Genomic DNA, 51,713 nt, shown 5'->3' on the forward strand with positions numbered 1-51,713 from the left:
ACAAAAAAAGCACTTAGACTTTTTACAGATAGATCTAATCTAAAGGTGGGTCACTTTGGCCCGGCGGGGGTGGGTCACTTTCGTCCGGCCAGCTATGGTCACTTTAACCCGGCGAGGGTGGTATACTATGTCCGGCGTTTCCAGATTGGGGTTGGACCTTAACGAGAACCACATCATCAACCACATTCTCTATCTGGATGACAAACACAAGTGGCGTAAACTCCTGGACAAAAAAGTGGAGGAACTGGGCAAAAGTTCCAACTTCGGTTCCCAGAACAAGGTCGTCCTCAAAAAGGTCCAAAATATCCTGGACCAAATCAATACCGATGACTCCTCCCGTATCATCCGTGGCCATCTCAATATCATTTTTTGGCATCCGGAAACCGAACAGGTAAAACGGATTGGCTCCAAGATCAAGGCCGAGTTCAAGGAATTGGACATGGTGCCCTATCATCCCAATGGCGAGGAACGCAAGCACTACTTTTTGAACTCGAATCCCTGCCATGCCACCAACTTCTCCAACGAAGATCTCTATGTCACGGATCTCAAACATGCCCTGTGCCTGTACATCAACAACACAAATTACAGATCTGATGATACGGGGATTCTATTCAATGACCGCCAGCACAACATCCCTGTCTTGAAGGATGTCTGGGACGAACGGAAAAAACGCATCAAGGCACGGAACTTTGCCATTTTCGCCCCAACGGGTGAGGGCAAGTCCTTTTTGGCCAACAACATTCTGCGACAATATTTTGAGCAGGGGGTCCGGCTGGTCCTAATCGATTTGGGCGGCTCCTATGCCAAATTTGCGAAGCTCTATCCCGACCAACATATTATCCTGCGCTACGAGCAAGGAAAAAATCTCGGCATCAATCCTTTTTATATCTCGGAGGAATCCGATTTGACCCCAGAGCGTTTGGAAGACCTCGCTGTATTTCTCTTGGAACTCCTTGCAGCGGACAATGCTTCCAAATCCCAAGAAGTAGCCATCAAAAAAGTCTTGCTGCTCTATTACAAGAAAGTCAGACAGAATCATTCCTTGGCTTCCCTCTACCGGTTTGTGGACCATCGAAAAGATACCCTTATCCAAGAACTACAGATTAAGGAAGCCCATTTCAGTAGCTATGACTTTCTGCATATCCTCTCGGAATATGTGGAAGAAGGTCCTTACAGCTTCCTGTTCAATGCGGGGGCCGACCAGACCTATACCATCGAGGACAAGCGGTTGATCGTCTTTGAACTGGACGAGGTACGGGACAACAAGGAAATCCTCTCCGTGATGCTCAAGCTCATCAAGTCGGCCATCCAACGGACCATTTGGCGGAACCGTTCGGAGCGGGGCATCATCCTGTTCGATGAGTTTGCCAAGCAGCTGAAGTTTCCCAATGTATTGGAAAGTGTGGAATTCTACTATCAGGCCATTCGGAAGCAGAACGGCGCCATTGGCATCATCCTACAGTCCATCAACCAATTGCCCAACAATTCCACCTCCGCGAGCATTTTGGAGAACACACAGATAATTTACAGCCTCCGTAACGAAAAGGGCTATGACGAACTGAAAACCAGATTGAACCTATCGTCCCATGACCTGGAGCAGCTGCGGTCCATCCGCAATAACCTGACCGGGGATAGGAAGTACACCGAAATATTCATCAAGATAGGAAAGGAGAGCAACATCTTCCGCTTGGAAGTGCCCCCCGAGGTCTATGCTGCCTATCTGACCGATGGGACTGAGAGTACACAACTCATTGAACTTTTTGAAAAAACAAACGATATGGAACAAGCCATCAAAACATTCATTAACCATAAAGACAAAGCGACATGAAAACAATTAGAAAGCCCACTTTTGGGAAAAAGATCCTTACACTGGGATTTGCCTTAACCTTCACCTTATTACTGCCGGCAGGCGCTGCCTGCCAGGGGATGCCGGTGTATGACAATACGAACTTCATCAGCATGACCAAGTCGCTGGTGGAGTCGGCCAAACAGACCTCAGAGCTATTGAAGACGGTGCAATTTCTAAAAGAGCAAAAGGATAATGTCGTCAAGGTCAGCAATACCATCAAACAATTGAAAGCCCTACAGGAGCTGACCAAGAACAATGAGATTTTGTTCAGGACCGTACAGCAAGATGTAAGGGATATTTTGAATTCCCCTTATATCAAAGCTGGGGAAGTAGAGCAGGTATCCCGCTCATTTGAACAGATTATGAACACGGCCATTGACGACCTGGATTTTGTGAACCAGATCCTGTCCAGTGATTTTTTGAAAATGACCGATGCGGAACGCACGGCCATTTTGATGGAAAAGAAAGTCCAGTCCCAGGAAATGGTGGCAGAACTGGAGGTCAAGACCAGACGCTATAGGGAGATCATCTCCTTTCGGAAGATGCAGGACAGGATCAACAACCGTGAAACTAATTATTAAGCAGTTATGTTCTTGGGAATAGGATTGGAATATGTGGATGCGGTCTACCGGACGATAATGGACAGTGATTTTGCCCAGTACACCATTACGGGCATGAAGGCACTGGCCGTCCTGTTCTTTTTGGTGAACATCCTAAAGAAGTACAATGAGGGCATCGCTTCGACGGATGGCCATACCTGGGGGCTGACCCCCACGGAACTGGCCAAGAATTTTGCCATTGTGATCTTGGTGATTTTCTCCACACAGGTGCTGGATGTCTTTGATGCCATTTTGGTCTCCATTGAGTCCCAATACCGGGATACGGCCCCGGCGCTCCTCCCGTTACAGCTACAGGATGTGGATCTGGAACGGGATGTGGGCGCACTGGAGGCCGCCAAAAAGGCTTTGGCACTGTTGTACGAGGCCTTGGTGACCCCCTTGTACGGTTTGAAGGTGCTGGCCTTTATCATCGGGATTTTTCTTTGGTTGATGGACCTGTTCATTTACCCATTGTTTTTGGCGGAACGATTTTTCTTGTTGGGCATTATGCGGGCCTTCTTTCCCCTAGTGATCAGCTTGGCCGTGTTCGAAAAGTTCAGGGGACTGGCCTATAACTTCTTTAAGCTTTATGCGGGGGTCTATATGCTCGTACCGGCCTTCTTTTTGGTCAATGTCTTCGTCAATGCCCTGTACACGGAGATCAACACGGATTTTTGGAACAACCTGTTCGGGACGGACTGGGGCAGTGAGTTTTTTGCCCCCCTGATCGAACTGGCTTCCATTGGATTCATCGTGCTGTTGAAGTTCAAACTGTACCGCAAGGCCACCTCCGTTACCTTCAAACTCTTTGGTGCCTAAGGGTGCCTAAGGCACATTTATAATTGCATATTATCTGCACTAAAAACTACTACTGAAATGAAAACACCCTATAAAAACATATACGATGTCCTAAAGCTCAACCGCTTTATCGTGTTGGCTACGGTCATCGGGGCTGTACTGACCTGTATCGTTTCGGTACTGATGGTCATCAAGCTCCACAGGGAAAGTATGGACAATGCCTTTGTGGTCAACGGGGATGGGAGCGTGATTCCATTAAAAATGGTCTCCCAATTGGAAAACCTCGAAGTGGAGGCCAAGGCGCATCTGGAACTGTTCCACCGCTATTTCTATGGAATCGATGTCAGCAATTATGAGAACAACCTTGAAAAGGCACTGTGGCTGGGCAACAGCTCGGTGGACGCCCTCTACCGGCAGAAAAAAGCGGAAGGGGTCTATAACCGTTTGCTGCAATATTCCTTGGTACAGAAAGTACTGAGCATAGCATCCAAGGTGGACCTGCAATCGGAACCCTATAGGTTTGAGACCGTCACCGTATTTGAGATCAACCGGGGGTCGGTCACCGATACCTATGAGCTGACCACCACGGGGAACCTGATCCATGTGGACCGGAACTTTCCGAACAACACCCATGGCCTGTTGATCACCAACTTTTTTGAAAACACTTTAAAAAGAATTGAAAATTATGAAAGTAGAGAAAAATAAGATTGTCTTTGCGGCAGTCATGCTTTGCGTGGTCCTGTTCATTGTGGGCTATGCGATGATGGCATTGGGCGGGGACGAAGAGCCAAGTATTGATAACAACCAGATTCCGGTACCGGAACTGGGGGAGGAGCAGGAGCAGTACAAAACCAAACTGGAGGCCCTGGATGCCATCAAGGAAGAGCGGCAGACCAACGCCCCGAGCATTTATGACGAGGGTCTCTTGGATTCTACGGGTGTATACGACCCGGACCTGATGGAAAAGAAAAGGATACGGATCATTGACAGTATCTACAACGAGGGGCGCATTGATTACTCGGAAGGGACATACCGGAAATCCAAAACAGCTAAAGAGGCATTGGGCAACGCCAGACCGGATTCCATCGCCACCACAAAAGAAATGGATACTAAAGACCCATCTGTTGAAGTGAAGGAATTGGCATTGGAGCACGAGTTGTTCTTTGCCTCAAACCCCATGGAAAGGCTCATGGAGGTGAACGAAACCACGGATGCCCAGATCCTGGCCAGGGTGGATGGCACCCAAACGGTACGCCAGCATAACCGATTACGGATGCGGCTCTTGGAAGAGGCCATGATCAATGGTACCGTGATTCCAAGGAATACGGCCATTTACGGATTCGTGAGCTTTAAACCCAACAGGGCCATGATCAATATTGAACATATCGACCACAACCCCATAAATCTCGGAGCATATGACCTTCAGGATGGCAGCGAGGGCATCTACATCGAGAACAGTTTTCGGGCGGAGGCCGGAAGGGAAGTGGTTGGGGATGCCATTGATGATATCAATATCGGTGGTGTGCCACAGGTCAGGGGCATCAAATCACTTTTTCAAAGGGACAACCGCCAAGTAAAGGTGACCGTAATGGACAATTATCAACTCATTTTAAAGCTGAAATAATGAAACGTATTTTAATAATCTCCATACTTATAATAAGCAGCCAAATGTCGGCACAAAAACATTTGGACACCATCTATGCGAACGAGCATAAAAACGTGGCTTTGTTCTTTCCTGAACCTATCCGTCAGGGCATTGTGGGCGCTCCGAATTTTGTGTTTACCTATAACCGGGAAAAGGAGCAGTACCTTGGTTTGGTACAAGCCAGTCCGGGCAAAGAAAGCAACCTATTGGTGTTGACCAAGGATGGACGGGTATATTCCTATATCCTGAAATACCAAAAACAGCTCGACAAATTGAACCATTTTGTTACCAGCTCACAAAGTATCGGGACCGAAAGGTCCGTGATGGAAATACCGGAGCTTGAAAAGGGTACTGCCGCTTCCAACAAGGAAAGGAGGGCTTATTTTGAAAGGGCAAGCCAATATTTACTTGGATCTGGCCATAAGACCATGGCCACAAAACGCAAAAAAGGAATCCGGATACAGTTGCAGAACATGGTATACGATGATTCCGAAGTCTACCTGGTCATCGAAGTAAAAAACAATTCTGGAATCAACTTTGAGATAGACTATCTTAAGGTATACCGGACCAACCGAAACCCTAAAAGAAAGACCTCTTACCAACGATTACCCCTAATGGTCGTTCACAAACATAAAATGCCATATGCCATTATTGATGGGAAAAGCCAGCGTTTTGTTTATGTGCTACCCAAATTTGTTTTGGGTGATAATGAAAAGCTGATGCTGGAGCTCAAGGAACTGAACGGGAGCAGGAGAGTTATAGTATCCTGGAAAAAGTAATATCCCAAACAAAGGGATACATCTTACCATAAAATGTAAACAATTTTGTTTATACTTATAGTATGGTTTCATATGCTGAGAAATATAGGGGGATACACCCGGGCCAGGTACTGAAAAGGGAACTGAAAAAACGCTCCCTTAAGCAGCGCCCTTTTGTCCTGTCCATAGGTGAGCATCCACAGACCTTGAATGCCATTATCGGCCAAAGGCGTGACCTTAATACCGCATTGGCCTTAAGGATTGAGGATAAACTGGGGTTGCAGGAAGGTAGTTTGGTCCTTTTACAGGCATTTTACGACATTAAAAAAGAGAAGGAGGGTCAGCGTGCAAAAACACCAGATTTCTCGATTTTGAGAAAATCCCTTTTCTGGGATACGGATATCGAAACCATGGATTGGGGCAGGAAATACAAGGCGGTCATCAGACGTTTGCTTGAGCGTGGCAATGACCAGGAGAAAAAGGAGATTTCCCGATTTTATGGTGCAAAAAAGGTTGCCGCTGTTGCCAGCTCCATTAACGCAACCTTTCCCACACCTTAGATAAAGCCGATCAAAGTGCTCCATTAAATACCGTAAATAGGCTACTCAAAGAAAGCCTTGTCAAATTAATGAATGCGAAGATATTACAAGGTAAGTTGTACTCTTTAATCGAAAGTATGGTAGACATAAACACCTAAAACAGACTTTTTAACCATAGCCAATTTTATCTTAGAAGTATGGTTTCCAAACAATTGGAACTATTTTTCTTATGCTCAGTTTTTTATGGCGAAACCGGTATACTAAGTCCGGATTTTACACCGGTATGATATTTTCTGGTTGGGCGGGATGGAAGAGACTACTAAAAACGGAAAAATTTGAGCCATTCAATATTTGATTGTACTGACTTGAAAGTCATTTTTTTGTGCTATGTTGGAAGTTACTCAATTTAATCGCGTGAGGGTGGTATAGGATGACCGGCGTTTCCATATAAAGGAAGCCATGGTGGCATTTATCAGTTGAATAAAACCTTTGTCTTACATTGATTTGAAGATTTAAATTACACAGTATAGTGTGGAATCTAAATGAAAATCACTGGCAAAATCTAAAAAAACCTTTAAAAACACATTATATTGTGAAAATTAATGTATTTTTATACTGAAACGTAGAATATAATCCTGAAACCACATTATAGTGTGGGTATAGATGTGTTAGTATGAATGCCAAAAAGCATATAGGTCATATTATACAAGAACGTCGCAGCCAAATGCGGATAACCCAGGAACAGCTGGCAGAAATGGCCCAGGTGGGTATCAATACCCTGTATAAGATTGAAAAAGGGGAAGCCAATCCAACCTTGTCTTCCTTGGAAAAAATTGTGGATGTTTTGGGATTGAAAGTGACACTTAGGGTAAAGGAAATTTCTGGAATAGGAAATGAGACAGGCAAAAATCTACTATAAAGGGGAATTGGCAGGGATTCTTGCCCAAGACGACCATGGTCAATATACGTTTCGATATACTGAGGCCTGGCTCAGGGATGGGACCACTCCCCCCATAAGCCTTACGCTTCCCAAATCATCGGAAGCATACAGGTCGGATCATTTCTTTCCCTTCTTTTACAATATGTTACCGGAAGGAGCCAATAAACAACTGGTCTGTAAAAGCATGGGAATAGACCCTGACGATTATTTCGGACTGCTGGTCACCACGGCCCTCTATGACACTGTGGGTGCGATTACAGTACAAAAAATGGAATAGAACTTATGATGCCGGAAATAACACATTGTCCAGGAACCTTGGCCGAAGGATATGATACATATAGTCGGACCTGCTTAAAGCGGGTGTTCAGTAACCGGAAGGTATCCCACGTATTGAGATATGATTCGCCTACATCGAACGAGGAAACGGATGAGCTTTTTGAAGACAATCGAAAGCGGATTTCGATTTCCGGGGTACAGGAAAAGTATTCTGTCTTGTTGGAAAAGAACCAATTGCGTTTGATCAAGGAAGGCGAGAAGGGCACCCATATTCTCAAGCCTATTCCACTGGCAGGAAAACGACGAGATCAAATGCCGGCAAATGAGCATTTGACCATGCAGATTGCCCGGCAAGTTTATGGAATCGAGACCGCTGAGAATGCCCTTATTTTTTTTAAGAACGGTGAACCGGCATATATCACCAAACGTTTTGACGTTAGAGAGGATGGTCGTAAACTGGCCAAAGAGGATTTTGCCACCTTGGCGGGAAAAACACCCCAAACCGATGGTGAAGACTATAAATATCAAGGAAGTTATCTTGATCTTTTCGAGCTGATGCAACGTTTTTTACCAGCCTATAAACTGGAAACACCTAAAATGTTCAAGCTATTGGTTTTCAATTATCTATTTTCCAATGGGGATGCCCATTTAAAAAACTTCTCCGTACTGCAAACTCCCTTTGGAGATCATCGATTGAGTCCAGCTTATGACCTATTAAATACCGCTATCCACGTTAATGACGACACCTTTGCCCTAGACGGAGGTCTTTTGCCCAAAAGCATGGCACAGACGAATATTCCCAATCAGTTCAACATACTTTCAGATACCATTGGATTGCATAAGAAGCAGTTTCTGACCATTATGGAAGATATGTTGACCCAATCCAAAAAGGTCCAATGGTTCACGGAGGCTTCTTTTTTGGATGAAAGAACCAAAAGAAGTTTCTTCCAAGCATATCAGACACGCTTGGCACAGTTCAGAAAGCTGAAAAGGTAAATGGTGAAACGATAAAAATCATATTGATAATTTTGTAATCACTTTGTTTATAAAGTTTGGTTACAACCATAGCCCTGTTGAAAGAGCCTTTAATACTGACCTTAATCTTATTCACTTTTTATATTTCCTGTATAGTACACCTTTATTTCGAAGCAAAAAAGTGAACTTCACAAACATCTGGACTCTACATAATGCACCATAGCCTGATTGTTTGGCAAAAATAGGTTTTTGAACTAGAAGAAACGCTTTCTCTTGAACCAAAGAAATACGATCAGGCAGATCAGAACCATAACCCCCAAGGTATAGAAATACCCATTTTGCCAGCGAAGCTCGGGCATGACATCAAAGTTCATCCCATATATCCCGGCAATGAAGGTCAGGGGAAGGAAAAAAGCCGAAAAGATGGTGAGCACCTTCATGACATCGTTGCTTTTCTGTGCAGTGACCGATAGGTAAGAGGCCAAAAGCCCGTTGGTATCCTCCACGGCCTCGTCGTAGAGCAGGTGATGGGCGGCAAGGCTGTCCTTGATGTCCTGTAATCGAGACTTGTGGCCCTTGCCCACCGCTAACTCGTTGATGACGGTCTGGATGAGCCCAATCAGTTTTTTACCGATACGGGCCTTGGATTTCAGGAAGTAAAGCTGCTCCAGAGTGAGATTGCTCCCTTTTTTGGTAAAGATGTGGTTCTCCATATCATCGATCTTGTTGGACAGGTTTTCCACCGGTTCCTGAAAACTGTCCACCATGTTGTCCACGATATGGAGCACGAGACCGTCCACATGCTTTATATGGGAGGGAGCACTGTCGAGAAAGGCATACTCCGCCCTATGTATGGTGATCAAACGGTCCCTGAACACAAAAAAGGCGATCTTGTTGGAAAAATCGTTGATGGAGGTTGGTTTGTCGACTTCCTGAGTACAGGCTCTCAGGATCATAAAATAACCCTCTTCGATGTGTTCCAGCTTTGGAAGGTGCCCTGCCTGCAGGCTATCCTTTACCAAGATGGGGTTCAAACCTTGGGTGGTCGCCAGTTCATTGGCTTCCTCGTCGGAGGGGTCCTGTATATCGACCCATGTAAAATCAGGGTATTTTTTTTCTTTGATGGTGGCGGTACGTTGTTTATTGTTCATCGGCATATTTAATCAGTCCGTTGATTTGGTTGTTTTATTGTGGATTAAAATTACACACTTTCCAAAAGTTCTGGGAATTGAATCCACTGTTTTCTTATTGGACCATCTCATCTTGATGGATTTTGGAGTCCGAACGCTAAAATTCAGGTAAAAGAACAATTTTCGAGGTTTAATTCACTAAAAGACATTGCTTTTGGTGAATACGTTCACTTGATTATATATGATTAAAAGAATATTGGAACAAAAAATTATCCAAAAGTTGGACAAGGGCTAAGCAAGGACGATTTTTTTGAAGGTGTGTCAATTCCAAGAAATAAGGGATTGATGCGGGTTTACAAGGATTTGGAATTGGTGGAACAACTAGGTTCAGGCGTCCCAAGGATTTTACAGAATTATGGCAAAGAATGTTTTAAGTTCATGGATAGTTTTACCAGAATGATATTTCCCATTTCTGAAAAAGTTACCGAGCAAGTTAAAAATCTTATAGCTGTATTCCAAAACGAGCATAGCCGTAATGACCTTATGGACTTATTGGGCCTTACCCATAGAGAGCATTTCAGGACAGAATATCTACAAAGAGCCATAGATCTTGGATTGGTGGAACCAACAATCCCAGACAAACCCAAAAGCAGTAAACAGAAGTATAGATAAACGGAAAAGGGCAAATAGATTGGATAAAATGAATCTATAGAACCGTATCCCTTTTTCAAGAACAGTATTGTTCCTTCTGCTATGGGAATGACCTTCATAGAGTTAGGGATACTAAATCTTGGGAACCCTCATCAAATTTTATTAAATTTGTATCAGAAAGTGAATCGAAACGGTCAAAAGTTACCTATTCGGTTACCTTTGTGAATAAAATCAACGTAACTTTTTGATTGTCAATAACATATATGGTGGCTAATAGTTCTGCCACCCCGACAGACATGGTTTTTTTAACAACAAACTAAACCATAAATAATTGAAAACCAGAAAATTAATTTTTTCTGGTTTTTTTTGTTTTGGTCTGAAATCAAGGGTGAGGATGTCCTATATGATGTCCTATTTTTGTCGGGGGAAATTCCTTATCTTGTATTTCCCGATTTGATATTTCGTGTGATTTGACTTTCGCTCAACGGATTGTTCCACTTAAGGCGAAAACACATGAATAGCTCTAATTCATTCAGTATCAGCTTTTGGCTAAAAAAAACGGCCAAAAAAAAAGATGGCCGGATTCCCATTTATGCCCGTATAAGATTTGAGGGCCGCTATTCCGACCTCAGTGTCCATAGATCAACTTTTGAAGAACGATGGTGTCCTATTTTGGGCAAAATCGATCATCGTGCCAATGAAGCGAACAGCATCAACCGATATCTAGACGATGTTCAGGCCAAACTCTTGGAGTGCCATCGGCAGTTAATAGGGGAGGGAGCGGTGATCAACGCAAAGATCATCAAATTGCGCTACCTTGGAAAGGACAAGGTGGTCAGGACATTAAAGGATATCATCGAATTCCATCGCACCCATGAAATGCCAAAATTGGCAAAGGGCACGATCAAGAACTACTCGGCCACGGAAACCTACCTAAAACGGTTCGTAAAGAAAAAGTTCAACTCACAGGACATAAGATTGTCCTTTATAGATTATGCATTTTTGGTCGAATTCGAGAGCTTCCTTAGAAATTGCCCTCCGATTAACAAGGCCCAGCCATTGACCAATAATGGCATCATGAAGCACATGGAGCGGTTCAAGAAATTGGTGGGCATAGCCTTCAAGTTCAGGTGCATCCCCCAAAACCCCTTCAACCAGTACAACCTGAAGTTCGAGGATTACGACAGTGATTTTTTGGAAGAGGCCGAAATACAACGCTTGATTTCCACTAAAATCAAGGATAGCGGCAAGGCCATTGTAAAGGATATATTTCTTTTTGCCTGTTATACAGGCCTAAGCTATATTGAGGTCAAGCTCTTAAAGAGAAGTGATATTGTAACAGGAATAGATGGAGAAGAGTGGATCAATGTCAAACGGAAAAAGACCAAGACACCTGTAAGGATTCCCCTGCTGTATCATGCCAAGGCCATATTGGACAAGTATTCCAATCATCCCAATGTCGATAATGACCATACGTTATTGCCTGTATATTCCAATCAAAAAGTAAACAAATACCTAAAGGTGATTGCCACCAAGGCACAAATCGATAAGCACCTGACCTTTCATGTGGCCAGGCACACTTTTGCGACCACTATTACCCTAATGAACAATGTTCCCTTGGAAACGGTATCCAAGCTATTGGGGCACACCAAACTATCGACCACCCAAAAATATGCAAGGGTGGTGGAGAAAAAGATCAGCAAGGATATGGCCCAGTTGAAAGCGGTTCTCGAAAAAAGTCCCGAAAAGGAAGTAGTGAATGGCCAGAAACCTGGGGCCAACCTGCGGATCATAAGATAAAATTTAATAGCTTAACCAATATCATCGAAAGCTAAGCCCGCAAAAGTTTGTCGGACAAGGGACGGCATAAAGCCGCTCCTTTGTCCCTTTTTATTCCGTTTCCTTGCCGCTCCAAAATTTTGTCTACCACTTGTTACATGCTCAAATATTGTTTAATTAAAAATTCATTTAACATGGAAACAAAAACAAAAGAGACCGGAACCAAGAAAACGGTAACAAGACAAAAAGCATCCAACAAGGATGTCAAAGACCAACTGACCAAGGAGGCTACTGGTAACGCCAATGGTACTGAAAAGACCAAAGAAGCCAAGGCACCGGTGGTGGTTCCCAAAATCAGCATCGACAGCCGGATCCAGAAGTTTGAAAAGTTGAGAGGCTTGGCGACCAACAGGGAACGCCTGAACCAGACCCTTGGAGAACTCACCAAGTTCAACTACAACCAGGACGGTTCCAGTTCATTTTACATCAGGGATTCCCATGGATTGGAATTCAAGACAACCAACAGCAATCTCATCAATTTGGTGACCACACAATTGCAGAATACCTTGGAGGAACGAAAGTCGGAGTTTGAGCAGGAGATTCTTGCATTCGAACTATAATAGATCAAAAAATCTCAAAACCCATTCGATAATTCGGATGGGTTATTTTTTTGTCAATCCAAAACTGCAAATGCAATTTTATTGACAAATAAAAATCGTCCAATAAATAGCCCGACAAAAGGGAGGGTTACACATATAACAACAGCTTTTGTTTTTCAAGGTTTTTTTGCGACATAAAACATTCCCTTATAAAACTTTTCATCGATTGATTGCCTTAAACTTAACTTAAAGTAATGCGGTTAATTCCAAAATTTTGTAATTTTGCAACGATGAAAGAGGTTTTCCATAAAATATTATCTATTTCGATGGCTTTTGTAGTGATGTTCTCTACAATGTCATTTACTGTGGATATGCATTATTGTGGGGACAATTTGGTCGATTTTAGTTTATTCTCAAAAGCTGAAGGTTGTGGAATGGAAAAAGCACAACCAGTTAAAAGTTGTGAGAATCCTAAAATGACTGAGAAATCTTGTTGTTCTGACGAGCAAATTGTAAAGGAAGGCAAAGACGACCTTAAAATATCTTTTGACACGCTTTCTTTTGAGCAGCAAACGTTCATCGCTGCTTTTACATACTCTTATATATACCTATTTGAAGGAACCGAATCTGAAGAAGTTCCTTTTGAAGATTACCCGCGACCCTTTGTCAAACGGGATGTGCAAGTGCTGCACCAGACTTTCTTAATTTGATTTGTTAGATTTTTTGAATGAAGCCCAATAGCTATGCTGTAGTGGGCTAAAACTCGTGTTTGCCATATTCTGCAACACGTAATTCCAATTATCTAATAATCAAATGCTATGCTGAATAAGAGCATTAAATTTCTCATAGAAAACAAACTTGTTGCCGTTCTACTACTTGCCCTATTCGTGGGTTGGGGCGTGGTCAACGCACCCTTTAATTGGGAAACGGGCTTTTTACCTACAGACCCAGTTGCCGTTGATGCCATACCTGATATTGGCGAGAACCAGCAAATTGTTTTTACCAAGTGGCAAGGGCGCTCGCCACAGGACATTGAAGACCAAATCACATATCCTCTTACCACTTCGCTTCTCGGTATTCCAGGCGTGAAAACCATCCGTAGTTCTTCGATGTTTGGATTTTCAAGCATCTATATCATTTTTGAAGAAGACATCGAGTTCTACTGGTCACGCAGTCGCATACTTGAAAAACTGAACTCACTTCCTGCAAACCTATTACCTGATGGTGTCAATCCATCATTAGGGCCAGATGCCACAGGTCTTGGACAGATATTTTGGTACACGCTGGAAGGTCGTGATAAAGATGGCAACGTTACTGGCGGTTGGGATTTACAGGAATTGCGTAGTATTCAGGATTACTATGTGAAATATGGGTTATCATCTGCAAGCGGTGTTTCTGAAGTGGCTTCCATAGGTGGGTATGTTCAGGAATACCAAGTGGATATTGACCCAGAAAAAATGCGCCAGTACAATGTAAGTATGGGCGATGTGGTCAAGGCTGTAAAGCAGAGCAATCAGGACATAGGCGCACAAACCCTCGAAATCAATCAAGCTGAATATCTCGTGCGCGGATTGGGTTATGTAAAATCTATCGCAGATATCGAAAATGCCGTGGTTGATTCAGAAAACTTTACTTCTATTCGTATCAAGGACGTGGCAAATGTTCATTTGGGACCTGCTACCAGACGTGGAATTCTCGACAAGGAAGGTGCCGAAGTCGTAGGTGGTGTCGTAGTTGCTCGCTACGGTGCAAATCCGCTGGAAGTCATTAACAATGTTAAGGCACAAATTGCTGAAATAAGCGCTGGACTTCCCACAAAAACATTGAAAGATGGTCGCACTTCACAAGTAACCATCGTACCGTTTTATGACCGTACCGAACTCATACAAGAAACGTTGGGCACGCTCAACGAAGCCTTGACTTTGGAAATCTTGATTACCATTTTGGTCATTATCATAATGGTGTTCAACCTACGTGCATCCATCCTTATTTCGGGATTGTTGCCCGTAGCCGTCTTGATGGTTTTTATCACGATGAAGCTCTTTAATGTAGATGCAAACATCGTCGCCCTTTCGGGTATTGCCATTGCCATCGGTACAATGGTGGACGTAGGCGTGATACTCGCCGAAAATATGATTCGGCACTTGGAAGATAAAAAGTTACGCCTTAATGAAAACGGTAACGAGTACACAACGAACGAAATCATCTACAACGCAACGGCTGAAGTTTCTGGTGCTATTCTAACAGCTGTTTTAACGACTATTATTAGTTTCCTGCCTGTATTCACGATGATTGGTGCCGAAGGAAAACTGTTCCGCCCGCTTGCATTTACTAAAACAATGGCACTCACGGCATCCCTTATCATTGCGCTGTTTATAATTCCACCCATTGCGGCATTCCTTTTCCGTAAGACGAATGTGCGTGAACGGACACAGCATGCCATCAATGGCTTACTTGTTTTATTGGGAATTCTCGCCATCGTTTACGGCTTTTGGTTGGGGCTAATTCTTATCGCTTTTGCTGCAACATCATTTTTAAAAATGCGCGATACGCTTTCGCGAAAGCGTAAAAACCTTCTGTACATCATCATTTCATCGGTCGCCATCGTATTCCTACTCGCTACCTATTGGCGACCATTAGGCTTTGACCGAAGTATTGTGATGAACTTGATATTTGTGTCCATTATCTGTTTTGGACTACTTGGTGTGTTCTCGATTTTCAGGATATACTATGAGCGTATTTTGCGATGGGCACTTCAAAACCGATATCTATTCTTAATCGTTCCGGCTACGGTGCTCACGTTGGGTATCATTATTATGCGAAACACAGGCAAAGAGTTTATGCCAGCGCTGAATGAAGGTTCATTCTTGCTGATGCCTACATCCTTACCACACGCAGGCGTTGAAGAAAACAAACGTGTTCTACAACAACTTGATATGGCTGTGGCGAGCATCCCTGAAATCGAAACCGTAGTAGGAAAAGCGGGAAGAACGGAAAGCGCACTCGACCCAGCACCGCTCTCGATGTATGAGAATGTCATTCAGTATAAATCGGAATATATGCGGAATAGTTATGGCGAGCGACAACGCTACAAGGTCAATGACGATGGATTATTTGTACTGAAGAATAACAAATTCATTATCAACCCAAACAATGAGATAGATGAAGGCGTCAACTATGCCGAAACATCGCTAAAAACGACTGCTACACGCGAAGACTTGATTGAAGATGACGATGGCGAGTACTACCGAAACTGGCGACCGGACATTGAAAGTCCAGATGATATTTGGAACGAGATAGTTCGAGTAACCAAATTACCAGGCGTTACATCGGCACCCAAGCTGCAACCTATCGAAACACGACTGGTAATGCTACAAACAGGTATGCGCGCACCTATGGGCATCAAGGTAAAAGGTCCCGATTTAAAGTCTATTGAAAGTTTTGGACTGGAATTGGAAGATATCCTAAAACAAGCCGAAGGCGTTAAGGAACAAGCTGTTTTTGCAGACCGAATCGTGGGCAAACCCTACTTGCTCATAGATATTAAGCGAGACCAATTGGCTCGATATGGTGTGTCCATAATGGAAGTTCAGGAAATCCTTCAAGTGGCCGTGGGCGGAATGCCACTCACGCAAACTGTTGAAGGTCGTGAGCGTTATGCGGTGCGTGTGCGTTATCCACGAGAGTTACGGGCAGACCCAGACGACCTTAAAAATATCTATGTTCCAGTGGAAAAAGGTAGCCCTGTACCGTTGGGCGAATTGGTAGATATACGCTACGAACAAGGTCCACAAGTCATTAAAAGTGAAGACACTTTTCTAATTGGCTACGTGCTGTTTGATAAACTCGACGGCTTTGCCGAAGTGGATGTGGTAGAAAATGCCCAAGCGCTGATTCAACAAAATATTGATAAGGGTTCGCTGGTCGTACCACAGGGCGTGAGCTATCGTTTTACGGGAACATATGAAAATCAGTTACGGGCAGAAAAAACGCTATCGGTTGTCGTACCGCTTTGTTTGCTCGTCATTTTCTTGATTTTGTATTTCCAGTTCAGGTCCGTCTCTACGTCTCTTATGGTGTTTACTGCAATCGCCGTGGCCTTTGCAGGTGGCTTTATAATGATATGGCTGTACGGGCAAGATTGGTTTTTCAACTTCGGCTTTTTTGGCGAAAATCTGCGGGACTTGTTCAATATGAAAACCATCAATTTAAGTGTGGCCGTTTGGGTAGGTTTTATTGCCCTCTTCGGTATTGCTACGGATGATGGTGTGGTAATGGCCACCTATTTAGACCAATCTTTCAAAAGCAACGAACCAGACAATAAAAAGGGCATTCGTCTCGCCACTTTGGAAGCCGCAGGTAAACGCATTCGTCCATGTTTAATGACTACTGTAACTACGGTGTTGGCACTACTTCCCGTACTCACATCCACAGGAAAGGGAAGCGATATAATGATACCGATGGCAATTCCCATTTTTGGCGGAATGATAATCGATGTCACGTCCTATTTCCTATTGCCAGTCCTGTACAGCTGGAAAAAGGAATACCAACTTAAAAAAGCAAACAGATGAAAAAATTAAAATATATACTGGTGTTCTTGTTTGTTACTGCTTTCGCGAAAGCGCAACAATTACAATCCTACATTCAGGAAGCTGAAGCCAACAATCCAGAAATTCAAGCCTTTGAATTGCGATACAACATCGCCGAAGAAAAGGTAAACGAAGCCAACTGGATTCCAAATACCGAAGTAAGTGCCGGCTACTTTGTGAGCGAGCCTGAAACAAGAGTGGGTGCGCAACGTGCACGAATAGGCGTAAAACAGATGTTGCCGTGGTTCGGTACTATTACAGCTCGTGAAAATTATGCCACCGCAATGGCAGATGCCGAATATGTGGACATTACGATTGCAAAGCGTAAGCTGGCACTTTCGGTCGCACAATCCTATTATCGTCTATTTGCCATAAGAGCCAAGCAAGCCGTACTGGATGAAAATATACAGCTACTGGAAACCTACGAACGACTTGCACTCACATCTGTAGAAGTGGGCAAAGCGAGTGCCGTAGATGTGTTGCGACTTCAGATTAGACAAAATGAATTACAACAACAAAAGGAAGTGCTGGAAGAAGAATTTACAGCAGAACAAACGACTTTTAACAATTTGCTCAACCGTGATGCAATGATGACGGTTGACGTTGTTCCAGAAATGGAAATTCCACAGGAAGACCCATTTTATACTAATGAAGCGCTATCACTCAATCCCGAACTGCTCAAATATGACAAACTCTATGAATCGGTAGCACAATCTGAACTGCTCAACCAGCGCGAGAGTTTGCCTATGATTGGTTTTGGTTTAGACTACCTGCCCGTAACGGAACGCAGCGATGTCAATTTCAGCGATAATGGGAAAGATGTATTGATGCCGATGGTGTCGGTTTCCATCCCCATTTTCAACAATCGCTACAAATCCATTTCAAGGCAAAATGAACTGCGACAGCAAGAAATAGAAACCCAACGGGAACAGCGATTGAATGTGCTGGAATCCGCTTTCGCGAAAGCGCAATCACAACGTAACCAAGCACGCATAGCATACAACACACAAGCTCGTAACCTGAAACAAGCCAAAGATGCCGAAGAAATTCTGGTAAAGAACTATGAGACCGTCACTATCGATTTTAATGATGTGCTGGACATTCAGGAATTGCAATTAAAGTTTCAAATAAACCAAATAGAATCTGTGAAGACCTACTATGTGCAAAGTACAATCATTAATTATTTAATTAAGTAAACAATGAAAACACTTAACACAATACTTCTCTTATTCTTAACTTCAATTACATTCGCCCAAGTTGGGACAAATGGTGAAGATAGAAAAGAAGAAGGTCGAAACATAAAAGAATATAACCTTACTATCGAAGAAAATGAAATAACCCTTGCAGGTGTAACCGCAAACGGAATGACAATTAATGGTGGCATTCCAGGTCCTACATTAGAATTTAATGAAGGTGACCTTGCCATTATTAACGTAACCAATAAAATGGATGAAGAAACCTCTGTACATTGGCACGGTTTAATACTTCCTAATTTTTATGATGGTGTGCCTTATTTAACTACGCCACCTATAAAACCAAATACTACATTTCAATATAGAATACCTATAAACCAATCTGGTACATATTGGTATCATTCCCATACGATGTTACAAGAGCAAAAAGGAGTTTATGGCTCAATCGTCATTCATCCTAAAGAAAAGACTTTGGACTACGACAAAGATTTGGTTGTAGTGTTATCTGACTGGACCAACGAAAAACCAATGAATGTGTTGCGAAACCTTAAACGAGGAAACGAATGGTATCAGGTTAAAAAAGGGACAGCAGTACCATTAAGTAGAGTGATTAAAGAAGGTGCACTGGGAGCACAATTTAATTTTTGGCGTGATAGAATGGAAGGTGCAGATATTGCAGACATCTACTATCCTGCGTTCTTGTCCAATGGTAAAAAACTTGCAGAATATCCAGAGTTTAAAACAGGTGAAAAAGTACGACTACGTTTTATCAATGCATCTGCTTCATCTTATTATTGGGTGGATTTTGGTGGTGGTAACCCGATGATAGTTGCGAGTGATGGTGTGGATGTAACACCAGAATATAAAAACCGATTTCTTTTTGCAATTGCCGAAACCTATGATGTCATTGTAACCATTCCAGAAGGCACTTTAGAAATTACTGCCACAGCGCAAGATGGTTCTGGTAGTACATCCATTCACTTGGGTAGCGGAAAATTGTATCCAGCAACTGTAATAGACAGACCAGATAAAGTGGCTATGATGAAGCAAATGGCAAAAATGGATATGAAGATGGGTGCACCTGCTTTAGTGGGAAATAAAAATAGAAATACACCCGAAGCCCTAATGCAGAAATATGGAATGAAGATGAATATGGATATGAAAGACGGACAGATGAAGATGGAGAATGAAATGAATATGGAAATGAAAAAGGATGCGACGCCAATGAATCATAAGATGTCTACGATGCAAAAGGACACCGCTTCATTTAATTATGATACACGTAAAACTTATTTCAATTATGATTTTTTAAAGGCAAAGGAAAACACCACTTTTAAGACTGATGTGCCAGTAAATGAAATTTTACTGAATCTAACAGGTAATATGCAGCGCTATGTTTGGAGTATGAATGGCGTACCACTTTCGGAAACAGACAAAATTAAAATTAAAAGTGATGAGGTTACAAGGATTACCTTAAATAATCTGACAATGATGCACCACCCAATGCACTTGCACGGTCATTATTTTAGGGTGATTAATGAAAATGGAGAGCGTTCACCATTAAAGCACACGGTTAACGTACCACCAATGCAAAAAGTGGTCATCGAATTTTATAACGAAGAATATGGTGATTGGTTCTTTCATTGTCACGTACTATATCATATGATGGGTGGTATGGCAAGAGTATTTAGCTATGATACACCACGAGATGAAAGGATGAAACCTTATCCAGTACAAAACCTAATTGACGAGACAGACCATTACTATTCGTGGGGAATGCTTCGTGGAGGTTCAAACTTTAATGAACTTTTATTGATGTCGAGCAACATCCGCAACGAATTTGGACTACGTGCCGAGTTTGATTATAACCAAAATGCCGAGATAGAAGTGAATTATAATAGATATCTCAATGATTGGGTACGCGTGTACGCAGGCGTAAATACTGAAACTTCAACACCAGATTCTTATGATACATTCAATACTGTGGGATTGGTTGGAGTTAAATATTTCACGCCTTATAGGTTTAATGTGGATGTGAGTATTGACCATCAACTTCGCCCAAGAATACGTCTGGACAGGGAGTTGTTGATTTTTCCAAGAATTTTCTTGGAAGGTGAATATGAGTACAGAGCAGATTTTGGATGGGTCAATGAGTTAGAAAATAACAAATCTTATGAAGGTGAAACTCAATGGTTAATTGGAGCTTCATATATCTTATCCCGCAACTTTTCAATACAAGGAAATTATAATAACAGATATGGCTGGGGTGGCGGTCTTTTAGCCCGATTTTAAAAAAAACGATTAATAACTTTTAAACAAACAAAAAATGAGCAAATTAAAATTAGTATTAGGAGTGGTTGCAATAGCATTTGTAACCTTAACAGTAGTGTCTTGTAAAGATGCTAAAACAGAAAGCAGTACCAATTCTGAAACGAGTACTGAGGAAGACCATTCAAAAATGAACCACGATAATTCCGATGGGCATCATGATAGCGAGAAAAAGGAAATGGCAATGAACGGAGATGGGAATGCACAAGCGGTTCTTAATGACTATTTCAGTCTTAAAGATGCCCTCGTAGGCGATGATAATGATAAAGCAAAGGAAATGGGAGGCACATTGGTTAAATCTCTTAAATCTTTTGATGCATCAAAATATTCTGAAAGTGAAAAATCAGAATTGAATGACATTATCGAAGATGCTACGGAACACGCAGAGCATATTTCAGAAAGTGACATCAAACATCAGCGTGAGCATTTCAAAGTATTGAGTAAAGATGTTACAGATATGGTTGCCATTACGGGAACAGGGATGAAGCTTTATGAGCAATTCTGCCCAATGTATGATAACAATAAAGGTGGTGCTTGGCTTAGTATGAACGAAGAAATTAGAAACCCCTATTTCGGTGATAAAATGTTGAAATGCGGTAAAGTACAGCGAGAAATCAACTAATTGAAGTTTTTAAAAATCATAGCGTGGCTTGCCCTTGTGGCATTGGTAGTGATTCAGTTCTTTCCAATAATCCTGAACGAGAGCGATTATGTACCGCAAAGTGATTTTATGGTCGAAAATCAAGTGCCTGCAACGATAAAAAATCGGTTGCAGGTTTCTTGCTACGATTGCCACAGTAATAATACAGATTATCCGTGGTATAGTAAGATACAGCCTGCGGCTTGGTTTCTGGAAGATCACATACAAGAAGGTAAGGACGAACTTAATTTTAATGAATGGGCAACATATTCAGACCGGCGAAAGAATAGTAAACTTCGGTCTATCATAAGCCAAATCGAAGAAGATAAAATGCCCTTGGATTCTTATACACTCATTCATAAAGATGCAATTCTTTCAGATGAAGATAAGAGGATGATAATAGATTATATGACAGCGTTAAAAGACAGTTTGGAATAAAGTCCTGATATGGGAAGGGAAAGTTGATGGTTGGTTAGTTAGTAGCCCTTCCCTTGTCAGGCACAATAAAAAATATTAGAAAGATGAATAATGATATAAATGAATTTGAGTAAAAATTCTTAAAAATAAACAGGATGAATGCACTTAGAAAAACTACAATATTCGCATTAATTATAATAGCAACAAGCCAAGTGTTCGGACAAGATACAAACACAGAAAAGCAAGCCGTGCTTAAAGTAATGAAAACCTACAAAGATGCGCTACAAAACTTGACAACCGAAGGTACTTTTGACTTATTTACAGAAGATTCCGAGGTTTTTGAATCTGGTGGTGTTGAAGGCACCTATGCCCACTATATAGAACATCATTTGGGTCCAGAATTGGGGCATTTCAAGAAGTTTGAATTTTCAGATTATGAAATTGATGCAGAAGTAGATTTGCCCTATGCGTTTACTACCGAAACTTATGTCTACACCATAGTTCTCAATCCCGATGATAAAGCCAATACTCGAACCATAAAGAAAAAAGGGGTGGCGACTTCTATCCTTAAGAAGATAGATGAAAAATGGCAGATAGTAAAAACACATTCATCATCAAGAAATGTTAAATAATTTTTAGCCAATCATAAAATGAAACACACCTACCACATACACGGAATGACCTGCAATGGTTGTCGAAGTCACGTAGAGGAAACGCTGTCTAAAGTGGATGGTGTTTCAAAAGTAACAGTTGATTTAGAAAAAGCCGAAGCGACCATAGAAATGGAATCCCATATTCCAATAGAGAAATTTCAAGAGGCGCTTAAAGCCGATGGTGGGCAATACAGTATCCATCAAAATGGCGAACATCAGCATACCCACGATAAGAAGAAAGTTGAGAAACCCAAAGGTCAAGGAACGGGAACATTTTACTGTCCGATGCATTGCGAGGGCGACAAGACTTACGACAAACCAGGCGACTGTCCTGTTTGCGGAATGGATTTGGTTGAAGAAGTTAACCTAACGGCTACTTCCGACACCCAATATACCTGTCCGATGCATCCCGAAATTATTAAGGATGAACCGGGAAGCTGTCCAATTTGTGGGATGGATTTAGTGCCTATGGAACCCGATTTATCCGCAGAGGAAAAGACCTATAAAAAACTTCTTAAAAAGTTCTGGATAGCGGTCGCTTTCACATTGCCCATTTTTATCATTGCAATGTCCGAAATGCTGCCCAACAACCCCTTATATGATGTTTTAGAATTAAAATATTGGAACTGGATTCAATTTGCGCTTTCTATTCCTGTGGTATTCTACGCTACTTGGATGTTCTTTGAACGTGCCTACCGCAGTATAAAGACTTGGAACTTAAATATGTTTACGCTTATCGGTATCGGTGCTGGCGTTGCTTGGCTCTTCAGCGTGTTCGGGATGCTCGTACCCGATTTTTTCCCTGACCAATTCAAGACCGAAGCCGGTACGGTTCACGTCTATTTTGAGGCTGCTACGGTGATTCTAACTTTGGTTCTACTTGGTCAAGTCCTCGAAGCTCGTGCGCATAGCAAGACCAATTCCGCAGTCAAGGAACTTTTAAAATTGGCACCTAACAAGGCTATAAAGGTAGTTGATGGGGAAGAACAGGAAGTGGCCATCGATGAAATTGAATTGGGCGATATCCTACGTGTGAAGCCGGGCGATAAGATTCCTGTGGATGGCGTTATTACCGAAGGCGAAACTTCCATCGATGAATCGATGATTACAGGCGAACCCATTCCTGTAAACAAATCAGTAGATGATAAAGTAAGTAGCGGAACTATCAACGGCAATCAGTCCTTCTTGATGAAAGCTGAAAAGGTTGGGTCTGACACCCTGTTATCACAGATTATACAGATGGTCAATGATGCCAGTCGAAGCCGTGCACCCATCCAAAAGTTGGCCGATACCGTTTCGGGATATTTCGTGCCAATCGTGGTCATCATCGCTGCTGTGACATTCGGCGTTTGGGCGATTTGGGGCCCAGAGCCAGCCTATGTTTATGCTTTGGTCAATGCGATTGCCGTATTAATTATCGCCTGTCCGTGTGCTTTGGGGCTTGCGACACCTATGTCCGTAATGGTCGGTGTTGGTAAAGGCGCACAAAATGGGGTGCTTATCAAGAATGCTGAAGCCCTTGAGAAAATGGATAAGGTAGATACTCTCATTGTCGATAAGACCGGAACGATAACCGAAGGAAAACCTACAGTTGAGAAAGTGGGTTCTTTTGAGAAGGGTTTTACCGAAACCGAAGTACTACAATACATTGTTTCCTTGAACAGCCAAAGTGAACATCCGCTGGCGGAAGCCACCGTAAAATATGGAAAAGAACAAAACGCAGAGTTTTTAAAAGCAGATGGATTTAACGCAGTTACTGGAAAAGGCGTTGAAGGTAAAGTGAACAATAAAAAAGTAGCCTTGGGTAATGCTAAAATGATGGAACAGGGCAATGCCACACTTACCGAAGCTATGGAAAACGAGGCACAATCCTACCAAAAACAAGGGAAAACGGTTTCCTATCTCGCTGTAGAAGGTCAAGTTGTAGGCTACGTGGTCATAGGTGATAAAATCAAGGAAACGAGTGCAAAAGCTATCAAGGATTTGCAGAATAAGGGAATTGCGGTCATTATGCTTACTGGTGATAATCACGATACAGCCAAAGCTGTCGCAGATGAACTTAACCTTGCCGATTTTCAAGCAAGTATGCTACCGGAAAACAAATTACAAGAAGTCGAGAAATTACAAGGACAGGGTAAAGTGGTTGCAATGGCAGGCGACGGAATAAACGATGCACCTGCACTCGCTAAAAGTGATGTAGGTATCGCAATGGGAACAGGAACGGACGTTGCCATTGAAAGTGCAGCCATTTCCTTGGTGAAAGGCGATTTACACGGTATCGTAAAGGCAAGAAACCTAAGTGATGCAGTAATGCGCAATATCAAACAAAACCTCTTTTTTGCAATGATTTATAACACGCTGGGTATCCCTATTGCAGCAGGACTACTGTACCCGTTTTTCGGAATACTCTTATCGCCAATGATTGCGGCCTTGGCAATGAGCTTTAGTTCGGTTTCGGTAATTGCCAACTCATTACGTCTAAAAAGTAAAAACATATAATCCAACTAATTGAATACTTATGAAATATAAAATTTTGATAATCCTATTGGTAGTTGTTGTCATCGGTTGTAAAAACGAAGAAAAGAACAATCCCAAAATAGAGACAGAACACGATCATACCCAGAGTGAACCTAAATCTGAGAACAAAAAAACCCTAAGTCCACATACATCGGCAATGGCGATGATAGGTGATGCTCATATCCATATAGATTATTCGTCGCCAGGCGTAAGGGATAGAATTATTTTCGGTGGACTGTTGGCGTACGACCAAGTCTGGCAGGCTGGTGCCCATATGGCTACTTGGTTGGAAACAAATAAGGATTTAGAAATTGACGGCAAGGTATTGAAAGCCGGGAAATATGGATTTTTTGTAATTCCGAATGAAGAAGAATGGACTGTCATTTTCAACAGGAATTGGAACCAACACGGTAAGGACGACTATACTGAAAATGATGATGTATTACGATTTAAAGTAACACCTAAAATTTCCGAAAAAATCAAGGAACATTTAGAGTATAAAGTAAACAAAACAACAGAGACTTCAGGAAAAATCTCAATGGGTTGGGAAAAAGTCACGATTGGATTTCCTTTTGAAATAAAGTAAAATGGTGAACAGAAAAACAGCGAAATGGATTAGAAAAGCACACCGCTATTTGGGTGTTTTTTTAGGTGTTCAGTTTTTGATGTGGACAATTAGCGGGATGTATTTCAGCTGGACGGACATTGACGAGATACACGGCGACCATTTTAAGAAAGCGGCACCTGTGCAGACCTCTTTTGATAATTTGCTCGGCACATCCCAACTGGCCATAAAAGAACCCGTCCAATCTTTGGAACTACTGGAAATAGCAAATGAACCTTACTATTGGATTAATGAAGCACGGCTTTATAATGCAAAAACGGGGCAAAGGAAAAATGGAATTTCTAAAAAAGAGGCACAACAAGTTGCAAGTAGGTATATGTTGAACGATTTGGAAATAGTACAAATTCAATTAGTCGATTCTGTAGGGCCACATCACGAATATCGCGGTCGCCCACTTCCAGCTTATGAAATCTCGTATGAGACACCACAAAATTTAAAAGCCTATGTGGCGGTTGAAAATGGCGCTTTTCAAACGGTGAGACACAGGGATTGGCGCTGGTTTGATTTTCTTTGGATGACCCATACAATGGATTATCAGGGAAGGGATAATTTCAACACATTGTTGTTAAGGGCATTTTCACTTTTGGGATTGATAACCGTCTTAAGCGGTTTCGTTTTATGGTATATCAGTTCCCCATCAATCAGAAAACTGAAAAAGAAAATTAAATAATTGGTAACAAATAAAACCAAAAATTATGGATGCAAACGAACACACAAATTCAGGAAAATCAAAAAATCATTACACACGTTTTGTAGCGATGCTCGCTTGCTCTTTTGTAGCAATGTATATTACAATGTATTTAAACACCTATGAATGGGACCATGTATGGTTCAGCCTTACGCGTTTCTATATGGTCTGTCTCGGTATCGCTGCCATGGCCATTATAATGTTTGTAGCAATGCGCGGTATGTATCAAAACAAAAAAAAGAATATTGCCATAGTCTTGGGAAGTATCGTTCTCTTTGTAGGTGCATTGGGACTGGTACGCGACCAAAAATCCACCGTGGGCGATGTACTTTGGATGAAAGCAATGATACCACACCATTCCATTGCAATTTTAACAAGTGAACGAGCAGATATTGAAGACCCTGAAGTCAAAAAATTGGCTGAAGAAATCATTAAAGCGCAACGTAGGGAAATTGCTGAAATGAAGGCGATGATTGAGCGTTTAGAAAACGAGTAAAACAAAGTGGATAAATCAATATTCAAAATAGTGAGAATGGATTGTCCTTCTGAGGAATCTATGATTCGGATGAAGTTGGATTCAGTTGGTCGAATTTCAAAATTGGATTTCGATATTCCCAACAGAAAACTTACGGTTTTCCATAATGGCAACTTGGAAGAAATTCAGGAAGCCATTGCAGACCTGAAGTTTAATGAAGAATTGATTTCCTCAGAACCAACCGATGAAGTAATTGCGGAAGAAGCAAGCAACCAGAGTAGGCTACTGTGGTCAGTTTTGATTATCAATTTTATGTTTTTTGTCATTGAAATGACTACAGGATTGATTTCAAAATCAATGGGGCTTGTTGCAGACAGTCTGGATATGCTGGCAGATTCATTTGTATATGGTTTAAGTCTTTTTGCAGTAGGCGGTTCCCAACTACTTAAAAAAAGAATAGCGACCACTGCCGGTTATTTTCAGATACTTCTTGCGGTTATAGGAATTGTAGAAATAGTGAGAAGGTTTATAAATCCAACCGAAGTTCCGGATTTTAAAACAATGATTATAGTCTCAATATTGGCGCTATTGGCCAACGGGCTATGTCTATTTCTTCTTCAAAAATCTAAAAGTAAGGAAGCCCATATGCAGGCCAGTATGATTTTCACATCAAATGATGTTATCATTAACTCCGGGGTTATTGTTGCTGGGGTTTTGGTACTATGGACTGGCTCACGATTGCCTGATTTGATTGTAGGCGCAATCGTTTTTATAGTAGTTGTCCGTGGCGCTCTTAATATTTTGAAATTAGGAAAATAAAATTATGAATATGAAAAAGAACATTTTATATATAGTAATAGCCGTTATCATAGGTTTGGGCGCAGGCTGGCTCATTTTTGGAAATAGCTCAGACAATGCAGCAAATAAGGATACGTCTGATATGTCCGACCACGACCACTCTGGCGAGAGCGCAGAACAGATGTGGACGTGCTCTATGCACCCACAGATTATGCAACCCGAAGCTGGTGATTGCCCAATATGTGGAATGGACTTAATCCCTGCTGAAGCTGGTGCAGATGGTCTCGCTGCAAACGAGATAAAAATGACTGAAAACGCAATGGCGTTAGCAAATATCCAGACTACTATTGTAGGAAATGCAAAAGCTGGCGATGATGATGGGATGATATCCCTTTCGGGAAAAATAGCGGCAAACGAAGAAAACAATACCGTACAATCCAGCTATTTCAAAGGTAGGATAGAACAACTCAACGTTAACTATGAAGGTCAGCAAGTAAATCGTGGTCAGTTATTGGCAACCATTTACGCACCGGACCTTGTAGCGGCACAACAGGAATTGATTACCGCAGCATCGCTTAAGGAATCGCAACCTGCTTTATACAAAGCTGTTCGCAGCAAGCTCAAAAACTGGAAACTATCAGATACGCAAATCAATGCCATAGAAGAAAGTGGAACGGTACGTGAGAATTTCCGGATTTATGCAACGGTTTCCGGAACGGTTTCAGAAGTAATGGCAGCACAGGGCGATTATGTAAATCAAGGACAGCCTATTTTAAAGTTGAGCAACCTCAATTCGGTTTGGGCAGAATTTGATGCCTATGAAAATCAAATAGCACAATTCAACGTTGGGCAAAAAATCAATATCACGACTAACGCCTTTCCAAACAAAGAATTTGAAGGAACAATTTCTTTTATTGACCCTGTTCTAAATAATTCGACACGAACGGTAACGGTGCGGGCAACGCTTCAAAATAGAGAAGACCTATTTAAGCCAGGAATGTTTGTTACAGGTAAGGTTGAAGGGGCAACACAAACTATGGAAAATACACTTTCTGTTCCTGCAAGTGCTGTACTATGGACGGGCGAGCGCTCATTGGTATATGTAAAAACCAATCCTAACGAGCCTGTATTTGAAATGCGCGAAGTAACCTTGGGCAATCGCTCTGGCGAAACTTACCAATTATCGGCTGGATTAGATAACGGCGATGAAATTGTTACCAATGGAACGTTTACGGTAGATGCAGCAGCACAATTACAGGGTAAAAAATCAATGATGAATCAGCAGATGATGCAGGATGAATCGGCTATGATGGGTGATATGGAAATGAGTTTCAGTAATGCGTTTAGTTCTGATTTCGACAAAGCATTACCATCATATCTCAAAATGAAAGATGCCCTTGTAGCAAGCGATGCAAGTCAAGTTTCCGCTTTCGCGAAAGCGACATCAGAAAAATTAAAAGCAATATCGACTGATGATTTAGGTACGATGGAAAAACAACATTTAACCAAAAGTATTGAGATGCTGGATGCCATTGCAAACAATGATAATCTGGAAAACCAGCGCGCTCACTTCGTCATTCTAAACGAGAATATCGTGCCTATTGCAATGAGCATAGAAAACTCGACAAATTATTACATTCAGAAATGCCCTATGGCAAATAACAATAAAGGTGCGGTATGGTTAAGTATGGAAGAAGAAATAAGAAATCCATACTATGGCGATGCAATGTTGACTTGCGGAAGTGTGATTGATTCGTTGTAAAAATCATTTGCAACACAGTTGCACCAAAATATTTTTATCTTTGCATTGTGAAAGTTGTAGCAATCATTTTATCGTTTTATTTCTTGGCACTCAATGTAGAGCCTTGTAGCGATGCGACAAATAGTGCCGATGATACCCAAGTTGTTACAGTAATTGATATTGATGGCGACCACGACCAAGACTGTGAGTTATGCTCGCCTTTCTGTCAATGTCATTGTTGTCACGTTCACACGATAAATTTTGGGCTTGTTGCATTTCAACCGCTACAGCCTGCTATTCCTCAAGAATTCTTTGCCCATTTCGATGACCTTGGCAAAGATATTCCCCATTCCCTTTTTCAGCCACCTCGGGCATAATTCAGTTTTCATAGGATAACTATATCCTTTTTTGAAGTTTTCCTAATGGGAATGCTCAACTATGTTTTTGCTACGCGAAAACGCAAACTCGTTTTTTAACTGAATTAATACATTAATCTATGATTAACAGAATCATTGATTTTTCAATCAATAACAAATTCATCATTGGTCTGTTCACGTTGACTCTTATAGGAGTTGGCATTTGGTCAATGGCAACAGTAAACCTTGGGTCTGTCCCAGATATTACCAATAATCAGGTGCAGGTCATCACGCAATCGCCCAATCTGGGAACGGAAGATATTGAACAGTTCGTAACCTATCCCGTAGAACTATCTATGGGTAATTTACCAGGCGTTACAGAAATAAGATCTATCTCACGCTTTGGCCTTTCCGTAGTTACTATCGTTTTTGAAGACGATATGGGAACCTATCTTCCTCGACAGCTGGTACAGGAAAAACTAAACGAACTGGGCGAATCTATCCCTGAAAAATTTGGAAGTCCATCTATGGGTCCCATCTCTACTGGTTTAGGTCAAATCTATGAATACACTATAAAGCCAGAGGAGGGTTTTGAAAACAAGTATTCGCCTATGGAACTGCGCACCGTGCAAGATTGGGTTATCAAACGACAACTCACATTACTGGAAGGCGTGGTAGAGGTCAACTCTTATGGAGGCAGTATTAAACAGTACGAGGTCGCTGTCAACCCAGATAAGTTGAATAGTTTGGGTATTAGTATTTCACAAGTGTATGAGGCTCTCGCTCGGAACAATGTGAATACAGGCGGTGCTTACATAGAAAAAAATAAAATGTCAAATTTCATAAGAGGTGAAGGTCTTATTCGCTCTTTGGAAGACATTAAAGATATTTCGATTATTAACGAGGGCAACATTCCCGTAACTATTGGAGATGTTGCAACACGCGTCCATTTTGGGAATCAGGTACGTTATGGTGCTTTTACGCAAGACGGTAAGGAAGCCGTGGGAGGAATAATAATGATGCTAAAAGGTTCAAACCCTAATGCGGTTATCCAAAATGTTAAGAATCGTATGGCAGAAATTGAAAAATCCCTGCCAGAAGGTCTCACTATCGCCCCTATCATTGATCGTAGTGAGCTAATTGCCAGAACGACCGATACCGTTAAAACCAATTTACTGGAAGGCGCCCTAATCGTGATATTTGCCCTTGTTTTATTGTTGGGTAGTTTAAGAGGTGGCATCATAACGGCCACGACCATACCGTTGTCCTTGCTTTTTGCCTTTATATTAATGAAGCAATTTAATGTATGGGCAAACTTAATGAGCTTGGGAGCTATAGACTTTGGGATTATTATAGATGGTGCCGTGATTATTATAGAAGGAACGGTGTATGAGATCCAAAAACGGATTAGGTCTGGAAAGCTAAAATTCAATCAAGGCGTAATGGATAAAGTAGCCTATGATGCCGGAACCACGATGATGGGTTCTGCTTTTTTCGGGCAGATCATTATCCTTATAGTTTTTACACCTATACTTTTCCTTACAGGTGTAGAAGGTAAAATGTTCAAACCGATGGCATACACCTTTGGTTTTGCTATGATAGGTGCAATTTTCTGTGTCTTACCTATGTCCCAATGATGTCTGCGCTTTTTATGAAACCAGTTCAAAACACCAAAAGCTGGTTTGGCAAATTTGAGCGTTGGCTTGAAAAGATAAGTGATAAAATTATTGGTGCTATACATAGTGCTTATAAGCCATTATTAAAAGGTGCACTGCGGCTTAAGCTTATCGTGTTATCATCTTCTGCTGTTCTACTTATTATTGCTGGTTTTATATTTTCTAATATGGGTGGAGAATTTGTGCCGCAGCTCGATGAAGGAGATATAGCAATGCAGGCGTTTATAAGACCAGGAAGCTCGCTCACAGAATCCATTGAAGTTTCAAAGAAAATAGAAACTATCCTATTAGAAAATTTTCCTGAAATTAAAACGGTAACAGCACGTATAGGTGTGGCAGATATACCTACAGATCCTATGCCTATGGATATTGCAGATATGTACATCATTCTCAATAAGGATATGGACGAGTGGACAACTGCTTCTACTAAAGAAGGTTTGATTGAAGCCATAAGGGATAAACTGGATGATGAACTCGTCGGGGTTAATTTATCATTTACCCAACCGGTCGAATTAAGATTTAATGAGCTTTTAGAAGGCGTAAGAGAGGATATTGCAGTAAAGCTATATGGCGAAGATTTAGAGGTGTTATCAGACAAGGTTCAGGAAATGGCAGCTATTATAAAGACCGTTCCTGGCGCGGGCGATGTGAGTGCAGAACGTACAGCTGGACTACCACAAATGACCGTAAAGTTCAGACGAGATAAAATGGCGCAATATGGACTGGATATTCAAAAAGTAAATGATTACATAAGTACTGCTTTTGCAGGTGGTACCGCTGGCGTCATTTTTGAAGGCGAGAAACGATTTGATCTGGTGGTACGATTTGATGAAAGCCATAGAAAAAGTATTGATGACCTGCGCACGATGTACATCGATCTTAAGGATGGAAGCCAGGTACCCATTATTGAAATAGCAGAGATTGAATACGTGCCTGGACCTATGCAAATCTCACGTGACAATACGTATAGAAGAACCTATGTAGGTGTAAATGCACGAGGCAGAGATGTGGAGTCTGTTGTAAAAGATATACAACAAAAGTTAGATGAAGAACTGGACTTGCCATCAGGATATTATATTACCTATGGTGGAGAGTTTGAAAACCTACAAAGCGCTAAGGATCGTTTAACAATTGTTGTGCCCATCGCCCTGTTCTTGATATTTGTACTGTTATACTTTGCCTTAAAATCCTTTTCACAATCGCTAATGATTTACATCGCGATACCCTTGGCGGCCATTGGTGGTGTGTTTGCTTTATGGCTTCGAGATATGCCATTTAGTATTTCGGCAGGTGTAGGATTTATTGTGCTATTTGGTGTCGCAGTTCTTAACGGGCTGGTACTTATTAACCGATTTAATTCTTTAAAGGAAGAAGGTGTTACAAGCATAAAGGATAGAATATTTCAAGGGACTAAAGAACGTATTCGCCCCATTATGCTCACGGCTACCACAGATATTTTTGGGTTTTTACCTATGGCATTTTCCACATCAGCCGGTGCAGAGGTGCAACAACCGCTCGCTACGGTAGTTATTGGTGGGATGCTTACGGCCACCCTACTCACGTTGATAGTACTTCCTGTACTCTATATCTTTATAGAAAAGCGACGTGAGCGCAAAGACCAGAACAAGATTGGTTCGTTTAATCCGCAAGCATTGACCACGATTTTAATACTTGGTTTTATGTTAGGTGGTACCGCTTTGGCGAAAGCGCAACAAACACAAGCACCTGTGCCAGACCTCATTGTTCAGGATAGCATTACACCCATTACCTTATCTCGGGCTGTAGAAATTGCCAAAGAGAATTATCCAGCACTCAAGACGAGCCAACTCGAAATAGAAAGACAGAGCGCACTCACGGGCAATGCCTATGACTTCGGTAATACTAAAGTATTTACAGGTGGCGAAGAAGTGGCAGATGGTCAGGGCATTTATACCTTGATAGGTATCGGTCAACAAAATATTGATCTATTGGGAATAGGTGCCAAAAAACGCTTGCAACAACAACGCATCCAGTTAGCCGAAACAGCTTTTGACCTATCTGAAATCCAGATAGAACTGGAAGTCAAAAAAGCCTGGTCAGAAGCTTTTCAGGCAAAGAAGAAATTTGTTCTTTATCGAGAACTGGACAGCATTTATGGTCAATTTGCACAATCTGTAGAACTCAATTTTGAAGTCGAAGCCATTTCGAGACTGGAATATGCTGCTGCGCGCAATCAAGCGTTACAGATAACCAACAGGTTTCAGCAGGCAGAAACAGATTATTTAATCGCATTACAAAAACTCAATCTTTGGTTGACACCAGATACGATGTACACCGTAGCTGATGAATTTGAAGCTACCGAAATTTCGGTGTTAGAGACTGATGATACATTGGATGAACATCCCGAGTTATCGCTTTCGCGAAAGCGTATAGACGAAGCACAAGCAAGCTATGATGCAGCAAGGGCAAGCTTACTGCCCCAGTTTAATCTGCAAGGTGGCCTGCAACGTGTAAATGGCGATAGTGGTTTCTACACCTATCAGGCAGGGATTTCCATACCGCTGTTTTCTGGCCCAGACCGCAGCCGCGCAAAAGCTGCTAAACTGGATGCACAGATTGCAGAAACCAATGCCGCATTCAAACAACGCGAGCTGCAATCCCAATATACACAAGCACAGCAAAATTATACACGATGGCGAGATACTTGGTTTTTCTATAAAACCGAAGCTCTGCCACTTGCCATAGACCAGCGCAAAGGCGCATTGCTCGCCTACAAAGAAGGTGCGCTTGATTATGCAGCATTCACGCAAATTATACGTGATGCCATACAGACCGAAATGGATGCACTGGACGCACTCGATAATTATTTAGAAGCCTTGTTTAAACTACAATATTTCCAAAACTAAAAAAAGATGAAAAAATTAAAATATATACCGATTACCACAATGCTTATGGCATTGACATTATTCAGCTGTGGCGAGTCAAAAACTGAAGATGGCCACGATGAAGCCACCCATTCTGAAACAGAAGAAAATCACTCTGAAGGGGAAGATGAAGAAGATAATATGGAAGGCGAAGCTAAGGAAGTAATGCTCACGGCACAGCAGTTTGAAGCCTTACAGATGGAAATTGACACGCTCTCACAACGTTATATGAGCGGTTATGTAGAAACAAATGGCACGCTGGAAGTACCACCCCAAAACGAAGCATCCATTACCGCCATAACAGGAGCAAATGTGGCATCCATAGAAGTAATAGAAGGTGATGAAGTGAAAAAAAATCAAGCGGTTGCCTATCTCTCACATCCCAGCATCATACAGATACAGAGCGATTACTTAAATGCACACAGCAACAGTCGGTTTTTAAAACAAGAATACGAACGTCAAAAAAGGCTTTATGAAGCTGGTGTGGCATCTGGTATGAATTTCCAAAAGGCAACGGCAGACTATCAGTCATCTACCGCAATGGTAAACGGGCTGGAAGCACAATTGCGACAGTACAACATCAATGTGAATGGCGTGCGCAATGGCACTATCTACCAGCGTGTTGCATTGCGCAGTCCCATTGCAGGGGTTGTAGAAAAAGTTTTTATAAAAACTGGACAATATGTGGAGCCACAGACCAACCTAATGGAAATAGTAGATACAGACCACGTACACGCAGATTTAATGGTTTTCGAAAAAGATGTTGATAGGGTAAAAAAAGGTCAACAAGTACGATTTAGCGTTCAATCAAGACCAGGAACGGAACTCGTTGCCGAAATTTATTCAGTAGGAAAAACCTTCGAGCAAGATCCTAAAGCGGTGCACGTACACGCAGAAATTGAGAACAAAGGTGGTGGTCTTATCTCAGGAATGTACATTAAAGGTAGGATTGAAGTTGATAACGATGAAACCGCTGAAACCGCATTACCAGAAAGTGCCATTATTACAGAAGGTGGTAGGGATTATGTGTTTAAAGCGCAAAGGGAAGGCAACACTTGGAGTTTTATACCAGTAGAAGTCACTACGGGCGAGAAGGATGGTGACTGGATAGCCATACGTTTTTTTGAAACCCCAGACCCAAATACTCATTTTGCCTTTAATAATGCCTATTACCTTATGGGAGAGATGAAAAAAGGGGAACTTGGTGACGATGATTAAAATGGAATGAAAGAAAAAAGAAAGAAAAACTTAAAAGTAGCAAGAACCTTACAGATTTGGAACGTCATCTACGATGTTATTGAAGTTGCGGTCTCGCTTATTGCTGGATTTACGGCAAATAGTTCGGCTCTGATAGGTTGGGGATTGGACAGCACGATTGAAGTGGTTAGTGCGGGAACATTAGGCTGGCGACTACACGGCGAGATTAAAGGTATCGATGAAGAAAAAGTAAAACGAAGACAAAAAATCACGTTAAACGTAATTGCAGTTTCCTTTACGCTCATCTGTATTTTCATTTCCTACGATTCCATTACAAAGCTTATAAATAAAGAAACCGCAAACTGGAGCACGATGGGACTGATTATATTATTGGTTTCCCTGGTTGTAAATCCTATCCTGATCTATTTCAAAAGAAAGTATGGAAAGAAATTAGACAGTCCAGCCTTGCTGGCTGATGCTAAAGACACCTTTATTTGCTTATACCAAACCGTGGTCGTACTTATAGGATTGCTATTGGTCAACTGGTTAGGCTGGTGGTGGGCAGATCCTGTGGCGGCATTACTTATCGTTCCGTACGCTGCAAAAGAAGGCTATGAAGCCTACAATAAAGCTAAAAATATCAATTATAACACCGCACAAAATGACTGAAATTGAAAAAACATTAAATGACCATAACGTGCGTCCCACCGCAATGCGCATCTTGATTTATAAGTATATGGCCGATAGGGATGCCGCCATCGCCCTGACTGATATTGAGAATGCTTTCGCAAAAGCGGATAGAACCACATTGTACCGAACCCTAAAAACGTTTGAAGAAAAAAACGTGGTGCATCACATAGATGACGGAACTGGAATCTCTAAATACGCACTTTGTGAAGAAGGCTGTAATTGTGAAATAGAACAGGATTTGCATTTACATTTTCATTGCACTAACTGTGACGAAACAGTTTGTTTAACGGAACAAAAAATCCCGCATATCAATTTGCCAGATGGATATTTGGCAGAGGATGTTAATCTCGTGGTTACGGGAATATGCGAAAAATGCAGCAGTAATTTACTTTAATAAACAAACGAACAAATTAGATTGATTTTGAAAAAAAGCACTTTTATAATAACTAAAATGGACTGCCCTTCAGAAGAGCAGATGATTCGGATGAAGTTAGAGTCTTATGCTCAAGTAAAACACTTGGATTTTGATATTCCAAACAGAAAATTGGAAGTATATCACGTGGACGACGTCAAGGCGATAAAAACGTCTATAGCCAGCTTAAAACTTGGGGATTCCTTAGAAGGAACCACAGAAGCCGAACCACCCGTAATGGAAGACCAATCCAAACAAAAAAGAATCCTATGGTGGGTCTTGGGCATCAACTTTGGCTTTTTCGTTATCGAAATGACCACCGGTTGGATTTCTTCTTCGATGGGTCTTGTGGCAGACTCATTAGATATGCTGGCAGATTCCATCGTATATGCATTAAGCCTATTTGCGGTAGGCGGTGCCATTTCAAGAAAAAAGAAGGTTGCGAAATACAGCGGATACTTTCAGATGGCATTGGCAACACTTGGGTTTGCAGAGGTCTTGAGAAGGTTTTTTAGCAATACCGAAACACCCTTGTTTCAATGGATGATTATCGTTTCAATTTTCGCATTGGCAGGTAATTTGATATCGCTCTGGCTCATCAACAAGGCAAAGAGTCAAGAGGCTCATATGCAGGCAAGTGCCATTTTTACATCCAATGATATTATTGTTAATGGTGGTGTTATAGTAGCTGGGGTGCTGGTTTATTTTCTGAATAGTAAATGGCCCGATTTAGTGATTGGCGGCATCGTTTTCACTTTTGTAATGCGCGGTGCATTGAGAATATTGAAATTATCGAAGTAGTTTTTAAAATGATATCAAACTTGATTAGAACATATGAAAAAGAAAAAAATAAACTTACGTGACTTAGAACCAAAAAAACAACAAGGCGAGCACAGTCACGACGATGGCCATAACCATAGCAGCCCTGAAGAAATTTCAAATTTTAGAACCTATCTACCGGCTATTTTCAGCTTTGTGATGTTGATAGCCGGAATCGCTATTGATTACTTTGATGCGTTTCCTTTCTTCAAAGGATGGATTCGCATAGTATGGTACACGGTAGCCTATATCCCTGTTGGTTTTCCGGTGATAAGAGAAGGCTGGAAAAGTATTAAAAATGGTGATTTCTTTACCGAATTTTTCTTGATGTCCATAGCCACTTTAGGGGCGTTCGCTATCGGCGAATATCCAGAAGGCGTAGCCGTAATGTTATTTTATGCTGTGGGCGAACTGTTCCAGAATGCGGCCGTTAACCGTGCGAAGGGAAATATAAAAGCCTTACTCGATGTAAGACCAAATGAGGCTTTGGTTTATCGTGATGGTGATTTTGTTTCAGTAAATCCCGAGACTGTTGAAATCGGTGAAAAGATACAGGTACGTGTAGGCGAAAAAGTTCCTCTTGATGGTATTCTGCTTTCTGAAAAGGGTTCTTTTAATACTGCTGCCTTGACAGGCGAAAGCAAACCTGATACAATTGCTAAAGGCGATACCGTTTTTGCTGGAAGCATCAACCTTGATGGTGTAATCGAAATCGAGACGACCAAGGAATTCAAGGATAGTTCCATTGCACGAATTCTGGATATGGTACAGAATGCAACTGCCAGAAAATCAAAGACCGAACTGTTCATCAGAAAATTTGCTCGGATTTATACGCCAATCGTTGTATTCCTTGCCATCGGACTGACGTTTCTACCTTACTTTTTTGTAGATGATTATGTTTTTAGGGATTGGCTCTATCGAGCATTAATATTCCTTGTGATATCCTGTCCTTGTGCTTTAGTCATCTCTATACCGCTGGGCTATTTTGGCGGATTGGGTGCGGCATCCCGCAACGGTATTCTTTTCAAGGGTGCTTCCTTTCTCGATGCAATGACCCAAGTGAACACGGTCGTAATGGACAAAACAGGAACTGTTACTAAAGGGGTTTTTAAAATCAAGGAAATCAATTCCATCACATTTGAGGAAACCGAGTTTATGAAGTATTTGATGGCGATGGAAGAGCAATCCACTCATCCTATCGCCAAGGCGATTCTCGAATATAAAGCTGACGGCTCGGATTATGAAGCGACTAATGTTTCAGAGGTTGCCGGAAAGGGATTGAAAGGAACTGTCAACGGGAAAACGGTGTTGGTAGGTAACAAGGCTTTGATGACCTCAAACCGCATAGAAGTCCCCTCGGAAACAGATGGTATTGTAGAATCAATCGTTATGGTGTCTATTGCTGGGGAATTTGCAGGTTATGTAACCATTGCAGATGAACTCAAGGATGATGCGCACCAAGCCATTAAACAAATTCGGGATTCAGGAATTTCCAAAATTATAATGCTATCCGGCGATAAGGATTCTATAACTCAACAAGTTGCAAAAGAGTTAAATATCGATTGGGCGAAAGGTGGGTTGTTACCCGAAGATAAACTGAATGAAGTTGAAGAACTTAAAAAGCAACCTGAAACGAAAGTCGCATTTATTGGCGATGGCATTAACGACGCACCCGTTTTGGCGGCAAGTGGTGTAGGTATTGCGATGGGTGGTTTGGGTAGCGACGTTGCTATAGAAACAGCCGATGTTATCATACAGACCGACCAACCCAGTAAGATTGCAAGAGCGATTAAAATTGGTCGATCAACGCGAAGAATTGTCTGGCAGAATATTGGGTTGGCATTTGGTGTAAAGGTTATTGTCCTCATTCTCGGTGCAGGTGGATTGGCCACGATGTGGGAAGCCGTATTTGCTGATGTAGGTGTTGCGTTGCTTGCTATCCTCAATGCCGTCAGATTGCAGAAAATGAAGTGGCAATAGGTCTTTTAATAAAGGGACTTATAGAAATACAGCCCCATAAATTAAACATTTTATGAAACGCAACGAATCCAGAAAAGAGATACTTAAAAAGACCAAATAAACAGAATGTTTGCGAACACCTACAATTTTAAGTGGTTGGATTTTGTATGCGATGTTTGTGCTCATTATTTTTTAAGTTTTCTTTACAAATATAGACCGTGGAGTATAGTCAACGGTCAAGCGAAATGTAGACTTTATTTTTAAGGTATATGCAAATGGGCCAGTTGTCCAAGAAAACAAGGTTTTCCGGTGATACCATATGCTTTTATAAAAGAAGGGTTTGATGCCGATGTCTCAAAGGAAGATGAATGCAACAGTTATAGGAATTACTCCGATGGAACTTTGGAAAAACTTCTTGTCAATGATGAAATGAAAGGCTTTGGGGTTACCTTAAATGAGATTTCAGATTTTTTGGGGCTATTGGAATTCAATACAGCTGCGTGTGAGAATGTATCACAAAAAATGCTTGAAAAGGTAAGGTTGATCGATAAGAAAATAAAAGAGTTGAAAGAAATGAAGAGCCTGATTATTGGAAGCTTGGATTCCTGAGCGTCCCAAGAAAGCAAATCGGAAAATTGCCCCTTGATTTCAGTAAATTTTTAGTTGAACGCTCAATTTTTCAGAGTAGCACATAACTTCTAACGGAACTCCATTCGGTATATATCCTCTATTTGGTGGTGCAAGATTTGATAATCCTTTAGCCTATCAAACCGATTAAAGGTGCCCTGCAATAATATTTTTTAGAAAGAATAGACCAAATGTTTTCATAAAAAGATGCTATTGTTACGTAAAGTATTTTTTTAAGGAACCAGTGATACATTACTATCTTAAAGACCAGATTAAAATTGAGTTTTCCTTAAAATTTGTGATGTAAAGTTTGTTCCTGTCGAACAGAACATCAGTTGGATATACGATGTTTTCTGTCAATATCTGAAGCAGTTGGCCCTGATGGTCAAAAATTAATACACGACTATTTTCTTGGTCGGTGATGGCCAATTCATTGACGTTTAAAGCAATTCCTGAAGCCACGTTTATTTTCTCATTTTGTCCGATGGTGGCAATATGGTTGCCTTCAAAATCAAAAATCTGGATCCTGTGGTTATAGGCATCAGCCACGTAAACCTTGCCGTTTTTCATCTTTACATCTATAGGATAGTATAGTTTCCCATCCTTATGTCCCTGTTTACCGATGGTAAAACTTTTATTAGGGGTCTCCACAATAATACGATGGTTATAAAAATCAGCGACCAAAATGGTGTCCCCATATACGGAAACACCTGCCGGTGCCTGTGGAGTCTTATTTATTTTCATGGGGCTTAACCTGCTATTTTTATATTTCCAAATGGAATCGGTCAAAAACTCTGGAATATAAAGTGTACCCTTTTCAAAATGGATGTTCATCGGTCGTTGGATGCCCGTGATGGAATCCAATACTTTTCCGTTCAGGTCTATTTTATACAGCCGGAAATAATCGGGGTCCGTAAACCAGATGACATCCCTATCCTTTGCCAACGCCAAGGGACGGGATTCTTCGGGAAGCGTAATCTTTCGTTCAAGCTGCCACTGTTTTTTGTGCCTCTCACAACCGGATATGAAAAGAACCAAGAAAACAATTGAGAGGACACTAACTAGTTTAGAATTCATATAAGTAGTTTAAGACGATAAAAATCAGGACCAGCGAGGTAACCGTCCATAAAGACCATGAATTGATACTGCATTTGCCAACGGTATTTTCGCACGGTTTCCCTTTGTTGCACTTTCTTGAACCTTTGAAATTTTTGTAGTGGGCGATCCCAAGAACAACTACCGAAAAGGTGCTCAGATAGGATTGTGCGGGATGCAGCCATTCAAAGTTTCCGGCCAAAACTCCCAATCCTGCCCCGAACGATAAAAATGCGGGCACAAGACAGCACATCAGGGGTAGAAAAGAGGTAAGCAAGCTTGTGCTCAACATCAATTTTAAAGTGGTCCTCATTGAATCCGTTCCATTTTTGATATCGTAAGTATCCATTGGCTTGGAAGATTGTCATCTTCCACATCGTCCACCGTGCCACTCACCGTGACGTTGCCCTCCGTCATTTTTTCAAGATATTCTGTAGAAGTGGCCTGCGACACCAAAAATTGTTCCCGGGGGGTGGCTACCAACCATTGGCCATTTTCTTTACTTAGTTTGCCCGAAACGGTCACCGCTGCTTTTTTAGCGGAAAACCCGTTCTTTTTCACTTCCTCTTGAATGGCCCCCAAAGTGAGTTCGTTCTCAGCGGCCAGGTCAAGATAGGCCCTTCCATCATTGAGACTGACACGGACCTTCTGAAGACCGTCCATCTTTTTCAGTCCCCGTTCCAGGCCATAGGCACAAGGGGCACAATCCATCCCGTACACTTCCTGGTCCACATAGGTTATCTGGGCGTTTAGAGTGCCCACAACCAACAAGACCATTATTATCACCAATACACTATTTTTCATCATACTCAACTTTTTAAAAATTTATCGCTATCTATAACCAATAGCTCAGATTTATCGCTACTCGGTATTTTTCCCTTACAGCTCCTGGAGTCAGGTTCTGTACCGCCGGGAACATAGCGCCAAAGGATATGCCCCATGCACCGTACAGTCCCAAAAAAGATGGGCCGACCAGAACCTTCGTGCTTCTCGTGCCAGAATCGTTCAGGTTTCCCTCATAGATGGCCTCACCGGGAAACTCGGCCAACGATTCAATGAAAATGCGCCAATCGGGTTTTGGATAATCACCCATAAAAATATTGGGGCGATACCCCACAACGGCAGAGGCATAGGGCAAATCCCCCAATTGTTCGCCGTTTTTCCCGAAATAATAGTGGTATCCTCCCCCGAGCCATCCATACCAGGTCCGTGAAGCATAGCCAGTTGAAATGGCGGCGTGTACGGATTGGCCGACGTTGACCTGTCCGCGTACATCATCGGTAGGTGTGGAAACACCAAAAACAGCGGTTGACTCAAAGCGCTTGCCCACACCAAAGGCATTGGAAAAAAAACGGTACCAAAGAGAAGCCTCGATATCTCCGTTTGCGGGCATATTGCTGTTGCCCCGGGTCCTCGGTGCGTTATCCAAACGCCCGATCATTGTCGGTGTGGTCAAATTGACCTGCAAATCTTCGGTAATTCCATAGGAAAATAGATAACGCAACATATACAAGGTTTCATCTTCCGTGCTTAGGGTCATACCAGCCACATTCAGATCCACTCCGCCCTTGGCAAGGGTCGGGGTCTGTAGACCATACAAGGGGCCGTGGCCTTGAGCCACCGCTACCCCCGTGAAAGCCAATTGGAATATCAATACCAGATAGTTGATTCTTGCCGGTAACTTCGTGATTTTTTTGACAATCATTTTTAGCTGGTTTTTATGAGATCTGTCCAATGCCCGCCTCCGTCAACCTTTCTTTGGTAATGGACGAGTCCTTACAACAATCCAACAATTTTCCGTTGACCGCAACCGCCGGTATTTTATGTACTCCGTATTCATTCATCTTAGCGAGACAGGTCTTATCGCTGAATTGCTCAACCAAATCGTATGTGGTTACTTCACATTCATCACAAGCCAGTTCCCGAACCATTTCGACGACAGGGTCACAGATCGGACAATTGGCGGTAAAAACTTCTACTTGACGTTTCATCTTTCTGTTTTTGAATTGTTTATTTCTTCTTTCCATTGTCATCGGATCCAAACAACGAATCAAATGTAGGAAGGAGGGTAGGGTGGTCTCCAAACAATATTAAAAAAAAATGTCCCTTTTTTTTGGGCCATTGATCGTATTGCTTTTTGGTAAAGTTTATTTGTCCCTATAGTCTTCCAGTTTGGCCTTAAGGGAGGCTATTTCCTTCATTTTGTCCGTAAGACTGTCCAATTCCAGATTAGGGAACTGCTTCCTGATAAATTCAATACGGTCTTCATTGCCACAATTCCCAGGGCAGGCTTCCACGGTTTCTGAAATCTTGATGGCAAGTGCCTTTCGATAGGTTTCGTCAAGCAACAGGAAGTAGGCCTTCTCCAGTCCCTTCTGGGCTGCCTTGAACTGTATCAGTATCTTCTCCGGGTCCGTATCCTCATCCAGCATTTTAACGAGACCGCTTATTTGCCCATTGATACTTTGCAACCTCGTTTTTATGTCCTTGCTTAAATCTCGTGGTATCATTGATTTTGAATTTTGTGACAAAGTAATGAGGCTCCCAGGGTGGTCCCCAAATAATTTTTCAAATTTACTCGCAACATAGAGAGCTTTCCTGAACGGATGGACAGGCAACGGTGCCATAGGAGCAGAATACACAACAATCGCCCTCTTTTGGACGTAATACTTCTTTGCAATTTTCACAATCGTAAAAGAATTGGCAAGCTGTCGTTGGCATTTCTTCCTCTTTCCTATGTCCACAGTTTGGACACTTGATCGTTGATTCTAAAATAGCTTCCATTATTCTATGATTTTATATCCCGTTTTTCCAATAGCAGATACTATTTCATTAGCACTTACCTTACTTCTGTCAAACTTTACAAAAGCTTTGGAAGTCTCATAATTTGCATCTACCCCTAAAACACCCTCTAGTTTATTTACCTCGTTTTCAATATGGGCCTCGCAACCTGCACATGTCATTCCCTCTATGGAATAAGTCAATTCACTTACGTTACTTTCAGATACATAGACTATTTGCCTCTCGGCATTTGAGTTAGGATAAAATATTTTAGAATAGTAGGGAAATGCCAACATTGTACCTGCAAAAATGGTAATCAAAAACAGGAAAGTCTTGGATTGTATGAACTTAGGTCTATCATCTTCACAGGCGCAATCAATATCCTGTGGACGTGGTTTTAATTTTTGATACCACGCAAATCCAAGAATCAAAACGGTCACACCCATTAAAATAGGTCTGTACGGCTCTATCCAAGAAAATGTGGAAGCAATTCCAGTAGTGCCGGAAAGCAGAGCCAAGACAGGGGTGATACAGCACAGTGAGGCCACGAAAGCTGAAAATAATCCAGTAAATGCCATTCGGTTGGATGTCATTGTTTTTTTCATGTTATGCAATTTTCCTTTCAGAGACCACATTGCTCAAAATAGCAGCCAAGAACGCTTGGTTTTCCTTTGAAATACGATATAATATCGTTTGTCCTGCTCTACGGGCAGAAATGACATTTGCATCCTTCATCTTACGTAAATGTTGGGAAATAGCCGGTACGCTCATTGCTAAAATATCGGCAAAATCACAGGGGCACAGTTCTGTTTCCCGTTGCAACAAATACAATATTTTAAAACGAACTTCATTGCCGGCCAGTGCCATAACTTTGCTTATTGCCTCGATAGAAGTTGTAACGCCGCTCAAATCTTCCTTGCATCTCAATATTTGAACATGATCGGCCTCTGCCCGGATACAACTATTTTGAATATCCATATGAACGATTTTCAACTAAATTACAATTGTATAATAATTTAAGCAAATACTTAAATATGTAATTTCTATCCACGACCGTTTTTCTTAAGGATGGAATCCAAACGAATGATCTTCTATTGGAGTTTTTGTTCTTTTCCTTAGTATTCTGGTTGGATAAGCTTTTTTGGATTATCAATGATCCTTGATTTTAAAGCCTAAGATATATATGCTCAACCCACCACTTGATTCACTTTGCTGGGATAAATCGAAAACATCGGAACAAACTTTTATACTCGGGTCTTTACCCAAGTGGTTCAGATCATATGGTTTTCCACTTTGAATGACACCATGGCCCAACACCCCGACCAATCCTTTGCACCAAGGTAAACGTCGCATCCTGTCACCGGACAAGGGACGGCATAAAGCCGCCAATCGCTTTTTATTCCGTTTCCTTGCCGCTCCACAGCCTGCCTCCCGTTTGGATTTCCATGCAAATATTGTTTAACCTTAAATCCAATGATTATGTATTTAGACAGATTGCAACAGGACGAGGTCTTCGTACCGACCCAGGTAAGACCGTTAAATGAACTGACCCCAATGCCCTCCCGTAAAGGGCTGGAACGCGCCATTGTCAGCAATGGCAAGATTGTCAATATTGTGTCCAAGAGCTATGGGCACATCGCCAACGAGCTTTTCTTCAAAAAAGCGGAACAGATGCTCATCGATGCGGGTCTTGACTACCACCGCCAGACCATCAACCGCTCGGACCGTACCTTCTGCATGGACTTTATCCTTTCCGACAGCTCCCAGTTCTCGGTGGGCAATGGAGAGGATACCATTCTGCCCATGCTGCGGTTTACCAACTCCTACGATGGGAGCGAGCGCACCTCGGGACATTTTGGGTTCTACCGCCAAGTATGCTCCAATGGCCTGCACGTGGCACAGGCAGAGATTGCCTTTTCCATCAAGCACAGCACCAACGGCGCCCACTTGATCATGCCCGAGATGGAGGGGCTGTTCAAAAAGTTCATGGACAACGAGTTCTATACCATCTCCGACAGGTTCAGCCAAATGATGGCCGTCGAACTGGTGGACACCAAGACCTTCGTAAGGGAAGTGCTGGAACGTACCAAACTGTTCCGTTATGAGTGCAGCGACAAGAACGCAAACCCGTCCAAAAAGGCCCGTGAGGTCATCGACATATTGGACAATGAGGCCGTATTGTTGGGCACTGCCCCAAACCTCTGGTTGGGCTACAATGCCTTCAATGCCGTATTGCACGGTACCCTGAAACGAAGCTTTTCACGTCAGGAGCGTCTGGACAAACAATTGTTCCAGACCGTTCTTGAAATGGCCTAAGTGTTCCGGTCTGGCATCAAGAGGGCACAACCCCTGAAGGAATCGCCATTGCCAAAACATCGACTCCCGGTACCTGAAGTATCGGGAGTTTTTTTGGTCATCAAAGCCATTTAAATACTATCGGGAATCGGTCAAACAAGGAAGCCCAACGTCCAGTGCTTTTTCACGTCATCCCCGGCAAACCCTTCTTGGGGATTTGCTCGTGGATTCCTAAAGCCCTGTCGTTGGTCTGGTGATTTTAAGGGGTTCATAATAAAAGAAGCCTTTGGTTGTTTTTCGGGGCATCGAAAAACAGGGCAGTGCCCAAGGACTTCCAATCAGGACGCCATCCCCTTAGCTCGCTTAACTTTCCGTACGCTTGCACGGGCTTGGGTCGGAAGGAATTCCTAGGGCCCTTATGGAACCCGTCAAGGCCAAGCGGGTTTTGCTCACAAATAGGGTTTCCACTTCCTAGTTTTTAGCCCTTCGGTAAAAACCACGTCGCAGAGCCTCCCGATTTCCTCCCAAAAGCCTTGACTGAACCCCCTTCTTTTATTGTGCTGCGCACCCAAGAAGCAAACAAACACCCCTTAAAATCCGCACACAATTGCATGGAGATACGGGGAAATCAGTAACCCGTCTGCCAAGAGGGCAGGCATTTAAAACCTTTTATTATGAGCAGTTTAAGAAACAAAGTACAGTTGATCGGTAACGTGGGGCAAGACCCAGTGATCACCAACTTGGAAAATGACAAAAAAGTTGCCCGTTTGTCCTTGGCGACCAATGAGCATTACAGGAACAAAAAGGGCGAAAAGGTCACCAATACCGAATGGCACAACGTGACCGCCTGGGGCAAGACCGCCGACATCATCGAAAAGTTTGTAATCAAGGGAAAGGAACTTGCCATTGAGGGAAAACTGACCTCCCGATCCTATGAGGACAAAGAGGGCAACAAGCGCTATGTGACCGAAGTGGTAGCGAGTGAGATTTTACTGTTGGGTGGAACCACCAGCGAGGAATAGAGGTTACGGGTGCCCTGTCTTTCTTTGGATTGGGCGCCCCATTCCTTTTTTAACCTGTAACAAGAAAAAGATGGAACTCAAAGTCAACGAAATACAGATCAGTTATCGGGAAAAGCTCTCTACCCTCAAATCCCTGTCGGTGACCAACTCCAAGGAGGTGGCGGAACTGTTGTTCCAAAATTGGGACAATCAGACCATAGGCCTGTACGAAACTTTTAAGATCGTATTGCTGAACCAGTCCAACAAGGTCAAGGGCATTTATCCGCTCTCCCATGGGGGCATCACGGGAACCTTGGTGGATGTGCGCATCCTGTTTGCCCTAGTACTGAAAACCCTTTCCGTGGGGGTCATCCTGGCACACAACCATCCCTCTGGGCAGCTCAAGGCAAGTTACCAGGACAAACAATTGACCCAAAAAATCAAAGAGGCCGCACAGCTTTTTGATGTCAAGGTATTGGACCATATCATTCTGGCACCCGATGGACGGTATTACAGTTTCGCAGATAACGGAATCCTATAAATGTTGTAGAAATGGACGAAAAGACAACAACATCCGAGCCTGAAAATGCAGAAGCATATCAACATGACCCAAGGGACTATCCCGATGGGTTCGATCCGAGCCTTTATGATTTGTAAACAATGAATTTTTAAACATTGAAACATGGTCTATTTGAATTTTACAAACCTCGATAGCGAAACCCAGGAACGTTTGCTTTCCAGTTCCAAGGAAGATGTGGAATATCGTTCCGGGACCGAATTGCGCCAATTTGCAGAAATCCATGATAAGGACTATGAAGCCCTCTTGGGCCTGCCCTGAGCGGAGTCGAAGGGAAGCGATGCGAAATCTATACAATTATGATTTTGTATTTAATATGTGAACCCTAAACACACTATCCAAGCCCATCCATTATGATGGGCTTTTTTTATGGGTTCATGGTTTGTTTTTAGGTGGGTCGAACACCCAAAAACCAATTAGGGAAATTCTTGTTTGTAAAGTACTGGGCAACCTCAAAGAATACCTATCCCTTATTTGACCGCAAGTTCGCCCTTCAAAAATGTTCCCATCAAAAGACTACGGCATAAACCGTTCGTACCTCACTATTTATTCCGTTTCCTTTTGAGCCGAAATTTTTGGGAAGTGCGGGGATGCCATCAAATAATTGATAACTTAAAATCATGTATTATGAAAGCAATTGTAAAAAAGTCGTTGGAGATCCCGGCAAAGAAACACCCAAAGAAAAGCGTTGTCAAAAAGACAGCTGATGCCACGGTGGACAAAACCTACTCCCTGGTGGTCAATCTCTGGATATTCCGGTATGAATATTACAGGGAACAGACCGACACCGTCCCATCGGAGGACTGACTGGAACAAGGCCCTTGAAAAAGGGTCTTTTTTTTTGGCGTTCCGGGGGAACACCTGACGTTGTGGAAACCCAGAAATGCCCGTTCCATATATTCCGTGGGCAAATGATGCCATTTGCCCACAGAACGCATTTTTGTACCCCGGGGAATGTGGGTATATTTAAGATGCTGCACCGCAGCACAGTTTGCACGGCATCCCAACCTGATTTGACTTTCCCAAAGTCCGTGCTCCATAAGGTATAATATGATAAGGGACGGCGGTCTTTTCAAGACGGCTTGTGCGATGCTTTTTTGGGCCGCTGCACAAAAAGGAGGAGCAAGAGGGTAGCACGCTCGCGCGTCCTTCCGATCATAGTTGCTGCGCAAGGCCCCTGTTTATGGGGGTTTGTGATATTTTAAAAAATAGGGTCCTTGGCGTTTTTAGCGTAAAAATCCGCTGGGGCCAATAAAACCAAGGAATTTTTAAGCTAAAAATGGATAGAGGATACGAAAAGGAAGCGTTTCGGACCGTGTGCATCAAAATATCGGTGCTCGCCAAATTCAAGGGCTTTTCCAAGCGGCAAGGGAAATCCCATTCCATGACGCTATTGGCCATGGTGGAGTTTTTTGAGCACAACGGGATCTCCCCGGACGAACGGATGCACGAGACGATCGCCAGCCTCAAATACCTGATCAAACGCCGCTTCAATGCCATGGTCGCCATTATGCGCAGCATTGAAAAGGAACAGACCCTGCCCACCGTTAGCATGATCCAGGCCCTCTTTGAACAGGAGCTGGCATCCGATGATGAGGAATGGGACAGCGATTTTGATTTTATCGAACAGCAATTGACCGAGGCCAAGCCATCCAAGGAGATGGAATCTTTTGATGTGGAGGTCACCGTGCCCAAGATCCGTTATGACCGTTTGGAAGAACAAATGGAGGAGCTCAAGGAGGATTTTACCTATGTGCTGGACCATGTGAGCGTATACCACAACCGCTTTGGGAAGGACCACCTCAAATTGGACCTCAATCCCGAGGCCATTGAAAAATACCGTACAAAACTTAAAAAGAAGTAATTATGTACATCGCCATCACACGCCAACAACTGGGGGACAATTTTAAGGGGAGTGCCCGGGATTTTGTCAACTATCTGGAAAAGGAGAACGAAGGGAGGGAACCGGAACTACAGGAAGGGTATTTCAATCAGGAAGAGAACAACATCGATGCGGAGCGGGTCATTGCCGAGATCGACGCCAATACGGCCAAGCTCAAGAAACGGGAGCCCAAGTTCTATTCCCTGGTGGTGAGCCCTTCCCAAAGGGAACTCCAGCATATCGGAAACGACCCCGAGAAACTGAGGCAATATACCCGGCAGGTTATGAATACCTATGCGGCCTCCTTTTATCGGGACCGTGAAGTGACCGTCAAGGACATCCTCTATTTTGCCAAACTGGAACGGGAACGCACCTATTCCGAAAAGGATCGCGAGGTCAAGGAAAACCAGGCCCATGCCAGCAAGATATTGGAACTGCAACACCGGGTCAGGGCCATTAAGGAAGGGCGGGAGCAAGGGGAAATTGCCAAGCTCCGGGAAAAGATAAATGTACTGGAAGGAGAGGCCCCACACCAATTGAACGGGAAGCGCATCGTACCCGGTATGGCCAAGGAAGGCTACCAGAGCCATATCCATATCATCGTGAGCCGAATGGATAGGACCAATACCCATAGCCTTTCCCCGGGGTCCAAGTTCCGAACTTCCGAGACCACGCTCCATGGGCAGACCGTCAAACAGGGCTTTGATCGGGACAAGTTCTATCGGGCAGCGGAAAAGACCTTTGACCAACAATTCAATTACCGAAGGAACTTTGTGGAGACCTACCATGCCCGTAACCTCTTGGACAAGGATCCGAAACGCTTTTTTTCGGCCCTCTTGGGCTTGCCAACGAATGAACGTCAAGCGGCCAAGCAATTGTTGTTCAAGGCGGGCATCAAGGTGCCGACCATACCGGTCAACAAGGCGCAATTGGCCTATAAGGCGATGATGCAGCTCAAAAAAGGAATCGGAAAGGCCTTGGAATCGGGGTCTATCGGAATTTAAAACAGTATTGCTATGGAAAATATAGGTTGGATGGAATTTATGGTCGGTTTGCTCGTTGGGGGAGGGATCTCCTTTGTGGTCAATCGATACCTCAAGTATGGCTTTCTGTATTATCTCGGTATCCTGCTTATGGTGGCAATCGCCATTGGAGAGATATTTGGCTGGCACCTCCTTTTGAAACAGTCCTTGGGCCTATGGCTTCCCTTGTTTTTTGTACATACCGTCATCTATGGGCTGGTGGATTACCATAAGGATAAGGGGAAGCCGTCCAAGGTGTTCGAGGTCAAATTGAAGGTAAGAGGAAGGCCCTTGGTGCTGGGCAACATCCGTCGTGGCGTATCCGTGATGGCCTCAGCAGGGAGCGGGAAGACCGAAAGTGTCATCTATGGCTTCTTGGAGCATTTTAAAAGAGAGGGTTTCTCTGGGGTCCTCCACGATTACAAGGATTTTGAGATCACGGAAATGGCCTGTCCCCTTTGGAAAGATCAAAAGGTGCCCTTCCATATCGTGTCCTTTGGGCCGATCTACCATCGGGTGAATCCCATCGCACCCCGTTACCTGCCCGATGAGGAGAGTGTCCATGAGGTGTCGCGGGTCTTGCTGGAAAACCTGATGGAACATCGGGACTCCGATGAGAACAGTACCTCCCGTTTTTTTAAGGATGCAGCTGAGGGTTTGATCAGTGGACTGATATGGCGGCTTAAGACCGAATACCCCGACTTCTGTACGCTGCCCCATGTGATGGCCCTGTACCAACAGTTGGGGACCAAAAGCTTGATCAAGTTTCTGAGGGAGAATCTTACCTCACGGGCCATGGCCGATGCCTTTATCAGTGGTGTAGGGTCGGAGCGGCAGACCGCTGGGGTGATGAGTACCTTGGCCAATGCCATCAAAAAGATCAGTACACGCAAGATTTTTATGGTATTGTCCGCTGATGAGATTCCACTGGACATCAATAATGAAAAACATCCTTCGGTCATTGCTTTAGTGAACAATCCACAAAAAGATGCCTCCCTTTCTCCGGTGATCGCCACCATTATGCATACCATTTCCAAACAGATGTCAAGAAGAAACCGCAAACCTTCCTTTATGCTGTTGGAAGAGGCCTCTACCTTACGGTTGTTGAACATGCACCGGATTCCGGCCACACTTCGGAGCTATGATATTGTGAGCGTTTATGTGTTGCAGGATAAGGTGCAAAATGATATGATGTACGGGGAGAAGGCCAGCAAGGCTA

The 51,713-nt window shown here is 42.6% G+C and carries 49 protein-coding genes and 2 pseudogenes; 42 read left to right on the plus strand and 9 right to left on the minus strand.

What is annotated here, in order from left to right:
* Positions 1–145: 145 nt before the first annotated feature.
* The 10 genes and pseudogenes from GO009_RS15975 to GO009_RS16020 form a co-directional block, all read left to right on the plus strand.
* A pseudogene (locus GO009_RS15975) lies at positions 146–1,828 on the plus strand (VirB4 family type IV secretion system protein); the annotation flags it as partial.
* Positions 1,825–2,430 (plus strand): conjugal transfer protein, encoded by a 606-nt coding sequence (locus GO009_RS15980; protein WP_203532478.1) that lies wholly within the window; start codon positions 1,825–1,827, stop codon positions 2,428–2,430. The pseudogene GO009_RS15975 and the gene GO009_RS15980, both read left to right, overlap by 4 nt.
* 6 nt (positions 2,431–2,436) lie before the next feature.
* Complete coding sequence (locus GO009_RS15985; RefSeq protein ID WP_163627686.1) at positions 2,437–3,267, plus strand: hypothetical protein; 831 nt, start codon at positions 2,437–2,439, stop codon at positions 3,265–3,267.
* Between the two features lie 57 nt (positions 3,268–3,324).
* Positions 3,325–3,951, plus strand: a complete 627-nt coding sequence (locus tag GO009_RS15990; RefSeq protein WP_163627688.1) for a conjugal transfer protein TraK — start codon at positions 3,325–3,327, stop codon at positions 3,949–3,951.
* Complete coding sequence (gene traM / locus GO009_RS15995) at positions 3,932–4,870, plus strand: conjugative transposon protein TraM (RefSeq protein ID WP_163627690.1); 939 nt, start codon at positions 3,932–3,934, stop codon at positions 4,868–4,870. The genes GO009_RS15990 and traM overlap by 20 nt, the downstream gene beginning before the upstream one ends.
* Positions 4,870–5,670: a DUF4138 domain-containing protein gene (locus GO009_RS16000; protein WP_163627692.1), complete on the plus strand. Its 801-nt coding sequence runs from the start codon at positions 4,870–4,872 to the stop codon at positions 5,668–5,670. Before traM ends, GO009_RS16000 begins: the two co-directional genes overlap by 1 nt.
* Positions 5,671–5,732: 62 nt before the next feature.
* Positions 5,733–6,209, plus strand: a complete 477-nt coding sequence (locus GO009_RS16005; protein WP_163627694.1) for a plasmid maintenance system antidote protein — start codon at positions 5,733–5,735, stop codon at positions 6,207–6,209.
* Between the two features lie 652 nt (positions 6,210–6,861).
* Positions 6,862–7,107: a helix-turn-helix domain-containing protein gene (locus GO009_RS16010; RefSeq protein ID WP_163627696.1), complete on the plus strand. Its 246-nt coding sequence runs from the start codon at positions 6,862–6,864 to the stop codon at positions 7,105–7,107.
* A complete protein-coding gene (locus tag GO009_RS16015) occupies positions 7,082–7,405 on the plus strand; it encodes a HipA N-terminal domain-containing protein (RefSeq protein ID WP_163627698.1) in 324 nt (107 codons plus the stop codon). Before GO009_RS16010 ends, GO009_RS16015 begins: the two co-directional genes overlap by 26 nt.
* A gap of 5 nt (positions 7,406–7,410) precedes the next feature.
* Complete coding sequence (locus GO009_RS16020; protein ID WP_163627700.1) at positions 7,411–8,400, plus strand: type II toxin-antitoxin system HipA family toxin; 990 nt, start codon at positions 7,411–7,413, stop codon at positions 8,398–8,400.
* Positions 8,401–8,633: 233 nt separating this feature from the next.
* Here GO009_RS16020 and GO009_RS16025 read toward each other — a convergent pair whose 3' ends face one another.
* The gene (locus GO009_RS16025) at positions 8,634–9,530 is read right to left on the minus strand and encodes a CorA family divalent cation transporter (RefSeq protein ID WP_163627702.1); all 897 of its coding nucleotides are present in this window, start codon (positions 9,528–9,530) and stop codon (positions 8,634–8,636) included.
* A 234-nt stretch (positions 9,531–9,764) separates the two neighbouring features.
* Here GO009_RS16025 and GO009_RS16030 point away from each other — a divergent pair, with 234 nt between their 5' ends.
* The 24 genes and pseudogenes from GO009_RS16030 to GO009_RS17920 all read left to right on the plus strand — a co-directional run bounded on the left by GO009_RS16030 (position 9,765) and on the right by GO009_RS17920 (position 39,823).
* Positions 9,765–10,181, plus strand: a complete 417-nt coding sequence (locus tag GO009_RS16030; RefSeq protein ID WP_163627722.1) for a Fic family protein — start codon at positions 9,765–9,767, stop codon at positions 10,179–10,181.
* A gap of 492 nt (positions 10,182–10,673) precedes the next feature.
* A complete protein-coding gene (locus tag GO009_RS16035; protein ID WP_163627704.1) occupies positions 10,674–11,960 on the plus strand; it encodes a site-specific integrase in 1,287 nt (428 codons plus the stop codon).
* Between the two features lie 173 nt (positions 11,961–12,133).
* Positions 12,134–12,559 carry a hypothetical protein gene (locus GO009_RS16040; RefSeq protein WP_127139827.1) on the plus strand — a complete coding sequence of 142 codons (426 nt, stop codon included), beginning with the start codon at positions 12,134–12,136 and terminating at the stop codon, positions 12,557–12,559.
* Between the two features lie 269 nt (positions 12,560–12,828).
* Positions 12,829–13,248 carry a hypothetical protein gene (locus GO009_RS16045; protein ID WP_163627723.1) on the plus strand — a complete coding sequence of 140 codons (420 nt, stop codon included), beginning with the start codon at positions 12,829–12,831 and terminating at the stop codon, positions 13,246–13,248.
* Between the two features lie 108 nt (positions 13,249–13,356).
* Positions 13,357–17,109 carry an efflux RND transporter permease subunit gene (locus tag GO009_RS16050; protein ID WP_127139829.1) on the plus strand — a complete coding sequence of 1,251 codons (3,753 nt, stop codon included), beginning with the start codon at positions 13,357–13,359 and terminating at the stop codon, positions 17,107–17,109.
* Positions 17,106–18,323, plus strand: coding sequence for a TolC family protein (locus tag GO009_RS16055; RefSeq protein WP_127139830.1), 1,218 nt, complete (start codon positions 17,106–17,108; stop codon positions 18,321–18,323). The genes GO009_RS16050 and GO009_RS16055 overlap by 4 nt, the downstream gene beginning before the upstream one ends.
* A 3-nt stretch (positions 18,324–18,326) precedes the next feature.
* Entirely contained in the window at positions 18,327–20,612 is a 2,286-nt protein-coding gene (locus GO009_RS16060; protein WP_127139831.1) for a multicopper oxidase domain-containing protein, read from the plus strand.
* A gap of 34 nt (positions 20,613–20,646) precedes the next feature.
* A complete protein-coding gene (locus tag GO009_RS16065; protein WP_127139832.1) occupies positions 20,647–21,270 on the plus strand; it encodes a DUF3347 domain-containing protein in 624 nt (207 codons plus the stop codon).
* Positions 21,271–21,726, plus strand: a complete 456-nt coding sequence (locus tag GO009_RS16070) for a heme-binding domain-containing protein (protein WP_127139833.1) — start codon at positions 21,271–21,273, stop codon at positions 21,724–21,726.
* A gap of 134 nt (positions 21,727–21,860) precedes the next feature.
* Positions 21,861–22,337, plus strand: a complete 477-nt coding sequence (locus GO009_RS16075; protein ID WP_127139834.1) for a nuclear transport factor 2 family protein — start codon at positions 21,861–21,863, stop codon at positions 22,335–22,337.
* 18 nt (positions 22,338–22,355) lie between these two features.
* Complete coding sequence (locus GO009_RS16080; RefSeq protein ID WP_127139835.1) at positions 22,356–24,857, plus strand: heavy metal translocating P-type ATPase; 2,502 nt, start codon at positions 22,356–22,358, stop codon at positions 24,855–24,857.
* A 19-nt stretch (positions 24,858–24,876) separates the two neighbouring features.
* A complete protein-coding gene (locus GO009_RS16085; RefSeq protein WP_127139836.1) occupies positions 24,877–25,461 on the plus strand; it encodes a DUF2911 domain-containing protein in 585 nt (194 codons plus the stop codon).
* Between the two features lies 1 nt (position 25,462).
* Entirely contained in the window at positions 25,463–26,170 is a 708-nt protein-coding gene (locus GO009_RS16090) for a PepSY domain-containing protein (RefSeq protein ID WP_127139837.1), read from the plus strand.
* Positions 26,171–26,195: 25 nt separating this feature from the next.
* On the plus strand, positions 26,196–26,684 hold the full coding sequence (locus tag GO009_RS16095; RefSeq protein ID WP_127139838.1) for a DUF305 domain-containing protein: 489 nt from the start codon (positions 26,196–26,198) through the stop codon (positions 26,682–26,684).
* Positions 26,685–26,690: 6 nt separating this feature from the next.
* The gene (locus GO009_RS16100) at positions 26,691–27,482 is read left to right on the plus strand and encodes a cation diffusion facilitator family transporter (protein ID WP_206513104.1); all 792 of its coding nucleotides are present in this window, start codon (positions 26,691–26,693) and stop codon (positions 27,480–27,482) included.
* A 10-nt stretch (positions 27,483–27,492) separates the two neighbouring features.
* On the plus strand, positions 27,493–29,223 hold the full coding sequence (locus tag GO009_RS16105; protein ID WP_163627706.1) for an efflux RND transporter periplasmic adaptor subunit: 1,731 nt from the start codon (positions 27,493–27,495) through the stop codon (positions 29,221–29,223).
* 47 nt (positions 29,224–29,270) lie between these two features.
* Positions 29,271–29,579, plus strand: coding sequence for a DUF6660 family protein (locus GO009_RS17860; protein ID WP_313790239.1), 309 nt, complete (start codon positions 29,271–29,273; stop codon positions 29,577–29,579).
* 119 nt (positions 29,580–29,698) lie between these two features.
* Positions 29,699–34,119 (plus strand): annotated as a pseudogene (locus tag GO009_RS16110) (CusA/CzcA family heavy metal efflux RND transporter).
* A gap of 6 nt (positions 34,120–34,125) precedes the next feature.
* Entirely contained in the window at positions 34,126–35,355 is a 1,230-nt protein-coding gene (locus GO009_RS16115; protein ID WP_127139843.1) for an efflux RND transporter periplasmic adaptor subunit, read from the plus strand.
* A gap of 6 nt (positions 35,356–35,361) precedes the next feature.
* The gene (locus GO009_RS16120; protein WP_116216549.1) at positions 35,362–36,003 is read left to right on the plus strand and encodes a cation diffusion facilitator family transporter; all 642 of its coding nucleotides are present in this window, start codon (positions 35,362–35,364) and stop codon (positions 36,001–36,003) included.
* Entirely contained in the window at positions 35,996–36,418 is a 423-nt protein-coding gene (locus tag GO009_RS16125; RefSeq protein WP_015361364.1) for a Fur family transcriptional regulator, read from the plus strand. The genes GO009_RS16120 and GO009_RS16125 overlap by 8 nt, the downstream gene beginning before the upstream one ends.
* A 27-nt stretch (positions 36,419–36,445) precedes the next feature.
* Complete coding sequence (locus GO009_RS16130) at positions 36,446–37,237, plus strand: cation transporter (RefSeq protein WP_181898143.1); 792 nt, start codon at positions 36,446–36,448, stop codon at positions 37,235–37,237.
* 33 nt (positions 37,238–37,270) lie between these two features.
* The gene (locus GO009_RS16135; protein WP_163627708.1) at positions 37,271–39,235 is read left to right on the plus strand and encodes a heavy metal translocating P-type ATPase; all 1,965 of its coding nucleotides are present in this window, start codon (positions 37,271–37,273) and stop codon (positions 39,233–39,235) included.
* A gap of 288 nt (positions 39,236–39,523) precedes the next feature.
* Positions 39,524–39,823: a MerR family DNA-binding protein gene (locus tag GO009_RS17920; protein ID WP_127139846.1), complete on the plus strand. Its 300-nt coding sequence runs from the start codon at positions 39,524–39,526 to the stop codon at positions 39,821–39,823.
* Positions 39,824–40,096: 273 nt separating this feature from the next.
* On the opposite strand, the gene GO009_RS16145 is transcribed toward GO009_RS17920, so the two are convergent.
* The 8 genes from GO009_RS16145 to GO009_RS16180 all read right to left on the minus strand — a co-directional run bounded on the left by GO009_RS16145 (position 40,097) and on the right by GO009_RS16180 (position 44,695).
* Positions 40,097–40,918 carry an NHL repeat-containing protein gene (locus GO009_RS16145; RefSeq protein ID WP_127139847.1) on the minus strand — a complete coding sequence of 274 codons (822 nt, stop codon included), beginning with the start codon at positions 40,916–40,918 and terminating at the stop codon, positions 40,097–40,099.
* Positions 40,919–41,245: 327 nt separating this feature from the next.
* Positions 41,246–41,743: a heavy-metal-associated domain-containing protein gene (locus tag GO009_RS16150; RefSeq protein WP_239057499.1), complete on the minus strand. Its 498-nt coding sequence runs from the start codon at positions 41,741–41,743 to the stop codon at positions 41,246–41,248.
* A 28-nt stretch (positions 41,744–41,771) separates the two neighbouring features.
* Entirely contained in the window at positions 41,772–42,641 is an 870-nt protein-coding gene (locus GO009_RS16155; RefSeq protein ID WP_239057500.1) for a hypothetical protein, read from the minus strand.
* Between the two features lie 13 nt (positions 42,642–42,654).
* Entirely contained in the window at positions 42,655–42,927 is a 273-nt protein-coding gene (locus GO009_RS16160) for a thioredoxin family protein (RefSeq protein WP_127139848.1), read from the minus strand.
* A gap of 156 nt (positions 42,928–43,083) precedes the next feature.
* Positions 43,084–43,446, minus strand: coding sequence for a metal-sensitive transcriptional regulator (locus tag GO009_RS16165; protein ID WP_127139849.1), 363 nt, complete (start codon positions 43,444–43,446; stop codon positions 43,084–43,086).
* A 64-nt stretch (positions 43,447–43,510) separates the two neighbouring features.
* Positions 43,511–43,720 carry a GDCCVxC domain-containing (seleno)protein gene (locus tag GO009_RS17695; RefSeq protein ID WP_163627710.1) on the minus strand — a complete coding sequence of 70 codons (210 nt, stop codon included), beginning with the start codon at positions 43,718–43,720 and terminating at the stop codon, positions 43,511–43,513.
* The gene (gene merTP, locus GO009_RS16175) at positions 43,720–44,322 is read right to left on the minus strand and encodes a mercuric transport protein MerTP (RefSeq protein WP_163627712.1); all 603 of its coding nucleotides are present in this window, start codon (positions 44,320–44,322) and stop codon (positions 43,720–43,722) included. Before merTP ends, GO009_RS17695 begins: the two co-directional genes overlap by 1 nt.
* Before the next feature lies 1 nt (position 44,323).
* The gene (locus GO009_RS16180; RefSeq protein WP_163627714.1) at positions 44,324–44,695 is read right to left on the minus strand and encodes a metalloregulator ArsR/SmtB family transcription factor; all 372 of its coding nucleotides are present in this window, start codon (positions 44,693–44,695) and stop codon (positions 44,324–44,326) included.
* A gap of 501 nt (positions 44,696–45,196) precedes the next feature.
* On the opposite strand from GO009_RS16180, the gene GO009_RS16185 reads away from it, so the two are divergent.
* The 8 genes from GO009_RS16185 to GO009_RS16220 form a co-directional block, all read left to right on the plus strand.
* The gene (locus GO009_RS16185) at positions 45,197–46,033 is read left to right on the plus strand and encodes a DUF932 domain-containing protein (RefSeq protein ID WP_163627716.1); all 837 of its coding nucleotides are present in this window, start codon (positions 45,197–45,199) and stop codon (positions 46,031–46,033) included.
* 653 nt (positions 46,034–46,686) lie between these two features.
* Positions 46,687–47,034: a single-stranded DNA-binding protein gene (locus GO009_RS16190; protein ID WP_163627718.1), complete on the plus strand. Its 348-nt coding sequence runs from the start codon at positions 46,687–46,689 to the stop codon at positions 47,032–47,034.
* A gap of 70 nt (positions 47,035–47,104) precedes the next feature.
* On the plus strand, positions 47,105–47,554 hold the full coding sequence (locus GO009_RS16195) for a JAB domain-containing protein (RefSeq protein ID WP_127139855.1): 450 nt from the start codon (positions 47,105–47,107) through the stop codon (positions 47,552–47,554).
* Positions 47,555–47,695: 141 nt separating this feature from the next.
* Positions 47,696–47,851, plus strand: a complete 156-nt coding sequence (locus GO009_RS16200) for a hypothetical protein (protein WP_239057501.1) — start codon at positions 47,696–47,698, stop codon at positions 47,849–47,851.
* Between the two features lie 366 nt (positions 47,852–48,217).
* Positions 48,218–48,397, plus strand: coding sequence for a hypothetical protein (locus tag GO009_RS16205; RefSeq protein ID WP_127139856.1), 180 nt, complete (start codon positions 48,218–48,220; stop codon positions 48,395–48,397).
* Positions 48,398–48,869: 472 nt separating this feature from the next.
* Positions 48,870–49,454 carry a BfmA/BtgA family mobilization protein gene (locus GO009_RS16210; protein WP_127139857.1) on the plus strand — a complete coding sequence of 195 codons (585 nt, stop codon included), beginning with the start codon at positions 48,870–48,872 and terminating at the stop codon, positions 49,452–49,454.
* Between the two features lie 2 nt (positions 49,455–49,456).
* Positions 49,457–50,476, plus strand: coding sequence for a MobB family relaxase (mobB, locus tag GO009_RS16215; RefSeq protein WP_163627719.1), 1,020 nt, complete (start codon positions 49,457–49,459; stop codon positions 50,474–50,476).
* Positions 50,477–50,488: 12 nt separating this feature from the next.
* Positions 50,489–51,713, plus strand: a 1,225-nt coding sequence (locus GO009_RS16220) for a type IV secretory system conjugative DNA transfer family protein (protein ID WP_163627720.1), incomplete at its 3' end; no start/stop codon positions are given.

Origin of the sequence: Allomuricauda sp. TY007 (assembly GCF_010468565.1) — a bacterium.
Classification (GTDB): domain Bacteria; phylum Bacteroidota; class Bacteroidia; order Flavobacteriales; family Flavobacteriaceae; genus Flagellimonas.

Excerpts from the sequence above, each read along its gene's own strand:
- GO009_RS16090 (WP_127139837.1), top strand. The coding sequence starts at position 25,463 with ATGGTGAACAGAAAAACAGCGAAATGGATTAGAAAAGCACACCGCTAT.
- GO009_RS17695 (WP_163627710.1), bottom strand. The coding sequence starts at position 43,720 with ATGGAAGCTATTTTAGAATCAACGATCAAGTGTCCAAACTGTGGACAT.
- GO009_RS16050 (WP_127139829.1), top strand. The coding sequence starts at position 13,357 with ATGCTGAATAAGAGCATTAAATTTCTCATAGAAAACAAACTTGTTGCC.
- GO009_RS16205 (WP_127139856.1), top strand. The coding sequence starts at position 48,218 with ATGAAAGCAATTGTAAAAAAGTCGTTGGAGATCCCGGCAAAGAAACAC.
- GO009_RS16055 (WP_127139830.1), top strand. The coding sequence starts at position 17,106 with ATGAAAAAATTAAAATATATACTGGTGTTCTTGTTTGTTACTGCTTTC.
- GO009_RS16135 (WP_163627708.1), top strand. The coding sequence starts at position 37,271 with ATGAAAAAGAAAAAAATAAACTTACGTGACTTAGAACCAAAAAAACAA.
- GO009_RS16120 (WP_116216549.1), top strand. The coding sequence starts at position 35,362 with ATGAAAGAAAAAAGAAAGAAAAACTTAAAAGTAGCAAGAACCTTACAG.
- GO009_RS16025 (WP_163627702.1), bottom strand. The coding sequence starts at position 9,530 with ATGAACAATAAACAACGTACCGCCACCATCAAAGAAAAAAAATACCCT.
- GO009_RS16165 (WP_127139849.1), bottom strand. The coding sequence starts at position 43,446 with ATGATACCACGAGATTTAAGCAAGGACATAAAAACGAGGTTGCAAAGT.
- GO009_RS16145 (WP_127139847.1), bottom strand. The coding sequence starts at position 40,918 with ATGAATTCTAAACTAGTTAGTGTCCTCTCAATTGTTTTCTTGGTTCTT.
- GO009_RS16015 (WP_163627698.1), top strand. The coding sequence starts at position 7,082 with ATGAGACAGGCAAAAATCTACTATAAAGGGGAATTGGCAGGGATTCTT.
- GO009_RS16010 (WP_163627696.1), top strand. The coding sequence starts at position 6,862 with ATGAATGCCAAAAAGCATATAGGTCATATTATACAAGAACGTCGCAGC.
- GO009_RS16150 (WP_239057499.1), bottom strand. The coding sequence starts at position 41,743 with ATGATGAAAAATAGTGTATTGGTGATAATAATGGTCTTGTTGGTTGTG.
- GO009_RS16060 (WP_127139831.1), top strand. The coding sequence starts at position 18,327 with ATGAAAACACTTAACACAATACTTCTCTTATTCTTAACTTCAATTACA.
- GO009_RS16035 (WP_163627704.1), top strand. The coding sequence starts at position 10,674 with ATGAATAGCTCTAATTCATTCAGTATCAGCTTTTGGCTAAAAAAAACG.
- GO009_RS16020 (WP_163627700.1), top strand. The coding sequence starts at position 7,411 with ATGATGCCGGAAATAACACATTGTCCAGGAACCTTGGCCGAAGGATAT.
- GO009_RS16155 (WP_239057500.1), bottom strand. The coding sequence starts at position 42,641 with ATGATTGTCAAAAAAATCACGAAGTTACCGGCAAGAATCAACTATCTG.
- GO009_RS16185 (WP_163627716.1), top strand. The coding sequence starts at position 45,197 with ATGTATTTAGACAGATTGCAACAGGACGAGGTCTTCGTACCGACCCAG.
- GO009_RS16040 (WP_127139827.1), top strand. The coding sequence starts at position 12,134 with ATGGAAACAAAAACAAAAGAGACCGGAACCAAGAAAACGGTAACAAGA.
- GO009_RS16085 (WP_127139836.1), top strand. The coding sequence starts at position 24,877 with ATGAAATATAAAATTTTGATAATCCTATTGGTAGTTGTTGTCATCGGT.
- GO009_RS16160 (WP_127139848.1), bottom strand. The coding sequence starts at position 42,927 with ATGAAACGTCAAGTAGAAGTTTTTACCGCCAATTGTCCGATCTGTGAC.
- GO009_RS16115 (WP_127139843.1), top strand. The coding sequence starts at position 34,126 with ATGAAAAAATTAAAATATATACCGATTACCACAATGCTTATGGCATTG.
- GO009_RS15985 (WP_163627686.1), top strand. The coding sequence starts at position 2,437 with ATGTTCTTGGGAATAGGATTGGAATATGTGGATGCGGTCTACCGGACG.
- GO009_RS15980 (WP_203532478.1), top strand. The coding sequence starts at position 1,825 with ATGAAAACAATTAGAAAGCCCACTTTTGGGAAAAAGATCCTTACACTG.
- GO009_RS16045 (WP_163627723.1), top strand. The coding sequence starts at position 12,829 with ATGAAAGAGGTTTTCCATAAAATATTATCTATTTCGATGGCTTTTGTA.
- GO009_RS16210 (WP_127139857.1), top strand. The coding sequence starts at position 48,870 with ATGGATAGAGGATACGAAAAGGAAGCGTTTCGGACCGTGTGCATCAAA.
- GO009_RS16095 (WP_127139838.1), top strand. The coding sequence starts at position 26,196 with ATGGATGCAAACGAACACACAAATTCAGGAAAATCAAAAAATCATTAC.
- GO009_RS15990 (WP_163627688.1), top strand. The coding sequence starts at position 3,325 with ATGAAAACACCCTATAAAAACATATACGATGTCCTAAAGCTCAACCGC.
- traM (WP_163627690.1), top strand. The coding sequence starts at position 3,932 with ATGAAAGTAGAGAAAAATAAGATTGTCTTTGCGGCAGTCATGCTTTGC.
- GO009_RS16005 (WP_163627694.1), top strand. The coding sequence starts at position 5,733 with ATGGTTTCATATGCTGAGAAATATAGGGGGATACACCCGGGCCAGGTA.
- merTP (WP_163627712.1), bottom strand. The coding sequence starts at position 44,322 with ATGAAAAAAACAATGACATCCAACCGAATGGCATTTACTGGATTATTT.
- mobB (WP_163627719.1), top strand. The coding sequence starts at position 49,457 with ATGTACATCGCCATCACACGCCAACAACTGGGGGACAATTTTAAGGGG.
- GO009_RS16180 (WP_163627714.1), bottom strand. The coding sequence starts at position 44,695 with ATGGATATTCAAAATAGTTGTATCCGGGCAGAGGCCGATCATGTTCAA.
- GO009_RS16065 (WP_127139832.1), top strand. The coding sequence starts at position 20,647 with ATGAGCAAATTAAAATTAGTATTAGGAGTGGTTGCAATAGCATTTGTA.
- GO009_RS16105 (WP_163627706.1), top strand. The coding sequence starts at position 27,493 with ATGAAAAAGAACATTTTATATATAGTAATAGCCGTTATCATAGGTTTG.
- GO009_RS16200 (WP_239057501.1), top strand. The coding sequence starts at position 47,696 with ATGGTCTATTTGAATTTTACAAACCTCGATAGCGAAACCCAGGAACGT.
- GO009_RS16190 (WP_163627718.1), top strand. The coding sequence starts at position 46,687 with ATGAGCAGTTTAAGAAACAAAGTACAGTTGATCGGTAACGTGGGGCAA.
- GO009_RS16075 (WP_127139834.1), top strand. The coding sequence starts at position 21,861 with ATGAATGCACTTAGAAAAACTACAATATTCGCATTAATTATAATAGCA.
- GO009_RS16195 (WP_127139855.1), top strand. The coding sequence starts at position 47,105 with ATGGAACTCAAAGTCAACGAAATACAGATCAGTTATCGGGAAAAGCTC.
- GO009_RS16125 (WP_015361364.1), top strand. The coding sequence starts at position 35,996 with ATGACTGAAATTGAAAAAACATTAAATGACCATAACGTGCGTCCCACC.
- GO009_RS16080 (WP_127139835.1), top strand. The coding sequence starts at position 22,356 with ATGAAACACACCTACCACATACACGGAATGACCTGCAATGGTTGTCGA.
- GO009_RS16000 (WP_163627692.1), top strand. The coding sequence starts at position 4,870 with ATGAAACGTATTTTAATAATCTCCATACTTATAATAAGCAGCCAAATG.